Genomic DNA, 57,406 nt, shown 5'->3' with positions numbered 1-57,406 from the left:
ATGCCCTTGGGCTTCCCGGTGGTGCCGGAGGTGTAGAGGATGAACAGCGGGTGCTCCGCCTCGACCGCGACCGGTGCATGCTCGGCCGAGGCGGTCTCGCGGGCCTCGTGCCACCACACGTCGCGTCCCTCGGTCCACTCGACCTCGCCACCGGTGCGGCGCACCACCAGGACGTGCTCGACGCTGGCGCCGCCCCCGGCGAGCGCAGCGTCGACAGCGGGCTTGAGCGGAAGCTGCTTGCCGCGACGGTTCTGGCCGTCGGCGGTGATGACCACCCGGGCCTCGGCATCCTCGATGCGGGAGCGCAGGGCATCGGCGCTGAAGCCGCCGAACACCACGGAGTGCGGGGCGCCGATGCGGGCACAGGCGAGCATCGCGAACACCGCCTCCGGGATCATCGGCAGGTAGATCGCGACCCGGTCGCCGGTCTTCACCCCGAGATCGGACAGCACGTTGGCCATCTTCGAGATCTCGTCCTTGACGTCCGCATAGGTGAAGGAGGCATCGGAGCCGTCCTCGTACTCCGCCAGCAGCGCGACCTGGGAGCCGTGTCCGGACTCGACATGGCGGTCCACGCAGTTGTAGGCGACGTTCAGGGTGCCGTCGGCGAACCAGCGGGCGAACGGCGGGTTGGACCAGTCGAGGGTCTCGGTGAAAGGGGTCTCCCAGCTCAGCAGGCTGGCCCGCGAGCGCCAGAAGGCGAGGTGGTCGCGCTCCGCTTCCTTGTAGAGGGAGGGTCGGCCGACCGCATTCTGTACGAACTCGGTGGGCGGGGAGAAGGTGCGAGTCTCCTGGGAGAGATTCTCGATCCCGGTGGTGGCGTCGTCGGACATCAGCACTCCTGCTACACGGGCCCCGGGTCGCCGGGGCGGATGGACGCGGACACCGTATCGCAGGAGACCCATGTCACGCGCACCGGTCACACTCCTCGAGCAGGATGCTGCCGCTCCCCCTGCCTCGAGGACAGCTCAGCGCAGCGGACGCTGATGGATCTCCAGGTGCTGCCCATCAGGGTCGGTGACGTGAACGCTGCGGAGGGCACCGCTCTCGACGACCTCCGCGGGATGCCCTGCCGTGGTCAGTCGAAGGGAGAGCTCGGCCAGGTCTCCGGTGGTCTCGAAGCCAAGACGCACCTGCAGCACATCACCGAACTCGGTGCCTGTCGACCGAGTCCTGCGATCCAGCGGACCGGGCTTGTGCAGCCCGAGCACACCCGCCCGCCCGGGGCCTCGCAGAGCGAGGAACCATTCATCGTCCGGCCCGTCAGCGCTGAACCCGAGCGGAGCCGCCCAGGTCGCGTCCCGGTGGAAGTCGTCACTGGAGAGCACTGCGGTGACAGTGAGCCGCGGATCCGGGGAGCTCGCGTCGTGGCCGCGGTACCCATAGAGGTCGATCTGTTCCTCGTTGAGCGCCACCTGCTCCCCCGCCGGTCCGGTGACAACCCCCTGCCGACCATAGGTCTCATCCCATACGTCCACCTCGTACCCTGCCGTCTGCAGGGCATGCGCCGCCACGTCGGTCTCTTCCACTGCGAGGCATAGATCGGTGTCCCCACTGCGCGCACCGGTCGCGGCACCAGCTGCCGCGTGCACCATGACCCGGCCTGCCCCGGCGACGAGCTCTCCGAAGCCGTCCTCTCCCGCAGTCACCGTGGGCGTCATCCCTAGCGTGCACAGGAAGTCGATCATCGCGGGCACATCGGCGCTGAATCTCAGCGGGAGCACGGTCATCTCGGGCACCGCGCCGGGCACGGCGGACTGGGGACTCATCTCGGTCTGGGGGCTCATCTCGGTCTCCTCCTCAGGGAACGGTCTGTCAGGGAACGGCGCGGGCGGGGCACCCATGCTCGGCTCGCGCTCAGGCATCGTCGCCACCGGCGGCGAGTTGCATCCGCAGAGCCTGTTCCACGAAGGCGCTGAGGCTCAGCGATTCATCGATCGCCCGATGCTTGACCTCGATCACGAGATCCTTCGGCAGGTACACGTTGAACTGCACCTTGGGGGTTCGGGGCACGTTCGGCTCATCCTCAACCATGCAAGAATGCTAGCATCATAGATCACTCGATTGAAGAGCAGGCGCAAAGTCTCCGCTGTGGCGCCGTCACGTGGGAGGTCATGAGGAGCACCACGATGGGCGGCGACACGGGGCCACAGCAGAGGCGGCTAACGTAGGGGACCATGGTCCCCGATCCTGCCGCCACAGCCCCGGCGCTCCTCGCCCCGGCCCGCCTGCGCTCCCTGGAGATGCGCAACCGGATCTGGCTGGCACCTATGTGCCAGTACATGGTCGAGGCGGAGGACGGCATCCCCACGGACTGGCACCTGGTGCACCTGGGAGCTCGCGCGACCGGCGGTTTCGGGCTGCTGATCACCGAGGCGACCGCGATCAGCCCGGAAGGCCGCATCAGCCCCCAGGACACGGGCCTGTGGAACGACGAGCAGGTCACCGCCTGGCGACGGATCACCAGCTTCTGCCAGGGGCAGGAAGCGAAGATCGCGGTCCAGCTCGCCCACGCCGGCCGCAAGGCCTCCACCTGGCCGGCACTGCCTCGGTTCCGCAGGCGACGCGGCACGGTGCCGGAGTTCGCCTCCGGCTGGCGCGCCGTCGGCCCCACCTCGGATCCCTTCCCCGGGCTCGACGCCCCGGATGCGCTGAGCCGTGAGGACATCTCCCGGGTGGTCGCAGACTTCGTGGCTGCGGCCCGACGTGCGGAACAGGCTGGCTTCGATGCTGTCGAGCTCCACTTCGCTCATGGCTATCTGGTCCATGAGTTCCTCTCCCCGCTCGTGAACACCCGCGACGACGAGTACGGCGGCGACGGTCCGGGACGGCGCCGGCTCGCGCTCGAGATCGCCTCCGCAGTCCGCGAGCAGTGGCCCGCCGAACGTCCTCTGATCGTGCGCATCAGTGCGACCGACTGGATCGACGGCGGCTGGGACATCGAGCAGTCCCTCGACCTCGCCCGCGAGCTCGAGGGCGTGGGAGTCGACGCCCTGCACGTCTCCACCGGCGGCGCCGTGATCGCGGACATCGCGGTCGGACCGGAGTATCAGGTGGGCTTCGCGCGCACCCTGCGCGATGCAGTGTCGATGCCGGTGGCAGCCGTGGGCCTGATCACGGACCCCGCCGGCGCCCAGACCGTGCTCGAACGGGGCGATGCGGACTTCGTCGCCGTGGGTCGTGCCGCACTGCGTGAGCCGAGCTGGCCGCAACGTGCCGCTCATGAGCTGGGGGTGCGCGATGCGGCGCTGTACCCCGGTTCGTACCAGCGGGGTTCCTGGTGAGCCTCCCCGCCAGCCGACGATGATCCTGATCACCGGAGCGACCGGCGGGATCGGCCGTGAAGTCTGCCTCGCACTGGCCGCACGAGGGGAACAGCTGGTGCTCACCGCCCGTGACAGAGACCGGCTGGAGGCCCTGGCCGCCGAGGTGCGGGCCGCCGGAGGAGGCGCCCGGGTGCTCCCCTGCGACCTGCGCGACCAGCAGGCAGTCGCCGGGCTCGCCGAGACGGTCCTGTCGGAACACGGCACACCGGAGGCGGTGGTCTCCATCGCCGGGCACTCCCTCCGCCGCACCCTCGAGGAGAGCTTCGGCAGGCCCCATGACCTGGTCCGGCTGACCGGAACGAATCTGCTGGGGCCGGCCGCCCTGATGCTGGCGATGCTGGAACCGATGTGCGCCACCGGCACTGGCCGCGTCATCGCCGTCACCAGCGCCTCCACCCGGATCCCCACCCCCGGCTGGGCCGCCTACGGGGCCTCGAAGGCGGCGCTGGACACTTGGTTGCGAGCGGTGCGACCCCAGGCCGCGCGCCATGGGGTGCGGATCGCGATCGTGGAGCTGCCGCTGGTCGCCACGGCGATGGCCGCCCCGACCTACGGCAGCTCGCCCCGCGGCGCGCTCGCTCCCGCGGACGCCGCCCGCCGGGTCCTGCACGCCCTCGATGCGCCCCGCACCCTGCTCTCCCCGCCCTGGGCACGCGCCGGCGCGGTCCTCGCCCAGGCGGCGCCCACTCTGTCCGCCGCCGCTGCGGGCCGGGCCGGGGACCTGATCCAGCGTCTCGCCTCACGAGGGCGCATGGGCGTCGGAGCCGGCGGCCCCGGAGGGCTCACGGGTGAAGAGCCCACAGGTGAAGAGCCCACCAGTGGGAGGATCGGTCCACGATGAAGCTCCTGCGTCCTTCGAGCGCCCTGCGCACCCGACTCTCCCTGCGCCCTCGCGCGGTGGTGCTCCTTGACCAACGGGGTGCGCTGACCGCCGGTGAGCTGCTCGATCAGGTGCAGCTGCACCGCCGATCACGCGGGTCCGCGGCCCAGCCGGGACTCGGTGCACTGCCCGCCGCTGCGTCGCTGCGCCAGGTGCTGGTCACCGCGCTGTCCGGGAACGGGATGCTCGAACTGCGTTCGAGCGGCAGCACCGGGCTGCCCCGCACCCAGCGTCGCGGCCCGCTCACCGTGGCCCAGCTGTCCACCCTGGCCGATCTCGGCCGACGGATCGGGATGCGGCCCGGTCAGAGGATCGCCTGCGCGGCGCCGGGGGTCCACGGCCACGGACTGCTGGTCTCCTTGGGCTCACTCGCCCTGGGAGCCACGCTCGTGGATCTGAGTCATCTGCCGGGCCCCGAGCGGGTAGCACTGCTGCACCGGAGCGCACCGGACCTGCTCACCGGCGTCCCCGTGCATCTGGTGGATCTCCTGACCGCGGACCGGGCGCTCAGCCGGGGACAGGCGCTGCGCATCCCCCGGGTGGTCTCCGGCTCCGATCAGCTATCCTCCGAGCTCCGCGCGGATCTGGCCCGGCATTTCCGGGCTCGTGTGCATGACGTCTACGGGACGACGGAGACCGGCTCGCTCACGGTCGACGGCAGGCCGCTGCGCGGGGTGCGGCTGCGCGAGGCTGACGGCCTGCTGCACGCCCGCACCCCGTTCACTGCAGGGCGCGAGCTGATCACCGATCGTGGAGAGATCTCTGAGGAGGGCATCGTCCGAGTGCTCGGACGTGCAGACGGCACGCTCTCCTCAGGCGGGATGGTGCATGACCCCGCTGCCGTGCTGCGCCTGCTGCGGTCCCAGCGCGGGGTGCTCGATGCGCGCCTGCGAGTGGTGCCGGATGAGCGTTTCGGGGTGAGGACCGTGGTCGAGGTGCAGGTCGCAGGAGCTGAGAGGGGGACGGCGCCCCGCGCGGAGGAGCTGCGGGCGCTGGTGCGCGACCGGCTGGGGGCGGCGTCGGTGCCACGTGAGGTGCTGCTCAGGAGTTCGGGACCGCTCCGCTCAGGCCTCAGCAGTCCGGAACGCTGACCGGGACCGCGGTGACCGCGAGCCCGCCCATCGCGGTCTCCTTATAGCGCGAGTTCATGTCCTTCCCCGTCTGGCGCATGGTCTCGATGACCGTGTCCAGGGAGACGAAGTGCTCGCCCGTGCCGCGCAGCGCGAAGCGGGCAGCGGTGATCGCTTTGACTGCGGCCATGGCGTTGCGCTCGATGCACGGGATCTGCACCAGACCCCCGATCGGATCGCAGGTCAGGCCCAGATTGTGCTCCATCGCGATCTCGGCGGCGTTCTCCACCTGGGCGGGTTTGCCGCCCATCGCCTCACAGAGGGCGGCCGCGGCCATCGAGCAGGCTGAGCCCACCTCGCCCTGGCAGCCCACCTCAGCGCCCGAGATCGAGGCATGCTCCTTGTACAGCGAACCGATCGCCCCGGCGGTGAGCAGGAAGCGCACCGCGATCTCGTCGGGGTCCACCCCTTCGATGTAGGTGGTGGCGAAGTACAGCACCGCCGGGACGATGCCGGCCGCGCCGTTGGTGGGCGCGGTGACCACACGTCCCCCGGCGGCATTCTCCTCGTTCACCGCGAGTGCGGCGAGCGAGACCCATTCGAAGGCGTTCATCGGCAGCCGTACCGGGTCTTCGGCCGAGAGCGAGTCGTACCAGGACGAGGCGCGACGCTTGACCTCGAGACCGCCGGGCAGGATGCCTCCGGTGCGGGTGCCCCGCTCGATGCAGTCGTGCATGGCGCGCCAGATGGTGAGCAGCCCGGCGCGGATCTCCCCGTCGCTGCGCCACTGGCGCTCCCTCAGCAGCATCGCCTCGGAGACGGAGATCCCGCGCTCCTCGCACACCCGCAGCAGCTCGTCGCCGGTGGTGAAGATGGTGAGTCCCTCGTCCTCGGCCGCGACCTCGGCGATCGAGCGGTCCATGTCCGCCTCGTCGACCACGAATCCTCCACCCACGGAGAACATCGGGCGGCGCAGGAGCTCCTGGCCCTCGGCATCCAGCGCGATGAAGGTCATCCCGTTGGAGTGCTGGGGGAGGAACGTCAGCGGGTGCAGCACGATCGAGGAGGGCCGCAGGGCGATCGCGAGGGTGCCGTCCAGCAGCAGCCCGCCCTCGGTCTCGATCTGGGCGACCCGTTCACGACCGGCCACCGGATCCACGGTCTCCGGATCAGCGCCTTCGAGGCCCATCACGACCGCGTCCAAGGTGCCGTGCCCCACTGCGGTGGCGGCGAGAGAGCCGTAGAGATGGACCTCGACATCGGCGACACGTGGGCCGAGCTCCGGATCACCGAGCACCTCGCGCGCGAACGTCCCTGCGGCCCGCATCGGCCCCACGGTGTGCGAGCTCGAGGGCCCGATACCGATCTTGAACATGTCGAAGGTACTGATGCTCATCGCGTGCCTCCTCGGCGCTTCACCTGCTCGTCATCGAGCCATGGTTCCGTCGTTCATCGTCCTCCACGTCGACGCGGGGCGCGAGTCGGCGCGCCGGAGCGTCCACGCCCCTGGCCCTTGCCGGTGCCTTCCGAGCCTCGTCCGGTGCCGGTGGAGCGTCCGCGGGCCTCTCCCCTGCCCGTGCCGGCAGAGCGCCCGCGGTCCCCCGCCTTACCCCTGCCACCAGTACCGCCGGTGGAGCGGGCACCGCTCTGACGGCCCCGTTCCTCCGGGGCGTCGCCATCACGTCCCCGGCCTCCGCCGCGGCGGGCCTGGCTCTGACCCTGGCCCCGGCCCTGGCCCTGGCCCGAACGAGTACTGCTCTGGCCCGAGCGTGCGCCGCGCTGCCCCGAGCGGGCATTGCCCTGGCCCGAACGAGCACCGTCCTCGCCATCCGGATCCTCCCAGGAGGCGCGCCGCTCCTCGTTCGCACGCCGCTCCTCCGCCTTGCCGGCGTCGGCCCCACGGTGGCGGTTGCGCCCCAGGTCGAGCTTGCGCGGCGCGCCCTTGTACTTCACGGTCGCCGGGTCCTCCGCCGGCTCGCCGGCAGGCGTCCTCCCACCGAGCTCAGAGAGGGCAGGAACCTCTGCGGAGTCGACGTCGTCGGCCCAGGTCGGTTCGACCTTGGCTCCCGCGAGGACGTTCCGGGTCTTCGCGATCTGGTGCGGCAGGGCGAGCGTGACCACACTGCCGGTCGCTCCGGCACGTGCGGTGCGCCCGGAGCGGTGCACGTACTCCTTGACGTCATCGGAGGGGTCGACGTGCACCACCATCGTGACGTCGTCGATGTGGAGGCCGCGGGCTGCGACGTCGGTCGCGACCAGCACCGGATAGGCCCCCTCGCGGAAACCGGCCAGCACGTTGGTGCGCAGCCCCTGCTGCTTGTTGCCGTGCAGGGCTGCGGCACCGATGCCGACCTCGACCAGCTCCTGCGCCACCCGCTCGGCACCGAGCTGGGTGCGCGTGAACATCAGCGTGCGTCCCTCACGGGCGCCGAGCTGCGCGGTGACCTCACGCTTGGCGGACGGGGCGATGGCCAGCACGTGGTGATCCATGGTGGCCACCGCGGCGGTCACCGGCGTGGTCTCGTGGCTGACGGGATCGACCAGGAAGTTATCGACGATCTGCTCGACCTGCCCATCCAGGGTGGCGGAGAAGAGCATCTTCTGGGTGCCCATCGGGATCGCCGCGAGGATGTCGCTGACGTCCGGCAGGAAGCCGAGGTCGGCCATGTGGTCCGCCTCGTCGATGACCGTGGTCTCCACCAGGTCCAGCTGGAGCGCGCCGCGCTCGGCGAGATCGATCAACCGGCCCGGGGTGGCCACCACGATCGACACGCCGCGGGCCACCGCGTCCGCCTGCTTCTCGATGTTCATGCCGCCGGCGACCAGCTGCGCCTTGATTCCCACGGCCCGAGCGAAGGGGTGGATGGTGTCCACGACCTGCACCGCCAGCTCGCGCGTGGGCACCAGCACCACCCCGAGCGGACGCTTGCGATGCATCTTGCGACCGCGGAAGCGGGAGGTCATCGCGAGCGTGAAGGCGAGGGTCTTGCCGGAACCGGTCTCGGCACGGGCCAGCACATCACGCCCGGCGAGCGCGTCGGGAAGGATCACGGACTGGATCTCGAAGGCGCTCTCGAGCCCCTGCTCGGCGAGGACCCCGAGGAGCTCATCGGGCAGCGCCATGTCCTCGAACCGCTCGGAACGGCGTGCTGAACTGCGGCGGGCCTTGGGCATGGTGATCCTCCTGACGAAACGGACGTCTCCATCATCCAGCATGCGGGCGTGATGAGAGAATAGGAGCGATGTTGCGCACTCTGATGACCTCGAAGATCCACCGAGCCACCGTCACGCAGGCAGACCTGCACTACGTGGGTTCGGTGACGATCGACCCTGCCCTCACGGAGGCCGCGGGTCTGGTCGAGAACGAGCAGGTCACGATCGTAGACATCACCAATGGCCACCGCCTGATCACCTATGTGATCGAGGGCGAGCGCGACAGCGGAGTGATCGGCATCAACGGCGCCGCAGCGCATCTGGTCACCCCGGGCGACCTGGTGATCATCATCGCGTACGGGCAGCTGGACGAGACGGAGGTCTCCACGCACCGCCCCCGTGTCGTCCATGTCGATGCGCAGAACCGCATCGTGGGCCTCGGCTCCGACGGCGCCGAGCCGGTTCCCGGCAGCAGCGATCAGATCGACGGCCGCACCTCGCACGGGATGCGCTGACCGCTGCCGCACCCCCTGATGTCCGGCGATTGGGCCGCGCGTCCGGCGATTGAACGACGGAACCCCCTTTCCTGCTGGCCGTCTAGGATCAGTCCGGTGATCACGTCTTCCCTCCTCCCGCCGCTGTGAGCGGGGTTCTGGCCGGCTTCTTCATCGTCTGGTCCATGATCGGTGTGGGCTGGGTGGTCGGACGCACCGGAGTTCTCGGTCCGCACGGTCGCTATGTGCTGAACTGTTCAACCTTCTTCGTTGCCTCCCCGGCCCTGGTGCTGGTGGGGCTGCTCGAGTCCGATGTGCGCGAGGTGCTCTCGCTGCCGATGGCCGTGGCCGGCATCTCGGGGCTCGCCACCGGCGCGATCTTGATCATCGCGGTGGCGCTGTTCACCAGACGTCGAGGCGCGGACCTGGTGATGACCGCGATCAGCGGCTCCGTGGTCAACGGAGCGAACATGGGCTTCCCGATCGCCCTCTATGTGCTCGGCGACATCTCGCACGCACTGCCTGTGATCCTGTTCCAGCAGGCGGTGTACACGCCGCTGTACCTGTTCGTGCTGCATCGGGTCACCGAGAAGGACTCCTCTGGCCCCGCCGGAGTGCTGCGCAGCATCGTCGCGAACCCCACCATCATCGCCTCCGCCGTCGGCCTGCTCCTGGTGCTGGCGGGGGTGAAGATCCCGGCGGTCGCGCTCGAGCCGATCCACTCGTTCGCGGACATGGCGATCCCGGCGATGCTGCTGGCCTATGGGCTCTCCCTCTACGGCTCGCGGCCGCTGGCGAAGGCTGACGGCTATCGCGGGCTGATCGCGGTCGCCTCGGCCTCGAAGCTGCTGCTGATGCCGGTGATCGCGCTGGGAGTGGGGCTGCTGCTCGGGATGCGGGGCGCCTCGCTCTACGAGGTGGTGGTGATGGCCGCCCTGCCCACGGCGCAGAACGTCTATGTCGCTGCAGCCCGCTACCGCGCCTCGGAGAACCTCGCCCGGGACACGGTGCTGATCACCACGATCGGGACCGTGCTGGTGCTGCTGCTGATCTCGGGCCTGCTCGGGGTCTGAGCACTCCCCGAGCACGCTCGAGGGCACGGGCCCCGGCGCGGTAGGATGACCCCGTGACTCGACGGCTCCTGCTTATGCAGCCGCGTCGGACAAGGCCCGCGCCCACCCCGCGCTCCTGAGAGCGTGCCGGTGCGCACATGAGGCACCGATGCGGCTCCCCTCGCCTGCGCGAGGGTTTTTTCATGTCACGAGACGCCTGGCGGCAACCGCCGCACTGATCCTTCGGAGGACGATTCACCCATGAGCGAGGCCCCGCACCGCTACACCGCCGCCGTCGCGGACGAGATCGAGCGCCGCTGGCAGCAGCGCTGGGACGAGGACGGCACCTTCCACGCCGACAACCCCGTCGGCGAGCTGCGCGGCTCTGCCGAGTCGATCGAGCAGGCCGCCGCCACTTCCGGCGGCGCCGCCGCCGAGAAGATGTACATCATGGACATGTTCCCCTACCCCTCCGGGGCAGGGCTGCACGTGGGACATCCGCTGGGATACATCGCGACCGACGTGGTCGCCCGCCATCAGCGGATGATGGGCAAGAACGTCCTCTACACGATGGGCTACGACGCCTTCGGCCTGCCCGCCGAGCAGTACGCCGTACAGACGGGCACCCATCCGCGCATCACGACCGAGTCCAACATCGCGAACATGCGCCGCCAGCTGCACCGGCTGGGCCTGTCCCATGACTCCCGCCGTTCGCTGGCCACCACCGATCCTGAGTTCGTGAAGTGGACGCAGTGGATCTTCCTGCGGATCTTCGACTCCTGGTACGACCCCGAGGCCCCGAACGCCGACGGCATCACGGGACGGGCGCGGCCGATCGCCGAGCTGCGTGAGGAGCTGCGCGGCGGCACTGTGGATCCGTTCGCCCTCGCCGACCGCCAGGGCATCGAGCTGCCCGAGGGGTGGGCGGGCCGCTCCCCCGCCGACGTCACCGCCGCCACCGACGCCGAGCTCACGGAGCTGGCCGACTCCTTCCGCCTGACCTACATCTCCGAGACCCCGGTGAACTGGTGCCCGGGTCTGGGCACCGTGCTGGCCAATGAGGAGGTCACCGCCGAGGGCCGCTCCGAACGCGGGAACTTCCCGGTCTTCACCCGCCGGCTGCGGCAGTGGAACATGCGGATCACCGCCTACGCGGACCGCCTCATCGATGATCTGGACCGGGTGGACTGGCCCGAGTCGATCCGCGCCATGCAGCGCAACTGGATCGGACGCAGCCACGGCGCGCAGATCACGTTCCCCACCGCCGGCCTGTCCTCAGCTCCCGAGGCATCCTTCGACGTGTTCACGACCCGTGCGGACACCCTGTTCGGCGCGACCTTCTGCGTGCTCTCCCCCGAGCACGCGCTGCTCACGGATCCCTCGTCCCTGCCCGCAGCATGGCCGGAGGGCACCGAGGAGTCGTGGACCGGTGGCACCGCCACCCCGCGGGAGGCCGTGGAGTCCTACCGGGCACGTGCCGCCTCTCTCGACGAAGACGAGCGGACCGCGGACGATCGCGAGAAGACCGGCGTGTACACCGGGCTGACCGCGACGAACCCGATGGACGGCCGCGAGCTGCCCGTCTTCACCGCGGACTACGTGCTGACCGGCTATGGCACCGGCGCGATCATGGCGGTCCCCGCCGAGGATGAGCGAGACTTCGCCTTCGCCACGAAGTTCTCGCTGCCGGTGATCCGCACCGTGCAGCCGCCTGCTGATTTCAACGGCGGCGCCTGGACCGGAGAAGGCCAGAAGATCAACTCCGCGAACGCCGATCTGGATCTGAACGGCCTGGACAAGGACGAGGCGAAGGCGCGCGCGACCGAGTACGCCGAGGAGAAGGGCTTCGGGCGTGCCCGCACCACCTTCCGGCTGCGGGACTGGCTGTTCTCGCGCCAGCGCTACTGGGGTGAGCCCTTCCCGATCGTCTACGATCCGGCGGCGCCCGAGCTGCCGATCCCGCTGCCGGAGTCGATGCTGCCGCTGGACCTGCCCGAGGTCGCGGACTTCTCCCCCAAGACCTTCGATCCCCAGGATGCGGACACCGAGCCGCAGACCCCGCTGTCGCGCGCGACGGAGTGGGCCGAGGTCGAGCTGGACCTGGGCGAGGGTCCGAAGACCTACCGTCGAGAGACGAACACGATGCCGCAGTGGGCGGGTTCGTCCTGGTACCACCTGCGCTACATCGACCCCACCGAGGATGATGTCCTGGTGCGTGCGGAGAACGAGAAGTACTGGCTCGGCGCGCCCGAGGACGGCGGCGTGGGCGGCGTGGACCTGTACGTCGGCGGGGTCGAGCACGCGGTGCTGCACCTGCTGTATGCGCGGTTCTGGCACAAGGTGCTCTTCGACCGCGGCGACGTCTCCAGCCAGGAGCCGTTCCACCGCCTGTTCAACCAGGGCTACATCCAGGCCTTCGCCTACACCGACGCCCGTGGCGTCCACGTCCCCGCCGAGGAGGTCGTCGCAGGGGCCGACGGCACCTTCACCTACCAGGGCGAACCTGTCACCCAGGAGTACGGGAAGATGGGCAAGTCGCTGAAGAACGCGGTGGCACCGGATGACATGTACGAGGAATACGGCGCCGACACCCTGCGCGTGTACGAGATGTCGATGGGACCGCTGGACCTCTCACGGCCCTGGGAGACCCGCGCCGTCGTCGGCTCCCAGCGCTTCCTGCAGCGTCTGTGGCGCCTCGTGGTCGATGAGGAGACGGGGCAGCTGACGGTCACCGACGACCCCGGGGACCGGCCCACGATGCAGGCCACCCACCGGGCGATCGATGGGGTCACCCGGGACATGGAGCGGATGCACTTCAACACCGCCATCGCGAAGCTCATCGAGCTGGTGAACCACCTGACCAAGCAGCTCACCGCCACCGGTTCCACGCCGCGTGCGGCGGTCGAGCCGCTGGTGCTGATGGTCTCTCCGCTGGCCCCGCACCTGGCCGAGGAGCTGTGGGCACGGTTGGGTCACAAGGGCAGCATCTCGCGAGTGGCGTTCCCGGTGGCGGATCCGGAGCTGCTGAAGGCCGAGCAGGTCACCTGCGTGATCCAGATCAAGGGCAAGGTGCGCCACCGCATCGAGGTGGATCCCGGGATCTCCGAGAGCGATCTCGAGGCAGCGGTGATGGCCGAGCCGCGGGTGCAGGAGCTGCTGGAGGGCCAGACCGTCCGCAAGCTGATCATCCGTGCGCCGAAGATCGTGAACATCGTGGTCTGAGCTGCTCGACTGAGCTGACGGCCCCGGGAATCCGTAGGACGGGTTCCCGGGGCCGTCTGCTGCTCGGGCTCTGCAGCCCGGCCTCTGCTGCCCGGGCTCTGCTGCCCGGGCTGTCCCGCGCCGCCGACGGTTCCTCCACATCCCTCGTCCATCCACATTCCCCGGCGGTGACCGACGTCCGCAGATCGTGATTGCCTACGGTCTCGCCATGAACACTTTCTGGGGATCCGAGACCGTCGCCCTGACAGAGCTGTCCGCCGAGTTTTCCACCGACGCGGCTCAGCTGGGGGCGGTGATCACCGCTGTTGCACGCACGGTGCACGCCACGGCCTGGTTCGGTCCGGACGCGGAGGATCACCGCCGGTGCACCGATGAGGTGGTCGACACCGTGATCCGGCTGGTCGAGAAGCTGCGGGAGCGCGGCCGGCAGCTCGAGGGCGAGGCCGCGGAGCAGGACGTCTGCTCCCAGCCAGACACCGCTCCCGGGGTGGCCGGAGATCCGCTCGGCGTGCGGGCGACCCCGCCCTGGGTCCCGGACCCGGCCGTGGGACTGCCACCGCTGCAGGGGAAGGGCGGCATGGAGTGGGGGCCGATGATCGGCGGTCCCTTCATGCATCCGGACCCGCAGCGTCTGGCGGATCGACTGCCTCGGCTGCCCGATCTGGACGAGCTCTGGCCGATGATCGGCGGTCCCTTCATGCGGCCGGACCCGCTGCGGACCATCCCCGCGCCTGCTCCGCTCCCCAAGGGAGAGGAGTTCGCGCTGGATCCCGAGATCCTCGCCGAGGCGCAGCTCGATCGGAAGCTCGGACTCGGTGCGATCCCCTTCGTCGGCGCGGCGCAGACGGTGATGGGGGTCCATAGCGGCATGGGGCAGATCTTCGACCGGACGGAGCAGAATCTCGAGGAGATCGGCCTCGGGGCACTCACCCCGGCGGTCTCGGTGGTGCGAGTGCCCCACACCGTCGCCGGGGCCGTGCTCGGGAGCGACTCCGTGCCGGGGCAGGTGATCTCCGGCATCGACCAGGGGCTCGCCAACGTCATGCAGACCAGCGAGGAGGTCTCCTCTGCGATCGGGGACGGCGACCTGGCGGGCATCGTGCGCGCCGGCGAACGCGGGATGTACCGCCATGCAGGTGCGATGGCGGACATCCTCGCCGCCACCCCGGTGCCGGCCATGTCCCGGACGGCCTCGGAGCTGATCGGCACGGGCGCGGATCTCGTGGAACCCGTCAACCCGGGGGCGGCCGCTCCGCTGCGCGCGATGGAGCAGTCGACCCTGGAGTACGGGCAGCAGTGGCAGCGCGGCCTGGACGGAATCACCGATCCGGAGCGCTACTACGACCTGCGCCGTGAGTACCTCCCGGCGCCCTGGGACCCGCAAGGGTGACGTCGAACAGCGTGTCTCTGGATCTCGTTCAGGGATGGGCAGTCCTCCCCATGGCGCACCCTCGTTTGAAGCGCGATCATGGTGGGTATGACCTTCTACGGTGCCGACACCGATCAGCTGCGCGACCTAGCGAGCCGGTTCAACGGCGCCTCGGGGCGGGTCGAGGAGCTGCTGACCTCGCTGCGGGGACTGGTCCATGCGGTGAACTGGGTGGGCCCGGACGCCGATGACTTCCGGTCCCAGTACGACATCGCCCATCAGCGTGGCATGAGCAGCGCTGCTCAGGTGTCCGATCGCGGAACCCTGCTCGAGGAAGAGGCCGACGAGCAGGATATGACCTCTTCCCCTGGTAACGGCGCGCACGGTGGCTGGAGCGCCAGAAGAGGGTCCGGTAACGGCTTCGGTGGAGGCGGCCCTTTCCCCGCCCCCGGCTCAGGCGACGACGGCTGGAAGGACTCCGCCAAGCACATCGCGAAGAATGTTGGCGAAAAGCTCTCCAGCATGGCCGAAGACAGCAAAGATGCGCCGCCGTGGTTGCGTCGCGTGGCAAAGATGGCACCGATCGCCGGCGCGATCCCTGACGTCGCAGAGGCAGTCGAGAGCTTGAAGGCAGGCGATACCGGGGGTGTGCTTGGGAACAGTGCCGAAGCTCTCGGAAGCGTGACGCCGCTACCACTCATCCAAGGACTCGCGACCGCCAACGACTTTACCGATGGACAGCTGCCAGGTAATCGATCATGGATGGAGACGAGCGGCAACTTCGCCAGCGATACTCACACCGCACGACTCGGCGAATCCATTGGGTCGAAAGTATCGGACGAACTCGGCATGGCGGAGGGAAGCACAGGGCGCAACATCATCACCTCTGGAACAGGTGCCGGAGCTGTTGGCGCGCACATGCTCCTCGCACCTGAAACCTTCGCATCCCAGCATATGACCGCAGCCGCCGACGCGTTGTTTGGGAACTAATCACACGAAGTCGGTTGCGCCCCGTGAATTCTGCCGGACGCCATTGGGCGGTGTCTTCTTTGTACAGAATGACACCGCCCAGGCGACTATCCGATCAACCCCCTGCGGCTGAAGCCCCGCTCGCATTCACCTCGGAGCCGCTGACTTCGGCCGTGAGATCTTCGGCAATAGCAAGATCCAACCCGGCTTCATCCTCACGCACGCCGACCTCTACACGCTGACCGTCGTGCACCTCGCCCTTCAGGATCAGCCGGGCCAGCCCGTCGCCGATCTCCTTCTGCACCAGGCGCTTGAGGGGTCGCGCCCCGTACATCGGGTCGAAGCCCTCCGCAGCGAGCCAGCGGGTTGCGGCCTCGTCCACTTCGAGGGAGATGCGACGGTCCCGCAGCCGTGCGGCGACCTCCTGGATCTGCAGGGTGACGATGCTGGTGAGCTGCTCGCGATCCAGGGCGTCGAACATGACGATGTCGTCCAGGCGGTTGAGGAACTCCGGCTTGAAGGAGGCCCGCACCACCTGCATCACCCGTTCGTGCTTCTCCTTCTCGTCGAGCAGCTGGTCCTGGAGCGCATGGGCGCCCAGGTTCGAGGTGAGGATCATGATCGTGGAGCGGAAGTCCACGGTCCGTCCCTGGCCGTCGGTGAGCCGGCCGTCGTCGAGAACCTGCAGCAGCACGTCGAACACATCGGGGTGGGCCTTCTCGATCTCATCGAGCAGCACCACCGAGTACGGCCTGCGGCGAACGGCCTCGGTGAGCTGGCCGCCCTCGTCGTAGCCGACATAGCCCGGAGGGGCACCCATCAGCCGCGCCACGGTGTGCTTCTCGGAGTACTCCGACATGTCGATGCGGATCATCGCCCGCTCATCATCGAAGAGGAACTCCGCGAGCGCCTTGGCGAGCTCGGTCTTGCCCACCCCCGTGGGCCCCAGGAAGAGGAAGGAGCCGGTGGGACGGTCAGGGTCGGAGATGCCGGCGCGCGCTCGGCGCACCGCATCCGAGACCTCGCCGACGGCACGGGCCTGTCCGATCAGCCGCTGACCGATGATCTCCTCCATCTGCAGGAGCTTCTCGGTCTCGCCCTGCAACAGGCGACCGGCAGGGATTCCGGTCCAGGCGGAGACGACATCGGCGATGTCATCGGGGCTCACGTGGTCGGCGACCATCGGCCGTTCCTGCTCGCCGGCGATGCCTGCCTCCTGCTCCTCTGCCTCACGCAGCTGATCCTTGAGCGCCGGGATGTCGCCGTAGAGGATCTTCGAGGCAGCGGTGAGGTCGCCTTCGCGCTGAGCCCGATCGGCCTGCATGCGCAGCTGCTCGAGCTGTGCCTTGAGGTCGCCGACCAGGTTCAGACCGGCCTTCTCCCGCTCCCAGCGTGCCGAGAGCTCCTCCATCTGCTCGGTGCGGTCGGCGAGCTGGGAGCGCACGGATTCGAGCCTGGCGATGCTTCCGGGATCCTCGCTGCCGGAGAGCGCGAGCTCCTCCATCTTCAGCCGGTCCACCTGACGGCGCAGGATGTCCAGCTCCTCCGGGGAGGAGTCCAGCTCCATCCGCTGGCGGGAGGCGGCCTCGTCGACCAGGTCGATGGCCTTGTCCGGCAGCTGCCGGCCCGAGATGTAGCGCGAGGAGAGGGTCGCTGCGGCCACCAGGGCAGAGTCGGTGATGGTGACCTTGTGGTGCGCCTCGTACTTGTCCTTGAGCCCGCGCAGGATCGTCACGGTGTCCTCGACGCTCGGCTCCCCCACGAACACCTGCTGGAAGCGCCGCTCGAGCGCGGGGTCCTTCTCGATGTTCTCGCGGTACTCGTCCAGGGTGGTCGCCCCGACCATCCGCAGCTCGCCGCGGGCCAGCATCGGCTTGAGCATGTTGCCGGCATCCATCGAGCCGTCGCCGGAGCCGCCCGCGCCGACCACCGTATGGAGCTCGTCGATGAAGGTGACGATCTGACCGTTGCTGGTGCGGATCTCGTCCAGGACCGCCTTCATGCGCTCCTCGAACTCACCGCGGTACTTCGACCCCGCGACCATCGAGGAGAGGTCCAGCGAGACCAGCCGCTTCCCGCGCAGGGAGTCAGGGACATCGCCCGCGACGATGCGCTGGGCCAGACCCTCGACCACGGCGGTTTTGCCGACGCCGGGCTCGCCGATCAGCACCGGGTTGTTCTTGGTGCGGCGCGAGAGCACCTGCACGACGCGGCGGATCTCGGTGTCTCGGCCGATCACCGGATCCAGCCGACCCTCGCGGGCGAGCTCGGTGAGGTCCACCCCGAACTTCTCGAGGCTCTTGAAGGTGCCCTCGGGGTTCTGCGAATCCATCTGGTTCATTCGATCATCTCCTGGGGTCAGCTGGGTGACGGCATCGCGAAGTGCTTGAGGGGTCGCTCCGGCGGCGGCGAGCAGCCGCGCGGCGGCGTCCTTGCCGAGAGCGATGCCGATCATCAGATGCTCGGTGGACAGGTAGGTGCGGCGGGCGGTGTCCGCCTCGCGCCGGGCCGCCTCGAGCGCATCGAATCCGGTGCCGACGAAGGTGGGCGAAGAGCCTCCGCTGGTTCGCGGCAGCGAGTCGATCGCCTGCGCGGCGCGCCGGACCACCTCGAGCGGATCGGCGCCGGCTGCGTCCAGGGCGGCACGGCCGATGCCGTTGTCCTGGTCGGCCAGGGCCCACAACAGGTGCATCGAGCTGATCTGCGGGTTGCCGAGCTCGACAGCCTTCTCCGCAGCCGCGGTGACAGCTTCCTGCGAGCGGGTGGTGAACTGGAATTCCACGATGCTCCTCTCCTGGGCGCTTCGGTCGTATGAGGCGTTCGATCAGATCAACGTCAACCAAGTTGAGTCTATTCCGCTCAACTCTAAGAACTTTCGTCACTCAAGGAACTTCGGACGGAGGACCCTCCGGGCATCCGCCAGTCGTCATCCACAACGGCCTTCCACAGCCCGGGCCTCTCCGCGAGAATGGGATCACACACCTGTAGCATCGCACTGGCACCGTGACTCGTCCGTCCAGGGGAACCGACGTCGACCACGAGCCGCACAGCGATACCTGACACCCCTGCCGCGAAAACAGAGGCCCTCATGTCCCAGCCCCCCTACCAGCAGCCTGGCGGCCAGTACATGCCCAACGGGCGCCCGCGCCCCGGTGCCACGAACTCCGCGCCCGGATCTCCGTCGTTCCAGTCGCAGCCGCGCTATATCGACTACGGCAACCCGCGCGCCTATGACACTTCGGTGCGGCCGGCGTCGGGCCTCACCGCTGCCCGTTTCGCTCCTGCGCAGATCCAACGACCCGACCAGGCCCAGCCGCAGTCGGCCTGGTCCACCCAGACCCGTCGGGTGCAGGAGGTCGCGCAGAACGCCACCCGGCTGCCGGCTGTGAGCATCATGGTGTGGCTCGCGCTGGTGGTGCTCGGCTTCTTCGTGCTGGTGGTCCTGGGCTGGTTCTTCCTCGAGTTCGTGATGACTGCGAGCTCGAGCCCGATCTGGTGGCCGGTCACGGCCTTCCTCGCAGGGATCTCCCTGCTCGTCATCGCGGGGATCATGTTCCTGGCGGACCGCTGGGATCCCCAGCCGCTGCCCCTGCTGATCATCGCGGTGTTCTGGGGAGCAGCGATCGCCGCCGGTCTCAGCTACATCCTGAACACGCTGAACTCGCTGCTGGTCTTCCTGGTCACCGGCAGCGAAGCAGCGGTGGCCTTTGCTGGCCCGGTGATCAGCGCGCCGCTGGTCGAGGAGACCACCAAGGGCCTCGGACTGCTGCTGCTGATGGTGCTCGCACGCCGCTACTTCAACGGGCCGCTGGACGGCCTGATCTACGGCGCCCTGATCGGCGGCGGCTTCGCCTTCACCGAGAACATCATCTACTACACCCGCGGGCTGGAGAGCATGGGCGCCGGGGGCGTGCTGTTCATGTTCATCCTGCGCGGGGTGATGAACATCTTCGGCCACGCGATCTACACCTCGCTCACGGGCATCATCGTCGGCTTCGTGGCGCGCAAGTGGGGCACCATCATGGGCTTCCTGGTGTTCATCCCCGCGCTGATCCCCGGGATGCTGATCCATGCGGCATGGAACTTCTTCGCCGGTCTCGGCGGCGGGATCCCGATCCTGCTGCTGATGTACGGCGCCAAGGCGCTGCTCTCACTGATATGGCTGATCACGATCGTGGCGTTGATCTGGGATGAATCCAGGCTGACCCGAGTCCGTCTGGGTGACTACGCCAACCAGGGCTGGCTCACCCACGAGGAAGTCGACATGCTCGCGACCTGGAAGGGACGGCGCGAGGGCAAGCGCTGGGCGGAGCAGATCGGTGCCAAACCGGTGATGAAGCGGTTCATCCGGGAGAGCGCCGACCTCGCTTCGATCCGTCAGCGGCTGCTCGCCGACGGCGCGAATCCCAAGGTCGTCGAGATCGAGCGGAACCTGCTCAGCCGGCTGACCTCCAACCGCCACGAGCTGCTCTCCTCCGCACGCTGATCTGAACCGGGCGCTCGCGCACCGGACGGGAGCCACCAGGGCCCCGCGTCATCGACGCGGGGCCCTCGTCATGCGGAAGCCCTGTGCTCAAGCCGCGTGCTCACTGGGGCTCAGGACCGGGCCTCACGACCGGATCTCAGGTCCGGAGCTTTCAGTGCCGGGGGTCGTGCTCGTCGTCGCCGCCTGTGGAGTCACGTCCTCGCAACCGGTCGAACTGTCGACGCTCCCGTTTGGTGGGCCTGCCGGTACCGCGCTCCCTCCGGGGCGGGGCGGCAGCGAGCTGCGGCGGCGGCTCCGGGCTGTGGTCCTCATAGACGGTGCGAGCGATCGGGGCACCCACCCGCTTGGTGAGGATCCGGGTGATGACTACGACCCGCTCACGCCCCGGGGAGCGCACCCTCAGCTCATCCCCGACCACGATCTTCTGGGCCGCCTTGGCCGGTTCACCGTTGCGCCGCACATGACCGCCGCGGCACGCCGCGGTCGCCGCCGAACGGGTGGGCATCAGGCGGGCGCTCCACAGCCAGACGTCGAGTCGGACGGTCTGCGGCCCGGCTCCTTCCAGCGACCCAGCCCCTTCCGTGGGAGTGCTCATGCGTGCTGCGGCACGCGCACCAGCGGCCACGGGTCGTGAGCCTCGAGCTGCGCGGCGACCGCGAGCAGGAGCGGCTCGTCGCCCGGCCGAGTGGCTGCCAGCTGCACGCCGAAGGGCAGCTCTCCGCCGTCGATCATCTCCCGATGGATCGGGACCGAGACGGCGGCGGTGCCGAGCATGTTCCAGGTGCTGGTCCACGGGGTGAACGCGCACTGGGCGAAGAAGTCCGCCTCGCCGTCGGAGAGCTGGAGCTCTGCAGGGAAGGCGGGGGGTGCGGCCAGAGTGGGGGTGATGACCAGATCGAACGGAGCGAACTCCTCCAGAGTGCGCCGGGAGAGCGACTGGACCCCGGAGAACGCCAGCGCCAGATCCACGCCGCTGTAGCTGCGGCCGCGTTCGCGCAGCCAGCGGGTCAGCTCGAGCAGCTTCCCCTCCTGCGCAGAGGTCAAGGGAATCGACGCCGCCCCGACGGACCACAGCGGCATGAAGGACTTCCAGTCCTCAGGGGTGAATGGGGCTCGGATCTCGACGGTCTCATGGCCGAGCCCGTGCAGGACCTCGAGGGCACGCTCGAGTCCCCGCAGAGCGGCCGGATGCACCTCGGTCTCCGCGGCCAGCGGCTCCCGCAGCACGGCGATCCGCAGCGGGGCCAGAGCCTGGGAGTCCTCCTCGAGGCGGGCGAGGTAGGAGCGTTCTGAGGCGCGCGAGGGGGTGAAGTCTCCCGTGCGCGGCCCGGCGATGAGGTCCAGCCCGGCGGCCGCATCCCGCACGCTGCGCGCGAGCACACCGTCGGTGCCCAGGCCCATCCCTTCGCTGCCGTACGGCCCGGGTGAGACCACGCCGCGGGAGGGCTTCACGCCCACGATGCCGCAGCACGCCGCAGGGATCCGGACGGATCCCCCGCCGTCGGAGCCATGCGCGAGGGGCACCACGCCGGAGGCGACCGCAGCGGCCGCTCCCCCGCTCGAACCGCCGGCGGTGCGGCGCAGATCCCAGGGGGTCCGGGCGGGCGCGCCGGTCGCCGGCTCGGTGTAGCAGGGCATGCCGAACTCCGGCGTCGTGGTCTTGCCGATGGTGAGGGTGCCGGCATCGAGGATCTTCTGTGCCACGCCGTCGGTCACGGTCGCGATGTTGCCCGCGAGGGCGGCGCTGCCGGCCTCGAAGGGGGCGCCGGCGACCTGGGTCAGGTCCTTGATCGGCAGCGGCACCCCGAGCAGCGGCAGCTGAGCGGCGAGGTCCGCTTCTCGACCGCTGCGACGCGCGTCGGCGAGCCGCTCGGAGACGGTCCGAGCCTGTTCCCGGGTGAGGTCCTCGAGCAGGTGGGCGAACGCGCCGGTCTCGGCACCGACGCCGCGGGCCGCCTCGAGAGTCCGTTCGGCGAGCTCGAGGACGTCGAGCTCTCCGCTGCGCAGGGCGGCGGCCGTCTCGAGCGCGCCGCGCGGCTCCGCGGCATTCATCGCTGCTCCCGAGAGTCGACCGAGCGCGCGCCGGCATCGAGCTGGGCGCTGACATGGTCGATGATGCCGCCCAGCGCCTCGTCGATCTGCTCCCAGGTGATCTCGAAGTCGCTCTCGTCGCCGTACCAGGGGTCACGGATGCCCGTGTCCTCGACCGGAGCCGGCGCGAAGTCCCGCACCATCCGGACCGTCCTGTCGGCCTGCTCGCGACCGAGCACGCGCTGGAGCGGCCCGACATGGTCATGGTCGAGAGCGAGCACGAGGTCGGCGCGGTGCAGCTCCTGCTCATCAAGCTGGCGTGCGCGATGGCTGACCGCATCGATGCCATGACGGCGCAGCAGGTCGCCGGCCCGCGGATCGATCGGATTTCCCACCTCCCACCCGGTGGTGCCCACGGAGGCGACCTCGGCGCGGTCGCCGAGGCCGGCCTGGTCCAGGGCCTCGCGCAGGGCGTACTCGGCCATCGGCGAGCGACAGATGTTGCCCGTGCAAACGGTCAGGATCCGGTATGTCATCGGCCCTCCTGGTCGCGAACGGGGGCCGGGTTCTCCAGCAGGTCGGCATAGTCGGGGTGGCGGTCGATCCATCCCTTGACGAACCAGCACGTGGGGCGGATATTCAGCCCTTGGCCGCGGATATCGTCCAGGGCGTAGCGCACGATCGCGGAGCCGATGCCCTGACCCGAGCGCTCGGGAGCGACGACGGTCGAACGGAGATCCCGCACCTGTACCCCGAGGCCGTCTCCGGCACCCGGTGGCAGATCCTCGTCGCCATAGGCGAGGACAGCGACCAGCTCATCGCCGTCGAGTGCCTCATAACGGTCACGGTCATCATCGTGGACCAGGCGCACCGCGCCAGGTCCGGCGGAGGTCTCATCCATGCCGGTCACGGTACACTGCCGGTCATGCCTCCGCCCCTGATCTGGCACATCACCGAACTGCCCACCTGGGAGGCAGCCGTTCGGTCAGGCTCCTACACCCGCGCGACCCGCGGCCGCGACCTGGCCGAGGAAGGGTTCCTGCACGCGTCCTGGCCGGAGCAGGTCTCGAAGGTCGCCAAGCGGGTCTATCCGGATCGTCCCTCGGATCTCGTGATCCTGGAGATCGACGTGGCTCGAGTGGAGGCCGCCGGCATCGCGGTGGACATCGAAGCGGATGTGGACGGCAAAGGTCGCGGTTACCCCCATATCAAGGGACCGTTGCCCGTGAACGCCGTGGTGCGGCTGCGGCGCACCAAATGGATCGGCCGTGAGTTCGTCGTCGTCGCCTGAATCACGGCGCCGACCGGCCCCAGCCGGTGCCCGGCCCTGTTCGACGGGCTGCGAAGCGGATCGACAGGACTGCGAGCCTGGTCGACAACGCTGCGAGGCAGATCGACAAGGTTGCGAGCGTGATCGACGTGCGGTCAGGCCCCGGCGTACCATCGGGCATGGCCAGGTCACGTCGCTCCGCGAAGTATCTCGACATCCATCCCGAGGATCCTCAGCCCCGGCTCATAGAGCAGGCGGTCTCGGTGCTGCAGGAAGGCGGCTTGATCGCCTATCCCACCGATTCCTGCTACGCCCTGGGCTGCACCCTCGGCAATGTCGAGGCGCTCGATCGGATCCGACGGATCCGACAGGTGGGGAAGGATCATCACTTCACGCTGGTCTGCGCAGACTTCGCGCAGCTGGGTCAGTTCGTGCTGGTCTCGAACCCGGTCTTCCGGCTGGTCAAGAACGCGACCCCGGGGGCCTACACCTTCATCCTCCCCGCCACGAAAGAAGTGCCGCGCAGGCTCGCCCATCCGAAGAAGCACACGGTCGGGGTGCGGATCCCGGACCATCGCGTGGCCCATGCGCTGGTGGAGGCGCTCGGCGAGCCGATCGCCTCCTCGACGCTGCTGCTGCCTGGGCAGGAGGATCCGCCCTCTGAGGCCTGGGTGGTCCAGGATCTTCTCGGCGAGCAGGTGGACGCGATCATCGACTCCGGGGAGGTCGGGATCGAGCCGACCACGGTCGTGGATCTCTCGGGCGGAGACCTGGTGATCGCCCGCGAAGGTGCCGGGGACAGCAGCCGCTTCTGACCGAGGGCGGGCGCGGCGGGGCTGCGGGTGCGGCCCGGCGCGCGTGCCCCGATGTGGGCGTCCCGGGTGCGCGTGCGTCCCGAGGGCCCGGCTCGGCGCTCTAGTCTGCCCTGCCCCGCCCTGCCCTGCCCTGCCGATCAGCGTCAGTGACCCGCCTTCACGCTCCGAGTGCTGAGCACCCTGGAGAACAGCAGGATCCCGACGGCGTAGAGCGGGACCATCCACAGGGCATAGCGCAGGGTCATCGCGTCGGCGAGCACCCCGATCAATGGCGGGGTGAGGAAGAATCCCAGGCGGGCGAACCAGCCGACCACGGTGATCCCGACTCCATGGGGCACCCCGGGAAGGTCATCCGCAGCGCGATAGGCAGCGGGGAAGAGGGTCGCCACGCCCCACCCTGCTGCGGCGAAGCCGATCACCGCGGTCACCGGCGAGGGCAGCAGCAGGGCGAAGCTCATCCCCACCATGGCGATCACACCACCGAGCCGCGCGGTCGTCCGGTCCCCCAGGCGGTCCACCACGGCATCGCCGGTGAAGCGGCCGATCGTCTGCGCCCCCTGCAGGGCCACGAACGCCATACCTGCCAGGAAGGGCGTGGCCGCGAACGTGTCCTGCATGAACAGAGCACCCCAGGTGCTGCCGGCGTCTTCGGTGGAGCCCGCGAACACCAGGACCATGCCCAGTGCAGTCACCAGGCCGAGCGCTCGCAAGCTCATCCCGGCCAGGCGGAAGCCGGTCGGTGCCGCATCGGGAACCTCTGTGGCGGAGGACGCCGACGGGGAGGCGACCGGCGTGCGCTCGGTGCTGTCCGGGCCCGGCAGCATGAAGCGCAGCGAGGCGGCAGCGAGGAGGCCGAACACGATCATGCCGATGATTCCCTGGATCCACAGCGGCAGGCCGAGCTGTGCGCAGGCGGCGCCGAGCAGGCCGCCGACCACCGCTCCGAGCGACCACCAGCCGTGGTAGCTGTTCATGATCGAGCGGCGATAGCGCCGCTCGACCCGCATGCCATGGGCGTTCATCGCGATGTCCGTGATCGCATCGGCTGCTGTCGCCAGCAGCAGCGAGCAGGTCAGCCAGAGCCAGGACCCGGAGACGTAGACCGCCAGATGCGAGACAGATGCGAGCACCTGCAGCACCACGCTCACCCGGGCGGAGCCGAAGCGGGACATCAGGCGGGCGGCGAACAGGCCAGCCAGCAATCCACCGAGAGGGCCGATGCCGATGGCGAGGCCGAAGGCGGTGTTGCTCAGCCCGATCGATTCCACCAGTTCCGGGTACCGGGGCAGGATCGCGCAGAAGGAAGCGCCGTTGAGGAAGAAGATCAGGGAGACGGCCCAGCGGGCTCGTCGCACCGACGCCGGCACGGCGGGGCGCGCAGAGGCGGCGAGCAGAGGATCGTGAGCGTTCACGGTCATCTATTCTGCGCCATACCGCGCCGGAACACACCACGGGTGGCGATCAGGTCACCGCTTCCGGCATACCGTGCCCTTCTCTGCGTTCCGCTCTGCGTTCCGTCACCGGGCCGTACCCGCGCCGTACGCTGGCAACATGTCGACACACATCGGTGCCTCCCCCGGCCAGATCGCCCCGTACGTCCTGATGCCCGGGGATCCTTATCGCGCCCGCTGGATCGCCGAGACCTTCCTCGAGGATCCCGTCCAGTACAACGACGTGCGGGGGATGCTGGGCTTCACCGGCACCTACCGCGGGATCCGGGTCTCCGCGCAGGGTTCCGGCATGGGCCAGCCGTCGATGGCGATCTATGCCCAGGAGCTCTTCGACGACTACGACGTGCAGACCATCATCCGAGTCGGCACCTGCGGCGCGCTCTCGGGGGCGGTGAACGTGAGGGACGTGATCCTGGGCGTGGCCGCCTCGACGGATTCCGCGATGAACGTGCCGCGCTTCCGCTATGTCTCCTTCGCTCCGGCCGCGGATTTCACGCTGGCCCGGATTGCGGCCGAGATCGCCGAGGACCGCATGCTGCCGCTGGTCGCCGGCGGACTCTACTCCGCCGACCAGTTCTACTCACCTGATCCGGAGACCACCCGCATCCTGGCGGGATACGGGGTGCTCGGGGTGGAGATGGAGGCTGCTGCTCTGTACACCCTCGCCGCGCAGTTCTCTCGCCGCGCGCTCGCTCTCTGCACCGTCTCGGATCACCTCCTCACCGGGGAGGAGACGAGCGCGCAGGAACGTCAGGAGACCTTCGAGGACATGATCGTGGTGGCGTTGGAATCGATCGTGCGACTGGAGACGACGCACCCCATAGCCTGAGCGGCGCGCCTCGAACAGCATCCCTGCCGGCGATTCCCGCCAGAAATGACTCGTGCCCGGCCGCCGTGAGGCGCCGGGCACGAGGAATTTCAGGGGAGCTCAGGAGAGGAAGCGCGGCACCAGATCGAAGGTGCCGTACAGCGCGACCATGCACAGCGCGAGGCCGCCGACGAAGAGGCCGACCGAGGGCTCGGTCATCGGCATCATCGACATCATGTAGAGCCCGGCGGCGAACAGCCCGAAGAGCACGATGAAGAGCACCACCGATAGGACGATGTTGTTGCCCTTCGAGGTCACGTTCTCGTCCTGATGCGTCTGCGCATCGGTCGCGTCCGCGACATGCTGGTTGCTCATGCTGCCTCTTCCTCTGTGTCACCGATCTCTGCGTCCGACACGGGGCTCGGACGACCGTTGCCCATCTTAGACCAGGGAGGGTGTGACCGTGGCCGTGTCGCGGTGGCGGATCGCCGTGAGCAGGCTCTCGAAGATGCTGCGCCCCGCCTCGCCGTCGATCTCGGGGTGCCACTGCACGCCGAGCACGCTCGATCCGTGCTCCGCCTCGACCGCGAGGGCCAGGCCGCTGTCGTGGCGGGCCACGATCCGCAGATCGCCGCGGACGGTGCGGATCCCCTGGTGGTGGAAGGCAGTGACCTCGGCGCGGGTGCCGAGCGCGAGGGCGAGGTCGCTGGCCGCATCGAGCTGCGCCTCGACGCGGTTGGGCTCGAGACCTGTCGTGGGATGGGCGGGCAGGTCCGTCGGCAGGTGACGGTGGAGCTCCCCGCCCTCGGCGATGACGATGACCTGCAGGCCACGGCAGATCCCGAGCACCGGCACGTCATTGCGTCGGGCGGCACGGTACAGCGCCGTCTCGAAGGCGTCCCGCTCCGGGTCTGGGGTCATGTCGGTGGCGAGCGACTCCTCGCCCCAGGCGGTGGGATCGAGATCGGTGCCGCCGGTGAGAACGAGGCCGTCCAGCTCGGCGATCTCTTCGTCGCTCCATTCGTCCTGCGGGGCGATGATCACGGGTCGCGCACCGGCTTCCCGCAGGGCACGCACGTACTGCTCGTTGACCGCCACGGCATCATGGCCCGCCCAGGCGCCGGACATCATCGTGCGGGTCCCCGCGGTCACGCCGATGAGCGGGCGACGAGTGCGCTGCGCCATGATGTTGTCCCTTCCGCAGAGGAGCGATGTTCCGGGCCGTCGGTCGACGACTGGACCCAGTTCATCGCGCCGGCGGCATCGCGGGCGAACTATGTGGCGGAATGTGACAGCAGGTTTGTGACGGGGGACGGGACGGAGCCGAGGGAAGCCGGGATCAGAGCAGGGCGTCGACCTGTCGGTGCTGCTCGATCGCCTGCAGGTAGTAGCCGCGCAGCTGCTCGGCGAGCACCGGCCAGGTCCGCTTGCGCACGGACTCCTCGGCCGCTCGGCCGAAGGCCTGGCGTTTCGCATCGTCGAAGAGCAGATCGCTCGCGTGCTCTCTCAGCTCGTCGAGCATGCCCGGGGAATAGAGCCAGCCGGTGCGGCTGGGGGCGACGAGGTCCACCGGCCCTCCGCGCCGCGGGGCGATCACCGGCAGGCCGGAGGCCATGGCCTCCTGGAGGGTCTGGCCGAAGGTCTCGAGCTCACCGGGGTGGATGAACAGGTCGGCGCTGGCGAGGTGGGCGGCGAGGTCGGTGCCGGTGCGGAATCCGGCGAAGCGCGCCCGGGGCATGAGCCGGCGCAGCGACTCCCCCTCGGGCCCCTCCCCCACGATCAGCAGTCGCACGCCGGGCATGTCATGGATGACCTTGAGATCCTGGACCTGCTTCTCGGCCGCGAGCCGGCCCACGTAGATCACGAGCTTCTCGTCCGGCCGTGCATATCTCGCCCGCAGCGACGGGCTGCTCAGCTCCGGCGAGAACAGGGTGGTGTCCACGCCGCGCCGCCAGAGGTCCACCCGTTCGATGCCGTGCTGGAGGAGCTGGTCCCGGGTCGCGGTCGAGGGGGCGAGGTTCACGGTCGCGCGGTTGTGGACGTCGCGCAGCAGCTGCCAGGTGGCGTTCTCCAGGAACGGCATCCCGTACCGGGCGGTGTATCCGGGGATGTCGGTCTGATAGACGGCGACGGTGGGCACGCCTGCCTTCTGGGCGGCGACCACGGCCCGGCCGCCGAGGATCATCGGTGAAGCGAGGTGGATGACATCGGGCTGGAACTCGTCGATCCGCCGCCGCAGCGCAGCGGCACTGGTGGCGGCGATCCGCACCTCCGAATAGCCGGGCATCGGGGCCGAGGCGACGCGGCGCACCCTCACCCGTCGACCGCAGGCGGTGCGCAGGTGCTTGTCCGCTCCCGGCCACTGAGGGGCGATGATCCCGAGATCGTCACCCGTGGCGGCGAAGTGGTCCACGACGCGGAGCACGGAGCCCGTGACCCCGTTCATGTGCGGAAGGAATGATTCGGAGACGAAGAGAATCCTCACGCCATCGATGATGCTCCTGGTGCTGGTCCTCCGCGCGATGGACGCGTGACATCTGGATGAACACTTGGTCCGCATGAACACTTGGTCCACGTCTGCGGCCGAAAGCCCGGTGGAACAGTGGCCGCCGCCCGGTGGAGCAGCGGCCGCGGCCTGATCATGCGGGCGGCCGCCGCCCGATCGTGCAGAGGGCAGCCGCCCGACGGGGGCAGGGGGCGGCCGCCAGATGGGGCCGGGTGCGACCGCTGGCGCGATCCGGGTCAGAGACGCTGCGAGGCGAGCTTCGCGCCCTCCACCAGCGACTCGAGCTTCGCCCAGGCGATCTGCGGATGGATGCGCCCGCCGAGACCGCAGTCGGTCGAGCCGATCACGCGCTCGGGGCCGACGATCTTCGCGAAGCGCTCGAGACGCTGCGCGACCAGTTCGGGGTGCTCGACCACGTTGGTGGCGTGCGAGACGATGCCGGGCACGAGCACCTTGTCGGCGGGCAGCTCGAGGTCCTGCCACACGGTCCACTCGTGCTCATGGCGCACGTTCGCCGCCTCGAAACTGTAGTACTTCGCGTCGATCTCCAGCAGCAGCGGGGCGATGTGGCGGAACTCGATGTCGGTGGTGTGCGGGCCGTGCCAGGAGCCCCAGCAGAGATGGAAACGGGTCTGCTCGGTGGGCACGTTCACCAGGGCGCGGTTCACCGCGTCGACTCGCTTGCGGGTGAAGGTGAGGTAGTCCTCGACGCTCGGCTCGGGGTTGATCTGGTCCCAGTTCTCGGCGATCGACGGGTCGTCGACCTGCACGGTGAGTCCGGCGGCGGCGATCGCCTCGTATTCGGGGCGCATCACGTCGACCCAGGCGTCGAGGAAGGCGTCCTCGTCGCCGTAGTGATCATCGACGATGCGGCTGCCGGAGCCCGGCGAGAGGGAGTTGAGGAAGCCGTGCTCGTACCCAGCGGCCTTGAGCGCCGCCCGGATGTTCCTGGCGTCCTGGTCGACGAGCTCGCGGCCGACGTCGGAGAACGAGACCGGGCCGGTGGCCGCGGGGAACGTGGTCTGCGCGCCGACGGTGATGCCGGAGCTCGGATCCTGGTATGCCTCGGCGAAGGTGGTCCAGTCGCGACGATCGGGGAAGGTGGTCAGGCGCACGTCGCCCGGGCTCGAGCGGACCGGTTCGGCGGAGAAGTGGTCGCTGCCGGTCAGCTCCAGACCGCTGACGCGGTCGAAGATGTACGACCACCAGGAGCCGTAGTTCACGGCCGAGCCCATCAGGTGCCCGTACTCGCCGTCGTTGGGGATCGCGATGCCGATCTCGCGCTGCTTCGCCACCACGTCCACCACAGCCTGGCGCAGCACCTCGCGGAACTCGGCGGTGGGTTCGGGGGTCAGTCCGTCGGCGCCGACGGGGCGTTGCGCATTGGCCGCGATCAGCTCGGGGCTGCGAGGGAGGGAGCCGGCATGGGTGGTGAGGATCTCGGTCATGCACAGAGCCTAGGAGCAATGACGCCCCGGTCGGAAACCGGGGCGTCACAGCTGTTCATATCGGCGGGGCCCACCGGGCGGTCCGGCCCGGGCTCAGTCACGCAGCCAGGCCAGGCCCGGCTCAGTCACGCGGCCAAGTCGGGCCCGGCTCAGTCACGCGGCCAGGTCGGGACCAGGTTGCGGTCGCCGTAGGCCTGCTCGACGCGGCGCACCGGCGGCCAGTACTTCGACTGGATCCGCATCTGGGCGCTGTCGTGGACGGAGTCGTCCTCGAGCGCGGTCCAGCTGCCGGGGTAGACGGCGACCTCGCGGGAGTACGGGTGGGTCCACTCCCCCGTGACGACCGACGCCGCGGTGTGCGGGGCGTTGACCAACGGGTTGTCCTCGGCGGGCCAGGTACCGGCCAGGACCTCCTCGGCCTCCTTCGCGATCATCAGCATCGCGTCGACGAAGCGGTCGATCTCGGCGAGGTCCTCGGACTCCGTCGGCTCCACCATCAGCGTGCCCGCCACGGGGAAGGACATGGTCGGAGCATGGAAGCCGTAGTCGATGAGCCGCTTGGCGACGTCGTCCACGGAGATCCCGGTGCGAGCGGTGAACGGGCGCAGGTCCACGATGCACTCGTGGGCCACCAGACCGTTCTCCCCGGTGTAGAGGATCTCGTAGGACTCGGAGAGGCGGCGCGCCATGTAGTTCGCCGCAAGCACCGCCGAGGCCGTCGCGTGGCGCAGCCCGTCCGGGCCCATCAGCCGGATATAGGTCCAGGTGATCGGCAGGATCGAGGGGGACCCGTAGGGCGCCTGGGAGACCGGGGCACCGCCATGGGGCTGCTCGCCCTGACCGACCACCGGGTGCTCGATCTGCTGCATGGCGGGATGGCCGGGCAGGAAGGGCGCCAGGTGCGCCTTCGCCGCGACCGGCCCGACCCCGGGGCCGCCGCCGCCGTGAGGGATGCAGAAGGTCTTGTGCAGGTTCAGGTGGGAGACGTCCCCGCCGAACTCGCCGGGGCGCGCCACCTGCAGCAGGGCGTTGAGGTTCGCGCCGTCGACGTAGACCTGACCGCCGGCGTCGTGGACCAGCTCGCAGACGGTGCGCACCTCCTCCTCGTAGACACCGTGGGTGGAGGGGTAGGTGATCATGATCGCGGCGAGCTCGTCGCCGTGATCCTTGATCTTCTGCTTGAGGTCATCGAGATCGATGTTGCCGCGGGCATCGGAGGCGACGACCACCACGCGCAGGCCGGCGATGACGGCGGAGGCGGCGTTGGTGCCGTGCGCGGAGCTCGGCACCAGGCACACCTCACGGCTGCTCTCGCCGCGCGAGGCGTGGTAGGCACGGATCGCGAGCAGGCCCGCGAACTCGCCCTGCGAGCCGGCGTTGGGCTGCAGGGAGACGGTGTCGTAGCCGGTGAGGTCCGCGAGCCAGGTCTCGAGCTGGGTGATCAGCTCGAGGTAGCCGGTCACGTCCTCGCGGGGAGCGAAGGGGTGCAGGGCGTTGAAGCCCGCCCAGGTGATGCCGGCCATCTCGGTGGCGGCGTTGAGCTTCATGGTGCACGAGCCCAGCGGAATCATCCCCCGGTCCAGGGCGAAGTCACGGTCCGCGAGGCGGCGCAGGTAGCGCATCATCGCGGTCTCGGAGCGGAAGGAGGAGAACACCGGGTGCTGGAGGAAGGGGTCCTCGCGCACCAGGCCGTCCCAGCCGTTGCCGGAGTCGACCTCGGCGAGCTCCTGACCGGGGGTCGGCGCATGGGGGGCGAAGGCGGCGGCGATCGCCTCGAGGTCCGCGACGGTGGTGGTCTCGTCGAGCGAGAGGTGCACGAGGTCATCGCCCACGGTGTGCACGAGGAAGCCGGCGTCCTTCAGGGACTCCGCCACAGCGCCCGCGATACCGGTGGCCCGCACCTCGAGGGTGTCGAAGAAGCTGTCTCCGACGAGCTCGAAGCCGCTGCGGCGCAGCAGGTCCGCGAGGACTGCGGTGCGGTCGGCGACGGTGCGGCCGATGCGGGTCAGTCCCTCGGGGCCGTGATAGACGGCATACATTGCGGCCATCACGGCCAGCAGCACCTGCGCGGTGGTGATCGCGCTGGTGGCCTTCTCGCGGCGGATGTGCTGCTCGCGGGTCTGCAGGGAGAGCCGGTAGGCGGGGTTGCCGTCGGCGTCCTTCGAGACGCCCACGAGGCGTCCCGGCAGCTGGCGCTCGAGGCCCTTGCGCACGGCGACGAAACCGGCGTGCGGGCCGCCGAAGCCGAGCGGGATGCCGAAGCGCTGGGAGGTGCCGACGGTGACGTCCGCCCCGAGCGAGCCCGGGGAGGCGAGCATGGTCAGGGCCAGCAGATCGGCGGAGACGATCGCGATCGCCTTGGTGGACTTCACCTCGGCGATGACGTCGCGGGGGTCCCATACCCGGCCGGAGGCGCCCGGGTACTGGAGGAAGGCGCCGAAGTACTCGCCCTCGGGGGCTCCTTCGCGGGCGAAGTCGACCTCGCGCAGCTCGATGCCGAGCCCGTCGGCACGGCCCTGGAGCACCGCCTTGGTGGCGGGGAGGGTGTCGGCGTCGACCAGGAAGACGTTGCCGTTGCGCTTGACGTGGCGGCGGGCGAGCAGCATCGCCTCGGCGGCGGAGGTCGCCTCATCGAGGGTGGAGGCGTTGGAGAGGTCCATCCCGGTCAGATCGCAGATCATGGTCTGGAAGGTCAGCAGCGCCTCGAGGCGGCCCTGTGAGATCTCGGGCTGGTACGGGGTGTAGGCGGTGTACCAGGCAGGGTTCTCCAGCACGTTGCGCTGGATCACGGCGGGGGTGTGGGTGTCGTAGTAGCCCAGCCCGATCAGCGAGCGGTGGACCGTGTTGCGGTCGGCGAGAGCCTGCAGCTCGACCAGTGCGGCGGGCTCGGTGACGCCGGCGGGGACCACGGAGCTGACGCTCCGGGGGCCCTCGGACTGGTCCAGCAGGATCGTGCTCGGCACCGCAGCGGTCAGCATCTCGTCGAGGGACTCATAGCCCAGGACCTCGAGCATGTGACGCTGCGCGTCGGGATCGGTGCCGACGTGGCGGCGGACGAAGGAGTCGTGAGCATGCGCAGGCGATGCGGTCATGAAGGAGTGCCCCTGGATGTTGCGTGCGGTTCTGGATGGATGGAGCCGTCCGCGCAGCGGTGCGCGGCACCGGCAGGAGGCGGCTGCCCAGCGGCCGCCGCCTCCGCGACGCTCAGGCCTCGGTGAATGCCTTGTAGTCCTCGGCGCTCAGCAGATCGTCGGGCAGCGCCTCGTAGCTGGCCTTGATCAGCCAGCCCTCGTCGAAGGGCGAGGAGTTGACCAGCTCGGGCGTGTCCACGACGGCGTCGTTGATCTCGGTGACCGTGCCGCTGATCGGGGAGAACAGGTCAGAGACGGATTTGGTCGATTCGATCTCGCCCATCTCGGTGCCGGCGGTGATCTCGCCGTCCACCTCGGGCAGGTCGACGTAGACCACGTCGCCGAGCTGCTCGGCGGCGTAGTCGGTCACGCCGATGACGGCCACGCCATCGGACTCGACGCGGACCCACTCGTGGTCCTTGCTGTAGAGGAGTTCTGCGGACATGGGATCAGTCCTTCCGGAGAGGGGTTGGGGGGAAACTCGGGTGGGTTCAAGAGCAGCAGGGCCGGCGGGAGGTCGGCCCGGCATGAGATCGGTCCCGGCGGAAGGTCGGTCCCGGCGGAAGACCAGTCGCTGTTCAGTCGCAGCTCAGTCGCGACGGTAGAAGGGCATCTCGACGACACGGACCGGAAGGTCCTTGCCGCGGACATCGACGATCAGCTCGGTGCCAGCCTCGGCGACGCTGGTGCGCACGAAGCCCATCGCGATGGGGTGGCCGAGGGTCGGGGACAGCGCACCGGAGGTGATCGCCCCGACGTCTCGTCCCTCCGCGTCGCGCACCTGCGCGCCGGCGCGTGCGGCACGGCGGCCCTCCGCGACCAGGCCCACCAGGACCGGACGGTCGGTCAGATCCGCCGCCTCGATCCCCGCGCGGCCGACGAAGTCCTCCTTCGACTTCAGGGCGACGACGCGCGCCATGCCCGACTGCGCGGGGTACAGGTCCCGGCCGAGCTCGTTGCCGTACAGCGGCATCCCGGCCTCGAGGCGCAGGGTGTCGCGGCAGGCGAGGCCACAGGGGGTGAGGCGGTCCCCGCCGACGGCGGTGAGCAGCTTCCACAGCTCCGCGGCCTGGTCGTTCGGGATGTAGAGCTCGAAGCCGTCCTCGCCGGTGTATCCGGTGCGGGCGATCAGCATCGACTCCCCGCGATAGGTGGCTTCGGCGAAGCGATAGTTCTTCATCTCGGTGAGGTCCTCGGCCGAGAGTCCTTCAACCCCGCTGTCCGCGCCGAGCAGCGCATCCAGCAGGATCTGCTCGCTCTGGGGGCCCTGGACGGCGATCAGCGAGGTCCGGGAGGAGTCGTCGTCGACCTCGACGTCGAAGCCCTCCGCCCGGGCGAGCAGCTCGGCGGCGTCGACCTCGGCGTTGGAGGCGTTGGCGACCACCAGGAAGTGCTCGTCGGAGAAACGGTAGGTGATGACGTCGTCGATCACACCGCCGTCTTCGGTCAGCAGCAGCGAATACTTCGCGCGCCCCACCGACATCGCCGACATCTTCCCGGCGAGCGCATGGTCCAGGGCCTCAGCGGCCTGGGGCCCGCGCAGATGGATCTCGCCCATATGGCTGAGGTCGAAGAGACCGGCGCTCTCCCGCACGGCCTTGTGCTCGGCAAGGTCCGAGTTGTACCGGACCGGCATGCGCCAGCCCGCGAAATCCGTGAACGTCGCACCGAGCGACTCGTGGACCGCCTCGAGGGCGGTGCTGCGCAGGTCCTGCTCAGCCATGGTGCTCCTTACTCGTCCCGGGGAGGCTTGCGCTCCCACCGTCTGCGTCCTGATCTGCCTCACGCGGCACTCTCGCGGCACGGGCGGCACCGAATCTGCCGGGCACAGCACATGCCGCACCGACCAGTGCGCCACGTCGCTGTGTCGCAGGCTCACCATACCGCCCGCGCGGCCACCGCGACGCAGGTGCAGGCACTTCGGTCGCCGGGCATCGGGCCGCGGATCCGGCGCGAGATTCAGCCTGAGAGCGGGCCGTGGATCGGTCCGTAGATCGATTCGTGGATCGGTTCGTGGATCGGTCCATGGGTCCGGCACGAGTTCGGGCCAGGGGCCCAACGACCCTCGACCTGTCCCGAGTACCTAGTACCGTGGGGTGCGTGACAACGGAAGGCACGACAGAGTGGCCGGTACGGATCCACAGCCCACGGCTGGTGATCCGGCCACCAGGCGACGCTGATCGCGCAGCGCTGATCCGCCTGATGACCGATCCCGTCACCCGGGAGTACCTCGGCGGAGCGGTCGACTACGCCTCGCGACAGGCATTGGAGCTGTCACCACTGGGGCTGACCTGGGGACGCTGGGCGCTCGCGCTCGCCGAGGACGACACCATGATCGGATCGATCTCGCTCGGTTACGACCGCGGCGAGCTCGAGATCTCCTATGCGCTGCTGCCGGAGTGGACGGGTCAGGGCTTCGCGGCGGAGTCCTGCATCGCCCTGCTGGACTGGGCCCGCCAGGAGCTCGAGGACGAACACGTCATCGCCATCAGCCAGACCCGCAACAAGCGCAGCGTGGAGCTGCTGCGCAAGCTCGGCTTCACCGTGCGCAAGGGGCTCGAGGAGTTCGGTGCCCAGCAGCTGCTTCTCGAGCGTGCGCTGAGCGTGCCGCTGCCGGAGTACGCCCAGCCCTTGCAGACCGCGGCCGACCCGCCGCCCCCAACGCGCCGCTGAGCTTCCCGGCTCGCTGCTGAGGTTCCCGGCTCGGCGCTGAGGTTCCCGGCTCGGCGCTGCGGTTCCCGGCTCGGCGCTGCGGTTCCCGGCTCGGCGCTGAGGTTCCCGGCTCGGCGCTGCGGGCTCAGTCGCGGGCGACCGGGCAGCTCATGCAGCGCGGACCGCCACGCCCGCGTCCCAGCTCGTCCCCGGCGAACTCGAGCACCTCGACCCCCTGGCCGCGAAGGTACTCGTTGGTGGCCGCGGCACGCTCGTAGGCGACCACCTTTCCCGGAGCGAGGGCAAGCACGTTGCAGCCGTCGTCCCATTGCTCACGCGCGGCGGCGTAGGCGTCCAGCGGCGGGGTGAGCACCCGCAGCGAGGGGACGCCGAGTCCGCGCGCGAGCACCTGGTCCATCTCGTCGGCCGGCCTGGCCCTCGAGACCAGCCGCTCCCCCGGGCGCTCGATCTCGAAGGTCTCCAGCGGCTCGAGCGAACCGAAGCGCAGCATTGACTCCTCGTCCACGACGGTCGTGACGGTGTCCAGATGCATCATCGAACGGCGGTGCGGCAGGGCGACCGCGACCACCCGTTCCACCGACCCGTCGGCCAGCAGATCCGCCGCGAGCCGTTCAACGCCGACCGCGCTGGTGCGCTCGGACATGCCGACGGCGACTACCTGCGGCGACAGCATCATCACGTCGCCTCCCTCGACCGTCGCTGCGCCGGCGCCGTCCCGGCCGACGATGCGCCGGGGTGCGGCGGCGCCTGCGAACTGCGGATGATGGCGGTAGATCAGCTCCAGGTGCAGGCTCTCGCGGCGCCTGGCGGGATGGCGCATCGGGCTGACGGAGACGACGTCCCCGATCCAGGCAGAGGAATCTCGGGTGAACATGTGGTTGGGCAGCGGGTCCAGGACCAGGTGCTCCTTCCCCGCTCGGTGCAGGGCGATCGAACGGGGGCTCACCCCGAGGGCGTCGAGCTCGCCGACGGTGATGCCCCCGATGAGCACCTCGATCAGCGGCCCGGGCGCGAGGTCGGCGAGGGCTTCGTGGAGGTCCTGCACGGCGATGTCCCCGAGCACCGCCGGGTCCAGGGCGCGATGCAGCAGCTCCCGGCGCAGGGCGGGATCGTCCAGCAGGTCGGTGAGCAGTCGGGTCAGCTCGAGCACCTCGACGCCCTCCCCGCGCAGCAGGTCACTGAACTGCCGATGCTGGGCCCGGGCCCGGTCGAGCCAGAGCACCTCGTCGAACAGCAGCCCTTCGCGGGAGTCGGGGGTCAGTCGTTCGAGCTCGGCGCCCGGCTCGTGCACGATCACGCGGCGCAGCGGCGAGATCTCGTCGTGCACCCCGATCGGGAGCTCTGCTGACACTGCCATATGAACTCCTCGGTTCGTCACCTGAGTGCCCTCTGCAGTGAGCGCACGTCCTGTCGGCGGTGCGAGCACGTTAGCAGAGCACGGCACACCGGCCGGTTGCCGCGGTGTGCGCACCACCCTCTCCCGGCGACCCGGTGTGCACATCCCGCCTGGCGATGGCTACGCTGGCGGGGTCCGCATCTGCTCTTGCCTCAGGAGGAACCTGTGACCGCTTCCGCGCTGTCCATCCCCACCACGACTCTCGCCGACGGCACCGCGTTCCCGCTGATCGGGTTCGGCACCTCCAGCATGAAGGGTGTCGAGGGTGCCCGCGCGATCGGCTCGGCGCTGCGCTCGGGATACCGCCTCATCGATTCGGCGGCCCAGTACGGCAACGAGGCCGCCGTCGGGCAGGGGCTGCGGGACAGCGGCGTCGACCCCGACGAAGCGCTGGTGACCACCAAGATCGCCGGCGGGGACCAGGGCCGCGAGGCAGCCCGCGAGGGATACCTCGGCTCGCTGCGCCGACTGGGTCTCGAGCGTGCCGCGCTGGTGCTCATCCATTGGCCGAACCCCTCCCGCGGGCTGGCCCTGGACACCTGGCGCACCCTGATCGACCTGAAGGAGGAGGGGAAGGCCCTGCACATCGGGGTCTCGAACTTCCGCCCGGAGCAGCTGCAGGAGCTGATCGACGCCACCGGGGTGACTCCCGAGGTGAATCAGATCCAGCTCTCCCCCGCCCTGGCCCGCACGGAAGCGGTCGCCTTCCACCGCGAGCACGGCATCGTCACACAGGCCTGGGGGCCGCTGGGCGGCCGCGACGGGCTCTCCGCGCAGTTCGCGCTGCAGAAGGTCGCGACCAAGCATGGTGTCGAGCCCTCACAGGTCTCGCTGCGCTGGGCGATCGATCAGGACATCGTGGTGATCCCCAAGTCGCAGAATCCCGAGCGTCAGCAGGCCAACGCGACCCTCGACGCGATCCGGCTCGATGACGAGGACCGCACCCTGCTGGCCACCCTCGATCTGGGAGAGGACGCCGCCTGGGACTCCCGCGAGCACGAGGAGTGGTGAGCGCAGCCGGCCGCTTCGCGCCCGGGCCTGAGCATCAGGAGATCGTCTTCCTCACCGGCTCCGGGATCAGCGCCCGCACGGGGCTCGGCACGTTCCGGGGGCCGAACGGCCTCTGGGCGCTCGAACCCGAGACTGAGCAGGCGATGCACGCCGAGCTGCTCCCGGGCTCGCTGCCCCAGCTGTGGCGGGTGTGGGGGCGGATGGCGCGGATCGCGCTCGAGCACGGCCCCACGCCCGGGCATCGAGCGATCGCCCGCCTGGGTGCCCCGGTGATCACACAGAACATCGACGGCCTGCATCAAGCTGCGGGCAGCGAGGTGGTCGCCGAGCTGCACGGCAGCGCCCTGCGCGCAGTGTGCCTGAACGAGCACTGCACCTGGAGGACGCTGCTGAAGCCCGGGGACGGCTCCCGACCCACGGACCACGGCGTGCCCGCGACCTGCCCTCAGTGCGGGGCTCCGCCGCGGCCCGATGTCGTGCTCTTCGACGAGCAGCTCCCGCAGGGCGCTCTCGAGCTCGCGATGCGGCTGGCGAAGCGCGCCGATCTGTTCGTCGTCGTCGGGACCAGCGGGGTCGTGTTCCCCTCCGCGCAGCTGGCACCGCTGGCAGCGGCGCACGGCGCGACGACGGTGCTGATCGACATCGACCCGCCGGTCGGCTCCAGCACGCTCTTCGACCATGTCCTCGCCGAGGACGCCCATGAGGTGCTGCCGGACTGGGAGCGTCGCCGGCATCAGGTGGGCGGGACGTCCTTCCTGGACCCGTTCTCCGTCTGAGGAACTCGGGTCCGATCTGAGGCGCGCCGCATCTGATCTGAGGCACCCGGATCTGATCCGAGGCACCTGAGCTGACAGGTTCCGAGCCCGAGCAGATCGGGCCTCAGATCCAGATCGCGGGGTCCATCTGCTCCTCGGGGTGGGCGGCCCCGGTGCGTACTGTCGCCGGGATGCCGATGGCGGTGGCCTGGGCGGGGACGTCCTTGACGACCACCGCGTTGGCCCCGATCTGGGCGGCCTCGCCGATGACCACCGGACCGAGCACCCGGGCGCCGGCACCGATGGTCACACCGTTGCCGACCGTGGGGTGGCGCTTGACGCGCTCCATCGACCGGCCTCCGAGGGTGACCCCGTGGTAGAGCATGACGTCGTCACCCACTTCGGCGGTCTCCCCCACCACCACGCCCATCCCGTGGTCGATGAAGAAACGGCGCCCGATCGTCGCGCCGGGATGGATCTCCACCCCGGTCAGCGAGCGAGCCCCCTGGGAGAGGACCAGCGCGGGCAGTTTCGCACCACGGGCCCAGAGGCGATGCGCGAGCCGATGGGTCCAGATCGCGTGCAGCCCCGGTGAGGTCAGCATGATCGACAGGTCATCGGTCGCGGCGGGGTCACGGCGATGCGCCGCCGCGAGGTCCTCTCGGACGCTCGCGACGACGTTCATCACCCGATCCAGCGGGCTCTTCGCCATGATCGTGTCCGCGTTCAGTCCGCGAGCTCGGCGTACAGCGGAGTGGAGAGGTAGCGCTCGCCGAAGGAGGGCACCACCACGACGATGGTCTTCCCGGCGAACTCCTCGCGGGAGCCGACGCGGACGGCCGCTTCGATGGCGGCACCGGAGGAGATACCCACCAGCAGGCCCTCGGTGCGGGCCACGGAGCGGGCGCGGGCCATGGAGGTCTCCGCGTCGATGTCGATAACCTCGTCGTAGATCTCACGGTCCAGGATGCTGGGCACGAAGTTCGCGCCGAGGCCCTGGATCTTGTGGGGGCCGGGCTGGCCGCCGTTGAGGATAGCGGACTCCTCGGGCTCGACGGCGAAGATCTTCACCTCGGGCTTGCGCTCCTTGAGCACCTGGCCGACGCCGCTGATGGTGCCGCCGGTGCCGATGCCGGCGACCACGGCGTCGACGGTGCCGTCGGTGTCGTTCCAGATCTCCTCCGCGGTGGTGCGGCGGTGGACCTCGACGTTGGCGGGGTTGTCGAACTGGCGGACCTGGACCGCGCCGGTCTCGGCAGCGATCTCCTCGGCCTTCTCGACCGCGCCCTTCATGCCCTTGGGCGCCTCGGTGAGGATCAGCTCGGCTCCGTAGGCGCGCAGCAGCATGCGCCGCTCCTTGGACATCGACTCGGGCATCGTGAGGATGACCTTGTAGCCGCGCGAGCTGCCGATCATGGCCAGGGCGATGCCGGTGTTGCCGCTGGTGGCCTCGACGATGGTGCCGCCGGGCTGCAGCTGGCCAGACTTCTCCGCGGCGTCGATCATGGCGACACCGATGCGGTCCTTGACCGAGCTGGCGGGGTTGTAGAACTCGAGCTTGGCGACAATGACTGCTTTGACCTCGTCTCCCAGACGGTTCAGCTTCACCAGCGGAGTGCGGCCGACGAGTTCGGAGACGTTCTCATAGATGGGCATGCTGCTCCTTGACGTTGCGTGGCCCGCACGGGCGAGCCCTAAGGTGATCTTGCCCCGATCATAACGGTGTAGGCGGTTCTGGTGCACGACATCGGGGTTCTGGTGCCCGACGCCGTGCGGAACGAGCAGGCGGAGCGGCCAGGTGGAGCAAGTAGAGCGGGTAGAGCGGGTAGAGCGGGTAGAGCGGGTAGAGCGACCGTCATCTACGCTCGGGCCATGCCTTCCGCGCCTCCCTTACAGCCCACCGCTGTCGCTGTTCTTGCGCCTGCTGCCGGTCACTGGATCGCGCAGTGGCGAACTGTCCTCATGGCGTTCTCCATCGCCCTCGTGCTGTCACTGGCGCTCCTCATGACCGGGGGCGCCGCCATCGCGCAGGCCGCGCCTCCCCGCACCGTGACGGTCACAGATCTCAGCGGAGAGGTGGATCCCGACGCGCTCGAGGCTGAGCTCGCAACGGTGGACTTCCGCACCGAAGTGCATCTGGTGGTGCTGGTGCTGGACGTTGCGGAGCTCGGCTTCTCGCCGTCCTCTGACGGGTCACTTGACAGCGCGGTACGGGCCTACGCTGGGGACACGGCCCCGGAGCTGCTCCATTCCAATGGGGTCGGCTATGCCGAGGGCACCGTGATCCTCGCCCTCGACACGACGAATCGCTTTGTCGGCGTCTATGCCGGACAGGACGTGGAACTGCGCGGCGGAGGCCCTGCCGACGTGCAGCAGGCCATGCGCAAGGACGCCCGAGCCGGGAAGTGGGAGCAGGCGCTGCTCGCGGGAGCGGAGACCTATGCCGACCGTCTGAGCCGCCCCTGGTGGCGCGGGGCCGGCGGAATGCTCCTGGCCGCGGTCCTGATCCTTGCCGGAGGCGCTGGCTTGACGCACCTGCTCCGCCTCCGTCGCGGAATTCTGGAGGACGTGGATGAGGCCGATAACCGCCATGCCCAGGTGCTGAGCGCCCGCACCCTCACCGACCGTGCGGCACGCGAGCTTCCCGAGGACTCCGCCTACGCGTATTCCGCACACCGGGCGCATCAGGAGTACACCGCCGGGATCACGACTCTCCAGCAGCTGCGCGATCAGCTCCCGGACACGGGGCAGCGAGGCGCGCTCTGGGGGCTGGTGCCTGCGCAGCAGAAGCTCGGCAGGGAGTATGCACAGACCCTCACCCAGGTCGACGCACTCGGTGACGAGGTCAGGATCTCCAGTGATCTGCTGACCCTGCGAGGCGGATGGCGCGAGCAGTGGGAGAACGAGCTCGAGCCGCTGCACGATTCGCTCGCGGCCCTGCAGGACAACTGCTTCCACTCCCGGAGCATGCCGCGGGCTGAGGCCGAGGCAGCTGCGGCGCTGGTGGACCGCGGACCGCGAATCGCGCAGGAGCTCGACGATCTCACCGCCCGCCTCGACGCCGAGGAGATCACGGCAGATGCCGCTCTGCATCGCCTCGACGAGATCACGCGGCAGCTGAGCGCCGAGGTGGCCGAACTCCGATCAAGGCGCATCAGCCGTCTGGCCGATGACCACGACGAGGAGGGCGTGCTGTGGGACAGTGCCGATGCGCTGGGGGCAGTGCCCTACCGTTCAGTGCGCGAGCGACGCCATACCCGAGAGGCTGCGGGCCGCGGCGAGCAGGACACCTTCTGGAGCATCAGCCCCGTTCGGTGGTACGTGCTCTGGCATGGCGGGTCCTACGCCGCGCTTGCGGATCAGCGTGCCCGGGAGGCGGACCGTGGAGGGTCCGGTTCGCTCCGCTCGGGTCGCGGCAGGGGCGTGCGCACCGGATTCTCCCGCCCCGGTCGCAGAGCGGGCCGGTCCTCAGGCGGGCGGTCCCGTTCAGGGAGCTCGAGCAGGTTCTGACCGTGGCCGGGCGGGCGCCGGATCAGATCCACGGATCACATTCAGGTTCTGGACCGAGGTCCCCCGCTTCTGCCGACCAACGTCGGACGAGGTCGAGCACCTACGTTCCGTACGCTCGCCCCCATGGACTTCTTGCCCGTACCCGCCGTCCCGCACGCGAGCACCCCGGCCGCCGGGGCCGCTGGGGTCCGCTCGATTCCACGAGTGCTCGCCCTGTGCGCGCTGCTCCTGCTCGCGCTCTCCGTCCTGGTCCCGGCACCGGCCCACGCTGTACCACCGAGCACGGTGTCCGTGCTGGACACCACCGGCTCCGTCCAGAAGGCTGCGCTCGAAGACGAACTGGCGGAGGTCGACTTCCGCACCGAGGTGGACCTGGTGGTGCTGGTCCTGGACGTCACGGAGCACGGCTACAGCGCCTCCGAGGACACCGCGCTGAACGACACCGTGCGCGACCATGCCCAGACCTCGGCCCCGGAGCTGCTCTCCCCGGACGGTCAGCACTTCGCCGACGGGACCGTGATCCTCGCCGTGGATCCGGTGGGCCGCTTCCTGGGCACCTACGCCGGTGAGGACGTGAAGCTCAGCGAGGACGAGTTCAACGCGGTGCAGGAGTCGATGACCGAGGATGCCCGGGACGGCCAGTGGAATGCAGCACTGCTCGCCGGGGCCGAGGAGTACGCGGACCTGCTGCAGCGGCCCTGGTGGCAGAAGCCCGGCGCCCTCATCGCTGGCGCGATCGCGCTGGGCGTCGCGGTCCTGACCGTCGTGAGCCTTGTCGGTCTGCGGCGTGCGGCCCGTCGTCGCGTCGATCAGTCCCTCCCCCGCTACCAGGGCGTGCTGGCCAAGCGCGCGCTCACCGATGCCGCGGCGCGCACCATGCCCACCGCCTCTCCCTACGCACAGGCCATGCTGGAGGAGCATGAGGAGTACGGGCGGGGGCTCACGGAGGCGGGGAGGCTCCACGCCGAGCTGCCCGCACCGGAGCATCGCCGTTGGAGCTGGGGATTCACCTCGGCTCATCGCAGACTCGCGAAGGACTTCAAGAACACCGTCAGCCGGCTGGATGACACCGATGACGCCATCGTCTCCGCAGCCGATCTGCTGCATCGGATAGGTGACTGGCGTACGGCCTGGCAGCGCGAGCTGGACCCTCTGCAGGATTCCCTCTCAGGGCTCGAGGAGGTTCTCGCGAAGCGGGAGGAGATGTCGGAGGCGGAGTGGCAGGCTGCCGCGGAGCTGACGGAGCTCGGCGGGGACGTCGCCCGCGAGATCGACACCCTCACCGCCCAGCTCGAGGCCGATCAGATCGATCCCGACTCTGCGCTCGAGCGCCTGGACACCCTGACCCGGGAGCTCTCGGCGGCGGTGATGCGGCTCCAGACCGTGCACATCGCCGAGATCGCCGAGGACGACGGGGAGGCCGAGGTGCTGCGGGAGGCCGCCGACGACGTCGACTTCTCCGAAGATGACGAGTACTCGTCACTGCGGGCGCGGCGCCATCGACGAGAACACGGGAGCGCAGGCGGATCCGCAAGTGATCAGTTCTGGAGCCTCAGCCCCGTGCTGTGGTACTCAAGCTGGCACCACGAGTCGACCTCGGCTCTGGAGACGCACCGCAATCCGCCGTCCTCGAGCGGAGGCAGCACCTCGGGCTACTCCTCGGGAGGCTTCTCCGGCGCAGGCAGCTCGAGCCGCTTCTGACCAGGAGACCGCAGCGGCCGGGGCGGTGAGCCCCGCCCGCTGCGTTGCTCAGATGCAGCTCAGTAGACCATCCCCATGTACTCCCGCACCTTCGCCAAAGTGTCCTCCGCTGCGGCGTTCGCCTTCTCGTTGCCTGCGCGGAGCACCTGGAAGAGGTAGCCCGGATCCTGCTCGAGCTCGGCGCGGCGGGCGCGCAGCGGGGCGAGGTGTTCGTTGAGCGCCTCTGCGGTGAAGATCTTCAAGGTGCCGGAGCCTGCGTCACCGATCTCCGCGGCGATGTCCTCTGGGGTGCGGCCGGTGGACTGCGCGGCGATGGTCAGCAGGTTCGCGACCTCCGGGCGGCCCTCGGGGTCGAAGGTGATCTGCCGGTCGGAGTCGGTCTTGGCCTTCTTGATCTTCTTGAGGGTCTCGTCGGCGCTCATGCGCAGCATCACGGTGTTGCCGCGGGACTTGCTCATCTTGTGCTCGCCGTCCAGGCCCAGAATGGTCGGGGCCTCGGAGAGCAGCGCATCGGGCTCGGGGAAGAACTCCTCGCCCCCGGCGTAGCGCTCGTTGAAGCGGCGGGCGATCACCCTGGTCTGCTCGATGTGGGGCAGCTGGTCCCGGCCCACGGGGACCAGGTTGCCGTGGCAGAACAGGATGTCGGCGGCCTGGTGGACCGGGTAGGTCAGCAGCAGCCCGCCCATGGCGGACTTCCCGGCGGCGCCGAGCTCGGTCTTGACGGTGGGGTTCCGCTCGAGCTCGGGCTGGGTCACCAGCGACAGGAACGGCAGCATCAGCTGGTTCAGCGCGGGCACCGCGGAGTGGGTGAAGATCGTGGAGCGCTCCGGGTCGATGCCCGCCGCGAGGTAGTCGGTCAGCAGCTCGCGGACCGATCCCTTGATGTCCCCGATGACCTCACGGTCGGTGATCACCTGGTAGTCCGCGACGATCAGCCACGTCTCCACCCCTGCGTCCTGCAGTCGCACGCGGTTGCGCAGCGAGCCGAAGTAATGGCCGATGTGCAGCGCGCCTGTGGGGCGGTCGCCGGTGAGCATGCGCAGGCCGGAGGGGTCCGAGACGATCGTGGACCAGATCTCGTCGCTGCGCTTCTGGGCGGTGTCGTAGCTGGTGCGGGTGGTGTTCGGTGCGGTCACCGCTCCATTCTAGCGGCCCCGCCGGGTGCGGCCGCCGTGGAGCCGCGCACGATCAGCTGCGGGCGCACCACCACCTCGGTGCGCGTGGGGCGGCGTGAGTCCTCGCCGCCGCTGAGGGCGGTGCGCACGGCGGCCCGGGCGAGCGATCCGACGGCCTGGCGCACAGTGGTCAGCGGGGGGTTGGTCAGCGAGGCCCAAAAGACGTCGTCGTAGCCGACCACAGAGACGTCGCGGGGCACGCTCAGGCCCTGGGAGCGCACCCCTTCGAGGGCACCGGCGGCCATCACGTCGGAGCCGCAGACGATCGCCGTGACCCCACGCTCGACCAGATCTCGGGCCGCCTCATAGCCGCCCGCGTAGGAGAAGTCGGTGAAGGAGACCGGCTGGGGGTGCTCCGCCCAGTCAGCGGTGACCGCCTCGAAGGCGCGGAGCTTCTCGCGCACCGGCCAGGTGTGCTCATCGCCCACGGCCAGACCCACGCGCTCGTGGCCGAGCTCCTGGAGGTGGCTCAGCACCGCGCGCACCGCGTGGCCGTCGTCCGTCGAGAGGAAGGCCGCGTCGAGCTCCTCCTGCACGCCGTTGACGAGCACCAGCGGGATCCCGGCGGCGGTCACCTCGCGGTAGTGGTCCAGGGGGCCGCTCTCCTGGGCGTGGTGCCCGGAGACCACGATGATGCCGACCACGCCGCAGCGCAGAAAGCGTTGCAAGATCTCTCGCTCACGCTCGGCGGTCCGCGCCCGCATCGCCACCAGTGTGGAGGCGCCACGCTCGAACAGCTCCGCCTCGATCCGCTCGGCCCAGGAGGTGAAGACCTGGTTGTCGAGGTCGGGGACGAGCACGCCGACCAGCGGCCCGTCCTCCACCTGGCCAGCGTCGACAACGCGCCCCATCCGGCGCGCCACTTCCGTCACTGACCTGCGGGTCGCCTCGTTCACGCCGGAGCGCCCGTTGAGCACGCGGGAGACGGTCGCCTCGCTCACGCCGGCAGCCTTCGCGATATCGATGAGCCGCGCCATCACGCTCTCCCTCCGGACCCCCGGCATCCTCACCGTGGCCCAATCGTAATCTGCAAGATCTTGCACATTCTTGCACACAGATGGCCTAAGGGTCTACGGTGCTCCCATCAGGCACAGACCTGACAACGGTCGAGAACGACCACGATTCAAAGGAGAAGACGTGCAGATCCGTCGTAAGAGCTTCCTCGCACTGGGTGGCCTCGCAGCTTCCATGACCGTCCTCGCCGCATGCGGCGACGACTCGTCCTCCGGTGGCACCACCGGAGGCGGCGCCTCCGACGGTGGCAGCGTCGAGGCCGGCGGCGACTCCTCCGGCCGCCTGGTGATCTGGGCCGACGAGGAGAAGGCCCCCGCACTCGAGCCCTCCGCCACGGCGTGGGGCGAGGAGAACGGCATCGAGGTCGTCGTCGAGGTTGTCCCCGGTGACGAGCTCCAGAACAACTTCATCACCGCCAACCAGGCCGGAAACGGCCCGGACGTCACCATGGGCGCCCACGACTGGATCGGGAACCTGGTCCAGAACGGCTCCATCGCCCCGGTGCAGCTGCCCTCGGACGTCGGCGACACCATCGCGCCGATCGGCATCGAGGCCGTCACCTACGACGGCCAGACCTACGGCGTGCCCTACGCGGTCGAGACCCTCGCGCTCTACGCGAACCACGACCTCACCGACACCCCCGCCCCCTCCACCTTCGAGGAGCTGATCTCCGCGGCGGAGGCCGGCGGCGCCGAGAACATCCTCTCTCTGCCGATCGGCGAGGAGGGCGACCCGTACCACATGCAGCCCATCTACACCTCGGCCGGCGGCTACCTGTTCGGCAAGGACTCCGAGGGAAGCCTCGACCCCTCCGACCTCGGTGTGGGCGAGGAGGGCTCCCTCGCCGCGGCGGACAAGATCGCCGAGCTCGGCGAGCAGGGCGTGCTGAAGAACTCGATCAACGGCGACAACTCCATCTCGCTGTTCACCGAGGGCAAGTCCGCGTACCTGATCTCGGGTCCGTGGGCCCTGGCCGACGTGCGCGATGCGGGCTTCGAGTTCACCATCTCCCCCATCCCCGGCTTCGAGGGCATGGAGGATGCCGCGCCGTTCGCCGGCGTGAACTCCTTCTACGTCGCCTCCAACGCGGCCAATGCCGGCTTCGCCCAGCAGTTCATGACCGATGTGGCCTCCTCCCCGGATGTCGCCAAGGCCATGTACGAGGGGAACCCTCTGCCCCCGGTGAACCTCGAGCTGCGCGAGGAGATCGCCGCCTCGGACGAACACGTGGTGATCTTCGCCGAGGCCGCCGAGGCCGCCGATCCGATGCCGGCCATCCCCGCGATGGCCGCGATCTGGGGCCCGCTGGGCATCGCCCAGGCCAACATCGTCGGCGGCGCTGACCCGCACTCGACCATGGAGGGGGCGGGCGAGGAGATCGCCACCGCGATCGGCTGACGTCCCCGAGCCGATCGATCGTGCCCGCCGCCCACGTGGCGGGCACGATCGATCGGCGTCCTCGCCTCCCGCCACCCTGCACTCCGCCCTGATCCCCTGAAAGGCACAGTCGCCTCATGACCTCGACGCACGCCCCTGCGCACCGGACGCGGTCCACGTCGGTCCCGGCCGTGGTCACCCGAGTCCTGGTGCTCGGCATCACCCTCGCGCTGACGGTGTTCATCGCCCCGGTGCTGATCTCCCAGCAGTCATGGATGTGGCTGACGGTGCTCCTGCTCGCCGCAGCAGGGATATTCGTCCTCTACTCCACCAAGCGCTTCGTGCCGGGCAAGTACCTGTTCCCGGGCTCGGTCTTCCTCGCCGTCTTCCTGATCCTGCCGATCGCCCTGACGGTCGGCTACTCCTTCACCAACTACGGCGACGGCACCCGCGGCACCAAGGAGCAGGCGGTCGGCTCGATCATCGCGAGCTCGGTGCAGCAGAGCCCCGACGCCCCGCGCTACGCCATGACGGTGGCGACCTCGGGCACCGCGGCCGAGGGCCCCTACGAGCTCTTCCTGGTCGACCCCGATGCCGGCACCGTGCTCAGCGGCGACGCCGAGAACGCGCTCGAGGAGGTCCCCGCCGGGGACGTCACCGTCGTCGACGGCCGCGTCACCGAGGTCGACGGGATGACCGTGCTGAACGCGGGCGAGGTCAACGCCATCTACAACGAGCTGATGGAGCTGGCCGTACCGGTGGACGAGTCCACCGCCGTGCGCCCGCTGGGCGTGAACCAGGCCTTCGTGGGAACCACGGTGCTGCAGTACGACGAGGCTGCGGACGCCATCACGGACACCGCGACCGGTGAGGTGTACACCGTCGGCGTGATAGGCGACGAGGAGTACTTCGTGGATTCCGAGGGCCAGCGGGCCTTCTCCCAGAGCTGGCTGCAGAGCGTGGGCATCTCCAACTACGAGCGGCTGTTCACCAACCCGACCGTGGCCAACCAGTTCGTCTCCGCCTTCGTGTGGACGCTGGTGTTCGCCGCCGGCTCGGTGCTGCTGACCTTCGCGCTCGGTTTCGCCCTCGCTCTGATCCTCAACGATCAGCGCCTCAAGGGCCGCCGCGTCTACCGCTCGATCCTGATCTTGCCGTACGCGATCCCCGGCTTCATCTCCCTGCTGGTCTGGTCGAACTTCTACAACCAGGAGTTCGGTCTGATCAACCAGACGCTCGGGCTGAACCTGAACTGGTTCGGCGATCCGACGCTCGCGCAGACGGCGGTGCTGCTGACGAACCTGTGGATGGGCTTCCCCTACATGTTCATCGTCTCCACCGGCGCTCTGCAGGCGATCCCCGATGAGCTGACAGAGGCCGCCCGGATGGATGGCGCGTCTCCGCTGCAGGCCACCTCGAAGATCGTGCTTCCGCTGCTGCTGGTGGCCGTGGCCCCGCTGCTGGTCTCCTCCTTCGCCTTCAACTTCAACAACTTCAACGCGATCGAGCTGCTCACCGGCGGCGGTCCGTTCCCCGACGGCTCTGGTCGCGGTTCCACGGACATCCTCATCTCGATGGTCTACCGCATCGCCTTCGGCGGCTCCGGAGCTGATTTCGGCTTCGCCTCCGCGGTCTCCGTGTGCCTGTTCATCCTCACCGGTGTCCTGGCCGCCATCCAGTTCCGATTCACCAACGTCCTCGAAGACGTCAACTGAGCCCGCGGGAGAGGTCCATCATGAGCTCCACCACTGTTCCGCCCGTCAGCACTTCTGCTCCGCAGGTCGGCGCGAAGCACCGCATGCCCTTCGGTCGCTGGTTCACCGAGATCGGCTGGCGGCACGTCGTCGGCGTGTTCGCGGTCATCTTCGCCGTCTTCCCGATCCTGTTCGTGATCTCCGCATCGCTGAACCCGAGCGGTTCGCTGACCTCCGCCGGCCTGGTCCCCACCCAGGGCGTCACCTTCGATCACTACGCGGCGATGCTCAGCGGCGAGCGCGCGAACTTCCTGCGCTGGTACCTGAACACCATCATCGTGTGCGGCGTCGTCGCCACCGGTCAGGTGTTCCTCTCGCTGCTGGCCGCCTACGCCTTCAGCCGCTTCCGCTTCCGCGGCCGCCGCGGCGGCATGCTCGCAGTCCTGCTGATCATGATGTTCCCCGCGATCCTGTCGATGATCGCGGTGTACACGATGATCTCGGACCTCGGCGACGCGGTGCCGATGCTGGGCCTGAACACCCTCGCTGGCTACATCGCGGTGCTGATGGGGGGCGCCTTCGGCCAGGTCTGGCTGATCAAGGGCTTCTTCGACACCATCCCGAAGTCCCTGGACGAGGCCGCGATCATCGACGGCGCCACCCACTGGCAGGCCTTCCGCAAGATCCTGGTCCCCTCGATGACCCCGATCCTGGCGACCACGCTGCTGTTGGCCCTGGTCGGCTCGATGAGCGAGTTCCTGATCGGCTCGATCTTCCTCACCGACGACTCCAAGAAGACCCTCGCCGTGGGCATGTACGGCATGTTCTCCTCGGATCGCTCCAACAATCTGGGCGTCTTCGCCGCCGGCTCGGTCATGGTCATGGTCCCGGTGATCATCCTGTACCAGTTCCTGCAGCGATACATCGTCGGCGGCTCGACCGCCGGCGCCGTCAAGGGCTGACCCGCCCGCCCACCGAACCTCGCCGCACCCACCTGGCCCGTCGGCACGGGCCAGTCGGTGCGGCGCGTCGCATCACCCCCTGTTCCACCGGAAGGACCGCCATGACCCCCCAGACCTCCCTCGCTGCGCGCACCGCCGAGCAGCAGACCTCCCCGGACCTGCAGTGGTGGCGTGATGCCGTCGTCTACCAGGTCTACCCCCGCTCCTTCGCCGATTCCGACGGCGACGGCATGGGCGACCTGCCCGGCGTGACCGCCCGCCTGCCCTATCTGCGCGATCTCGGGGTCGACGCGATCTGGCTCTCGCCCTTCTACACCTCCCCGCAGAAGGACGGCGGCTACGACGTCTTGGACTACCAGGACGTCGACCCCCGCTTCGGGTCGCTCTCCGACGCCGACGAGATGATCGCTCGCGCCCACGAGCTGGGTCTGAAGGTCATCGTGGACATCGTCCCCAACCACTCCTCGGATCAGCACGTGCTGTTCCAGCAGGCGCTCGCGGCCGGGCCCGGCTCGCCCGAGCGAGACATGTACGTCTTCGCCGACGGCAAGGGCGAGGACGGGGAGCTGCCGCCGAACAACTGGACCTCGATCTTCCACGGCCGCGCCTGGACCCGCGTCACCGAGGCCGACGGCACGCCCGGCCAGTGGTACCTGCACATCTTCGACACCAGCCAGCCGGACTGGAACTGGGAGAACCCGCGGGTGCACGAGCTGTTCCAGGACGTGCTGCGCTTCTGGCTGGATCGCGGCGCCGACGGCTTCCGCGTGGACGTCGCCCACGGCATGATCAAGCCCGAGGGACTGCCGGATGCGACGGTCAACTCCACCGGGCTGATCGACATCCCCGAAGGCGAGGTGCCGATCTACTTCGACAACGACGGCGTGCTGGACATCTATCGCGAGTGGCGCCCGATCCTCGACTCCTACGAGGGCGACCGCATGATGGTGCTCGAGGCCTGGATCCCCGAGCACCGCCTGCCGCTGTACATCGGCGACGAGAAGGCGCACCAGTCCTTCAACTTCGGCTTCCTCCAGGCCCGCTGGGGGGTGGAGACGATGCGCGCGGCGATCGAGAAGCCGCTCGCGCTGGCCGATGCGGTGGGCTCCCCCACCACCTGGGTGCTCTCGAACCACGACGTGATCCGGCATGCGAGCCGCTACGGCTTCGCCCCGGACTACGAGTTCGGCGAGGGGCTGCGCCGCGACGAAATCCCCGATGCGGAGCTCGGCCTGCGCCGCGCCCGCGCCGCGACCCTGCTGATGCTCTCCCTGCCCGGCTCCGCCTACCTCTACCAGGGCGAGGAGCTGGGCCTGCCCGAGGTCAGCGACATCCCCGACGAGCTGCGCGAGGACCCCTCCCATCTGCGGGCCGGCGTGCCCGGCCGCGACGGCTGCCGCGTGCCGCTGCCGTGGACGCAGGACGCACCGGGCTACGGCTTCTCCCCCACCGGGAAGAGCTGGCTGCCGCAGCCGGAGGCCTTCGGTCCCCTGGCCGCCGACGCCCAGGACGGGGTGGAGGGCTCGACGCTCGAGATGTACCGCACGGCGGTGCACCTGCGTCGCGAGCTGGGCTTGGGCCGTCCCGATGCCGCGGTGGTCTTCGCCGAGGACCTCCCCGCCGGAGTGCTCGGCGTGATCCGCGGTGACGTCACGATCCTCGTGAACACCACCGACGCTCAGGTCGAGCTGCCGGCCTCCTCGGTCGCAGGCGATCTCGCCTCGGCCGAGGTCCTGGTCGCCTCCGCCCCCACCTCCCCGGGCACGGTCCCGGCGGATACGGCGGTGTGGCTGCGCACCTCCTGAACGTCGCACGGATCACGCCCGGCCGCCGGAGGACGCCGTCCTCCGCGGTCGGGCGTGATCGCGCCGCTAGGATCGCCTCCATGCGTCCTTCCCCCTCGGTCGACCCCGGATTCGACGTCGTCGTGCTCGGGGCCGGGCTGAACTCCCTGAACCTCACCATCGCGTTCCACCAGCAGTACGCGATGCGCTGCACCACGGTGGTGCGCGTCCCCGTGGCGATGAACGAGCGCACCGTGACCTCGGACCTGCTGGTCCTCGGCGCCGACGCGAGCGATGAGGACATGCGCGATGCGCTCATCGATCTCGCCTCGCAGCGGCCGGCCGGCAGGCCGGCGCTCCTGCTGACCAATGCGGACTCCCTGATCGATGTCATCGATCGCTTCCGGGAGGATCTCGAGCAGCATTACCTGCTCGCCCAGGTCGATGCGCAGCTGCTCTCCCGCCTCGCTGACAAGGCGGAGTTCGCGGAGATCTGCGAGGAGCTCGGCATCGGCACCGTGCCGACGGTGATCGTCGACTTCTCCCGCACCTCGGAGCCCGGCTGGAACGGCGGGGAGGAGCTCCCCTGGTCCTACCCAGTGGTGGGCAAGGCAGCGAACACCGCCGAGTATCACCACGTGCAGTTCCCGGGGAAGAAGAAGGTGTTCTTCCTGGAATCCGCCGCCGAGCAGCAGGACCTGGTGCGTCGGCTGCGGGAGTCGGGCTTCACCGGGCGCTTCCTGTTCCAGGAGCTGATCGAGGGCGATGACACCGCCCAGCGCTCGATCACCGCATATCGCAGCAGTCGCGGAGAGGTCACCCTGCTGTGCGCCGCGCAGGTGCTCCTGGGTGAGCACACCCCCGACGCGCTGGGCCGGCCCGCGGCGATGATCACCGGGGACTTCCCGTCGCTGACCACCGCCGCCGAGCGTTTCCTCGACGCGGTGGACTACGTCGGCTTCGCGAACTTCGACGTGAAGATCGACCCGCGCACCGGCCGGGAGTGCTTCTTCGAGATCAACCCGCGCATCGGCCGCAACAACTACTACGTGACCGCCGCCGGGGAGTCCGTGGCCCGTCACGTGGTCGAGGACCGTGTGCACGGCCGGGATCTCGAGCAGGTGGTGGTGACCGCTCCGGTCCTCTACACGATCCTGCCGCTGCGCCTGGTGCTGCGTTATGTGCGCGATCCCGCTCTGGCCGAGCGGGTCCGCCGCGTGGCGCGCACCCACCTGCGCAACCCCTTCCGGTACGGTCCGGAAGGTCTGTGGATGCGTGCCTATTCGGTCGTCTCCGGACTGAACTTCGTGCGCAAGTACCGCGCCGTCTACCCGCGTCCCACCGACACCGGATTCTGAGCTCCGGTCCGAGCCCCCTGGAAGGTCCTCCCCCGATGCCCGACACCCCGCCCCGCCCGTATGCCGCTCTGCCGAGCTCTGAGGTCGATCTGGTGCTGCTCGGTGGTGACATCGGCATCTATGCGCTCGCGCGCGCCTTCCACGAGAAGTACGGCACCGTCTCCACGGTGGTGACCCGCAAGGTCGCCGGGCCGGTCGCGGACTCCTCGATCCTGCGCACGGTCGAGCTGGGGATGTCCGCTTCGGAGGAGGACATGGTCCAGGCGCTGCTCAAGGTCGGTGCGGACAAGGCCTCGCGCCCCTCCGGCACCCGCCCGGTGCTGCTGGCCAATGCCGACTTCCTGGTGGCGCTGATCGCCGCCCACCGCGAGGAGCTCGGCAAGCTCTTCCATCTGCCGCTGCTGGCCGATGAGGTGCTGCATGCGGTCGCGGACAAGGCGACATTCTCCAAGATGTGCACCGAGATCGACGTGCCCACACCCCGGACGGTGGTGCTGGACTTCGCCTCCGGGACCGCTCCTGAGCTGCCCGAGCTGGACCTGGGCTGGCCGCTGGTGGCCAAGGCGTCGCGATCCTCGGCGTACAACGCGGTCTCCTTCCCCGGGAAGCGGAAGGTGTTCGAGATCGAGGATGTCCACCAGCTGAAGGACCTGATCTCCCGACTCACCGCCGCCGGGTACCGGGACCGCTTCGTGCTCCAGGAGATGATCCCGGGGGATGACACCGCGATGCTCTCGGTCACCGCCTATGTCGATACCCAGGGCGCGGTCACCCTGCTGGGAGGCGCTCAGGTGCTGCTCGAGGAGCACACCCCGGGTGCGCTCGGGAACCCCGCGGCGATGTTCACCACCGACCTGCCCGAGGTGTTCGAGCAGTCGGTGCGCTTCCTCGAGCACAGCGGCTACCGCGGGTACGCGAACTTCGATGTGAAGATCGACCCGCGCGATGGCGTCGCCAAGTTCTTCGAGGTGAATCCCCGCATCGGCCGCAACAACTACTACATGACCGCTGCCGGCGCGAATGTCGCCGAGCCGGTGGTCGCAGACCTCATCGAGGAGCGGGAACTGACGCGCCTGGTGCCGCGCAAGGAGATCCTCTACTCGATCGTCCCCTGGCCGCTGCTGCGGCGCTACATCGTGGACCCGGACCTGCGGGACCGGGTCCAGCAGATCCGCACGCAGGGCACCGTCCATCCCCTGGCCTACGGGGTCGAGGGCAGCAGGCGGCGCCTCTACGTCCTCACCGCGATGGCGAACCAGGTCAAGAAGTTCCTGCAGCACTATCCCCGTCCCTCGGCTCACGGTTTCTGATCCGTCGGCCGGCGGCCCAGGTTTCCTGACCCTCCGGCCAGCGGCTTCCAGTTTCTGACCCGTCGGCCGGCGGCTTCCAGTTTCTGACCCGTCGGCCGGCGGCATCTGAGCCTTCAGCTCGCGGGGACGGGCAGGTGGTCGACATCCCCACCGGACCTGCCTAGTCTGGCGGGTATGACCGAGACCACTTTCCTTCTGACCTCGAACGCCACCCCCAGCGGCTCGGTGGTGGCTCCGCAGCAACTGGTCGCGAGCCTCGGCGGTGAGAACCTCTCTCCCGATCTCCGCTGGAGCGATGCTCCCGAGGGGACCCGTTCCTTCGCCATCACCTGCTATGACCCCGATGCCCCGACGGGCTCCGGCTTCTGGCACTGGGTGGCGTGGGACCTTCCGGCGTCGGAGAGCTCGCTGCCGCTCGGGGTGTCCCGTGAGGACTCCTCGCTGAAGCAGGCACGGAACGATTTCGGCAACCACGGCTATGACGGCCCGGAGCCGCCGCCCGGGGCCCCGCACCGCTACCAGTTCTCCGTCCACGCCCTGCCCGTGGAGACTCTGGACATCGCTCCGCAGGACCCGCATGTGGGTGCCCGTTTCGCGATCTTCTCCCAGCAGCTCGGCTCTGCGTCGTTTACAGCCCGTTATCAGGTAACGAGTGGAAACACTAGGGGGAAACTCTCCGCGACGGGTCGGGCGCGCCCCGTATCACCGCATCGGGACCGGTCGTAGGCTCAAAACATGAACGGGCCGACATCGCAGAGCATCCACGGAGGTCAAGTATCAGACCTCGGTCTGATACGTCTCCCCCGCACGGCGGACGCGCGCTCGACGCCGGGGTGGGAAGCTGAAGACGTGAACATGCTGACGAAGCGCCCCGGTCCCCGAGCGATGAGCGAGCCGCGCCGCCCCCTGCGCGTACTGATCACCACCGACTGGTGGGAGCCCGTGGTCAACGGCGTGGTCGCCTCCGTCCAGACGCTGCGGCGCGGGCTCGTCGCGCTCGGCCTCGACGTGCGGGTGCTGACACTCTCCCAGGGAATCCGTCCCCATCACGAGCCCGGCGTCTACCGCATCGGCTCGGTCTCCGCGGCGCTGGTCTACGACCGGGCGCGGATCGGCATGCCCTCGAGCCGCCGCGTGCTGCGCGACATCCTGCAGTGGCGACCTGATGTCGTCCATTCACAGGCGGAGTTCTCCACGTATGTGTGGGCCCGTCGCATCGCCCGCACCCTCTCGGTGCCGCTGGTGCACACATACCACACCATCTACGAGGACTACACCCACTACTACTCCCCCAGCCGCACCATGGGCCGCAAGGTCGTCGAGACCTTCTCCCGCCGGGTGCTCGCAGGGACCGACGCCGTGATCGTGCCGACCGAGAAGGTCTCCGGGCTGCTCCGCGGCTACGGCGTGCACCGCCCGCTGCACGTGATCCCGACCGGCCTGGACCTGCGCAAGTTCCGCCCGGCACAGAGCCAGCAGGAGCGTGAGGACATCCGCGCGCTGCGCGCGGAGCTGAGGATCGCGGAGGGGCAGAAGGTCCTGATCTCGATCTCCCGCCTGGCCAAGGAGAAGAACCTCGACGAGGTGCTCGAGATGGTCGCTGCAGCGGACCGCCCCGACGTCGTGCTGGTGATGGTGGGCGATGGACCCCACCGGGCCGAGCTCGAGGCTCATGCCGTCTCGCTCGGCATCTCGGACCGGGTCCGTTTCACCGGGGTGGTGGATCCGGCCGAGGTCCAGCGCTGGTACCGCGTGGGGGACGTGTTCGTCAGCGCCTCCCTCAGCGAGACCCAGGGACTGACCTTCATCGAGGCGATGGCCGTCGGGCTGCCACTGCTCGCCCGTCGTGATCCCTCGCTCACGAACGTGATCATCGATGGCCGCACGGGCTGGCAGTACCAGGATGCCGCTCAGTTCTCGGACCAGCTGAGCGCCCTGCTCGATGATCCGCTGCGACGCGAGCAGATGTCCGTGGCCGCGCTCGAGCACGCCCATGCCACCTTCGGTGATCAGGATTTCGCGCGCAGCGTGCTCAATGTGTACGAGCAGGTCAATGCGCAGCGTCCCCCGCTGATCGACCACCGAGAGTCGGTCGCAGCATGAGCACCAGCACCGACAGCCTCCCCATCGTCCAGACCGTTCGCCCGCTGCCTGCGCCGGTGCGTGAGCGGACGGCCCCGCCCCGGGTTCGCCCGCTGCCGGTGC

The 57,406-nt window shown here is 69.3% G+C and carries 48 protein-coding genes (1 of these 48 cut by a window edge); 25 read left to right on the top strand and 23 right to left on the bottom strand.

Annotated features, from left to right (window positions below; translation table 11 throughout):
* The 3 genes from acs to ACTH43_RS07945 form a co-directional block, all read right to left on the bottom strand.
* Nucleotides 1–833, bottom strand: the beginning of a protein-coding gene (acs, locus tag ACTH43_RS07955; RefSeq protein ID WP_441444387.1) for an acetate--CoA ligase. It extends 1,147 nt beyond the left edge of the window; 833 of the gene's 1,980 nt are visible here — the first part of the coding sequence; the start codon lies at nt 831–833; its stop codon lies off the left edge, out of view.
* Nucleotides 834–968: 135 nt separating this feature from the next.
* The gene (locus ACTH43_RS07950) at nt 969–1,787 is read right to left on the bottom strand and encodes a hypothetical protein (RefSeq protein ID WP_441444386.1); all 819 of its coding nucleotides are present in this window, start codon (nt 1,785–1,787) and stop codon (nt 969–971) included.
* 70 nt (nt 1,788–1,857) lie between these two features.
* Nucleotides 1,858–2,034 carry a CopG family transcriptional regulator gene (locus ACTH43_RS07945; RefSeq protein WP_441444385.1) on the bottom strand — a complete coding sequence of 59 codons (177 nt, stop codon included), beginning with the start codon at nt 2,032–2,034 and terminating at the stop codon, nt 1,858–1,860.
* A gap of 143 nt (nt 2,035–2,177) precedes the next feature.
* Here ACTH43_RS07945 and ACTH43_RS07940 point away from each other — a divergent pair, with 143 nt between their 5' ends.
* The 3 genes from ACTH43_RS07940 to ACTH43_RS07930 are packed head-to-tail and all read left to right on the top strand — an operon-like array spanning nt 2,178 to nt 5,297.
* Nucleotides 2,178–3,284, top strand: a complete 1,107-nt coding sequence (locus tag ACTH43_RS07940; RefSeq protein ID WP_441444384.1) for an NADH:flavin oxidoreductase/NADH oxidase — start codon at nt 2,178–2,180, stop codon at nt 3,282–3,284.
* A 19-nt stretch (nt 3,285–3,303) separates the two neighbouring features.
* A complete protein-coding gene (locus tag ACTH43_RS07935; RefSeq protein WP_441444383.1) occupies nt 3,304–4,167 on the top strand; it encodes an SDR family NAD(P)-dependent oxidoreductase in 864 nt (287 codons plus the stop codon).
* Nucleotides 4,164–5,297 (top strand): AMP-binding protein, encoded by a 1,134-nt coding sequence (locus ACTH43_RS07930; RefSeq protein ID WP_441444382.1) that lies wholly within the window; start codon nt 4,164–4,166, stop codon nt 5,295–5,297. The genes ACTH43_RS07935 and ACTH43_RS07930 overlap by 4 nt, the downstream gene beginning before the upstream one ends.
* On the opposite strand, the gene ACTH43_RS07925 is transcribed toward ACTH43_RS07930, so the two are convergent.
* Nucleotides 5,278–6,672: an L-serine ammonia-lyase gene (locus ACTH43_RS07925; RefSeq protein ID WP_441444381.1), complete on the bottom strand. Its 1,395-nt coding sequence runs from the start codon at nt 6,670–6,672 to the stop codon at nt 5,278–5,280. The genes ACTH43_RS07930 and ACTH43_RS07925 overlap by 20 nt on opposite strands.
* 53 nt (nt 6,673–6,725) lie before the next feature.
* Nucleotides 6,726–8,450 carry a DEAD/DEAH box helicase gene (locus ACTH43_RS07920; RefSeq protein ID WP_441444380.1) on the bottom strand — a complete coding sequence of 575 codons (1,725 nt, stop codon included), beginning with the start codon at nt 8,448–8,450 and terminating at the stop codon, nt 6,726–6,728.
* A 68-nt stretch (nt 8,451–8,518) separates the two neighbouring features.
* Between ACTH43_RS07920 and panD the strand changes: the two genes are divergently transcribed.
* The 5 genes from panD (at nt 8,519) to ACTH43_RS07895 (ending at nt 15,556) form a co-directional block, all read left to right on the top strand.
* On the top strand, nt 8,519–8,944 hold the full coding sequence (gene panD, locus ACTH43_RS07915; protein WP_441444379.1) for an aspartate 1-decarboxylase: 426 nt from the start codon (nt 8,519–8,521) through the stop codon (nt 8,942–8,944).
* Between the two features lie 125 nt (nt 8,945–9,069).
* A complete protein-coding gene (locus tag ACTH43_RS07910; RefSeq protein ID WP_441444378.1) occupies nt 9,070–9,996 on the top strand; it encodes an AEC family transporter in 927 nt (308 codons plus the stop codon).
* A 240-nt stretch (nt 9,997–10,236) separates the two neighbouring features.
* Nucleotides 10,237–13,197, top strand: coding sequence for a leucine--tRNA ligase (gene leuS, locus ACTH43_RS07905; protein ID WP_441444377.1), 2,961 nt, complete (start codon nt 10,237–10,239; stop codon nt 13,195–13,197).
* A gap of 208 nt (nt 13,198–13,405) precedes the next feature.
* The gene (locus ACTH43_RS07900) at nt 13,406–14,587 is read left to right on the top strand and encodes a hypothetical protein (protein WP_441444376.1); all 1,182 of its coding nucleotides are present in this window, start codon (nt 13,406–13,408) and stop codon (nt 14,585–14,587) included.
* Between the two features lie 87 nt (nt 14,588–14,674).
* Entirely contained in the window at nt 14,675–15,556 is an 882-nt protein-coding gene (locus ACTH43_RS07895; RefSeq protein ID WP_441444375.1) for a WXG100 family type VII secretion target, read from the top strand.
* A 94-nt stretch (nt 15,557–15,650) separates the two neighbouring features.
* Here the strand turns inward: ACTH43_RS07895 and clpB are convergent, their stop codons facing one another.
* Nucleotides 15,651–18,317 carry an ATP-dependent chaperone ClpB gene (gene clpB / locus ACTH43_RS07890; protein ID WP_441444374.1) on the bottom strand — a complete coding sequence of 889 codons (2,667 nt, stop codon included), beginning with the start codon at nt 18,315–18,317 and terminating at the stop codon, nt 15,651–15,653.
* A 306-nt stretch (nt 18,318–18,623) separates the two neighbouring features.
* Here clpB and ACTH43_RS07885 point away from each other — a divergent pair, with 306 nt between their 5' ends.
* A complete protein-coding gene (locus ACTH43_RS07885; protein ID WP_441444373.1) occupies nt 18,624–20,021 on the top strand; it encodes a PrsW family intramembrane metalloprotease in 1,398 nt (465 codons plus the stop codon).
* Nucleotides 20,022–20,172: 151 nt separating this feature from the next.
* Here the strand turns inward: ACTH43_RS07885 and ACTH43_RS07880 are convergent, their stop codons facing one another.
* The 4 genes from ACTH43_RS07880 to ACTH43_RS07865 are packed head-to-tail and all read right to left on the bottom strand — an operon-like array spanning nt 20,173 to nt 22,953.
* Entirely contained in the window at nt 20,173–20,616 is a 444-nt protein-coding gene (locus tag ACTH43_RS07880) for an RNA-binding S4 domain-containing protein (RefSeq protein WP_441444372.1), read from the bottom strand.
* Nucleotides 20,613–22,073, bottom strand: coding sequence for an amidase (locus ACTH43_RS07875; RefSeq protein WP_441444371.1), 1,461 nt, complete (start codon nt 22,071–22,073; stop codon nt 20,613–20,615). Before ACTH43_RS07875 ends, ACTH43_RS07880 begins: the two co-directional genes overlap by 4 nt.
* Entirely contained in the window at nt 22,070–22,588 is a 519-nt protein-coding gene (locus tag ACTH43_RS07870; protein WP_441444370.1) for a low molecular weight protein-tyrosine-phosphatase, read from the bottom strand. Before ACTH43_RS07870 ends, ACTH43_RS07875 begins: the two co-directional genes overlap by 4 nt.
* Nucleotides 22,585–22,953, bottom strand: coding sequence for a GNAT family N-acetyltransferase (locus ACTH43_RS07865; RefSeq protein ID WP_441444369.1), 369 nt, complete (start codon nt 22,951–22,953; stop codon nt 22,585–22,587). Before ACTH43_RS07865 ends, ACTH43_RS07870 begins: the two co-directional genes overlap by 4 nt.
* Before the next feature lie 24 nt (nt 22,954–22,977).
* Between ACTH43_RS07865 and ACTH43_RS07860 the strand changes: the two genes are divergently transcribed.
* On the top strand, nt 22,978–23,343 hold the full coding sequence (locus ACTH43_RS07860; protein WP_441444368.1) for a DUF952 domain-containing protein: 366 nt from the start codon (nt 22,978–22,980) through the stop codon (nt 23,341–23,343).
* 158 nt (nt 23,344–23,501) lie between these two features.
* Nucleotides 23,502–24,137, top strand: a complete 636-nt coding sequence (locus ACTH43_RS07855) for an L-threonylcarbamoyladenylate synthase (protein WP_441444367.1) — start codon at nt 23,502–23,504, stop codon at nt 24,135–24,137.
* A gap of 143 nt (nt 24,138–24,280) precedes the next feature.
* On the opposite strand, the gene ACTH43_RS07850 is transcribed toward ACTH43_RS07855, so the two are convergent.
* On the bottom strand, nt 24,281–25,555 hold the full coding sequence (locus tag ACTH43_RS07850) for an MFS transporter (protein WP_441444366.1): 1,275 nt from the start codon (nt 25,553–25,555) through the stop codon (nt 24,281–24,283).
* Between the two features lie 133 nt (nt 25,556–25,688).
* On the opposite strand from ACTH43_RS07850, the gene deoD reads away from it, so the two are divergent.
* Nucleotides 25,689–26,417: a purine-nucleoside phosphorylase gene (gene deoD, locus ACTH43_RS07845; protein ID WP_441444365.1), complete on the top strand. Its 729-nt coding sequence runs from the start codon at nt 25,689–25,691 to the stop codon at nt 26,415–26,417.
* Between the two features lie 99 nt (nt 26,418–26,516).
* On the opposite strand, the gene ACTH43_RS07840 is transcribed toward deoD, so the two are convergent.
* The 7 genes from ACTH43_RS07840 to gcvT form a co-directional block, all read right to left on the bottom strand.
* Entirely contained in the window at nt 26,517–26,771 is a 255-nt protein-coding gene (locus ACTH43_RS07840; RefSeq protein ID WP_441444364.1) for a hypothetical protein, read from the bottom strand.
* Nucleotides 26,772–26,837: 66 nt separating this feature from the next.
* Nucleotides 26,838–27,581, bottom strand: a complete 744-nt coding sequence (locus tag ACTH43_RS07835) for a gamma-glutamyl-gamma-aminobutyrate hydrolase family protein (RefSeq protein ID WP_441444363.1) — start codon at nt 27,579–27,581, stop codon at nt 26,838–26,840.
* A gap of 154 nt (nt 27,582–27,735) precedes the next feature.
* A complete protein-coding gene (locus ACTH43_RS07830) occupies nt 27,736–28,881 on the bottom strand; it encodes a glycosyltransferase family 4 protein (protein ID WP_441444362.1) in 1,146 nt (381 codons plus the stop codon).
* A 257-nt stretch (nt 28,882–29,138) separates the two neighbouring features.
* The gene (locus ACTH43_RS07825; protein WP_441444361.1) at nt 29,139–30,350 is read right to left on the bottom strand and encodes a cobalamin-independent methionine synthase II family protein; all 1,212 of its coding nucleotides are present in this window, start codon (nt 30,348–30,350) and stop codon (nt 29,139–29,141) included.
* Between the two features lie 149 nt (nt 30,351–30,499).
* Nucleotides 30,500–33,442 carry an aminomethyl-transferring glycine dehydrogenase gene (gene gcvP / locus ACTH43_RS07820; protein WP_441444360.1) on the bottom strand — a complete coding sequence of 981 codons (2,943 nt, stop codon included), beginning with the start codon at nt 33,440–33,442 and terminating at the stop codon, nt 30,500–30,502.
* A 112-nt stretch (nt 33,443–33,554) separates the two neighbouring features.
* Complete coding sequence (gene gcvH, locus ACTH43_RS07815; RefSeq protein ID WP_441444359.1) at nt 33,555–33,926, bottom strand: glycine cleavage system protein GcvH; 372 nt, start codon at nt 33,924–33,926, stop codon at nt 33,555–33,557.
* A gap of 144 nt (nt 33,927–34,070) precedes the next feature.
* Nucleotides 34,071–35,204 carry a glycine cleavage system aminomethyltransferase GcvT gene (gcvT, locus tag ACTH43_RS07810; protein ID WP_441444358.1) on the bottom strand — a complete coding sequence of 378 codons (1,134 nt, stop codon included), beginning with the start codon at nt 35,202–35,204 and terminating at the stop codon, nt 34,071–34,073.
* Nucleotides 35,205–35,581: 377 nt separating this feature from the next.
* Between gcvT and ACTH43_RS07805 the strand changes: the two genes are divergently transcribed.
* Nucleotides 35,582–36,154 carry a GNAT family N-acetyltransferase gene (locus ACTH43_RS07805; protein ID WP_441444357.1) on the top strand — a complete coding sequence of 191 codons (573 nt, stop codon included), beginning with the start codon at nt 35,582–35,584 and terminating at the stop codon, nt 36,152–36,154.
* A 124-nt stretch (nt 36,155–36,278) separates the two neighbouring features.
* On the opposite strand, the gene ACTH43_RS07800 is transcribed toward ACTH43_RS07805, so the two are convergent.
* Nucleotides 36,279–37,511, bottom strand: coding sequence for an arginine deiminase (locus ACTH43_RS07800; protein WP_441444356.1), 1,233 nt, complete (start codon nt 37,509–37,511; stop codon nt 36,279–36,281).
* A 204-nt stretch (nt 37,512–37,715) separates the two neighbouring features.
* On the opposite strand from ACTH43_RS07800, the gene ACTH43_RS07795 reads away from it, so the two are divergent.
* Nucleotides 37,716–38,561: an aldo/keto reductase gene (locus ACTH43_RS07795; RefSeq protein ID WP_441444355.1), complete on the top strand. Its 846-nt coding sequence runs from the start codon at nt 37,716–37,718 to the stop codon at nt 38,559–38,561.
* Nucleotides 38,558–39,337, top strand: a complete 780-nt coding sequence (locus tag ACTH43_RS07790) for an SIR2 family NAD-dependent protein deacylase (protein ID WP_441444354.1) — start codon at nt 38,558–38,560, stop codon at nt 39,335–39,337. Before ACTH43_RS07795 ends, ACTH43_RS07790 begins: the two co-directional genes overlap by 4 nt.
* Nucleotides 39,338–39,440: 103 nt before the next feature.
* Here the strand turns inward: ACTH43_RS07790 and epsC are convergent, their stop codons facing one another.
* Together epsC and cysK are read right to left on the bottom strand one after the other, a co-directional pair.
* Complete coding sequence (gene epsC / locus ACTH43_RS07785; RefSeq protein WP_441444353.1) at nt 39,441–40,028, bottom strand: serine O-acetyltransferase EpsC; 588 nt, start codon at nt 40,026–40,028, stop codon at nt 39,441–39,443.
* A 14-nt stretch (nt 40,029–40,042) separates the two neighbouring features.
* Nucleotides 40,043–40,972, bottom strand: coding sequence for a cysteine synthase A (gene cysK / locus ACTH43_RS07780; RefSeq protein WP_441444352.1), 930 nt, complete (start codon nt 40,970–40,972; stop codon nt 40,043–40,045).
* A gap of 216 nt (nt 40,973–41,188) precedes the next feature.
* Here cysK and ACTH43_RS07775 point away from each other — a divergent pair, with 216 nt between their 5' ends.
* Nucleotides 41,189–42,826, top strand: a complete 1,638-nt coding sequence (locus ACTH43_RS07775) for a DUF5129 domain-containing protein (RefSeq protein ID WP_345078071.1) — start codon at nt 41,189–41,191, stop codon at nt 42,824–42,826.
* Nucleotides 42,827–42,949: 123 nt separating this feature from the next.
* Nucleotides 42,950–44,527 (top strand): DUF5129 domain-containing protein, encoded by a 1,578-nt coding sequence (locus ACTH43_RS07770; protein ID WP_441444351.1) that lies wholly within the window; start codon nt 42,950–42,952, stop codon nt 44,525–44,527.
* A 59-nt stretch (nt 44,528–44,586) separates the two neighbouring features.
* Here the strand turns inward: ACTH43_RS07770 and trpS are convergent, their stop codons facing one another.
* On the bottom strand, nt 44,587–45,663 hold the full coding sequence (trpS, locus tag ACTH43_RS07765; protein ID WP_441444350.1) for a tryptophan--tRNA ligase: 1,077 nt from the start codon (nt 45,661–45,663) through the stop codon (nt 44,587–44,589).
* Entirely contained in the window at nt 45,660–46,679 is a 1,020-nt protein-coding gene (locus tag ACTH43_RS07760) for a LacI family DNA-binding transcriptional regulator (RefSeq protein ID WP_441444349.1), read from the bottom strand. Before ACTH43_RS07760 ends, trpS begins: the two co-directional genes overlap by 4 nt.
* A 160-nt stretch (nt 46,680–46,839) precedes the next feature.
* On the opposite strand from ACTH43_RS07760, the gene ACTH43_RS07755 reads away from it, so the two are divergent.
* The 8 genes from ACTH43_RS07755 to ACTH43_RS07720 all read left to right on the top strand — a co-directional run bounded on the left by ACTH43_RS07755 (nt 46,840) and on the right by ACTH43_RS07720 (nt 57,304).
* Nucleotides 46,840–48,114: a sugar ABC transporter substrate-binding protein gene (locus ACTH43_RS07755; RefSeq protein WP_441444348.1), complete on the top strand. Its 1,275-nt coding sequence runs from the start codon at nt 46,840–46,842 to the stop codon at nt 48,112–48,114.
* 116 nt (nt 48,115–48,230) lie between these two features.
* Nucleotides 48,231–49,808, top strand: coding sequence for an ABC transporter permease subunit (locus ACTH43_RS07750; protein WP_441444347.1), 1,578 nt, complete (start codon nt 48,231–48,233; stop codon nt 49,806–49,808).
* A gap of 20 nt (nt 49,809–49,828) precedes the next feature.
* A complete protein-coding gene (locus tag ACTH43_RS07745; RefSeq protein ID WP_441444346.1) occupies nt 49,829–50,749 on the top strand; it encodes a sugar ABC transporter permease in 921 nt (306 codons plus the stop codon).
* Between the two features lie 101 nt (nt 50,750–50,850).
* Entirely contained in the window at nt 50,851–52,554 is a 1,704-nt protein-coding gene (locus ACTH43_RS07740; protein WP_441444345.1) for a glycoside hydrolase family 13 protein, read from the top strand.
* Nucleotides 52,555–52,634: 80 nt separating this feature from the next.
* Entirely contained in the window at nt 52,635–53,891 is a 1,257-nt protein-coding gene (locus ACTH43_RS07735; protein ID WP_441444344.1) for a carboxylate--amine ligase, read from the top strand.
* Between the two features lie 35 nt (nt 53,892–53,926).
* Entirely contained in the window at nt 53,927–55,201 is a 1,275-nt protein-coding gene (locus tag ACTH43_RS07730) for a carboxylate--amine ligase (protein WP_441444343.1), read from the top strand.
* 174 nt (nt 55,202–55,375) lie between these two features.
* Nucleotides 55,376–55,927 carry a YbhB/YbcL family Raf kinase inhibitor-like protein gene (locus ACTH43_RS07725; RefSeq protein WP_441444342.1) on the top strand — a complete coding sequence of 184 codons (552 nt, stop codon included), beginning with the start codon at nt 55,376–55,378 and terminating at the stop codon, nt 55,925–55,927.
* Between the two features lie 129 nt (nt 55,928–56,056).
* Entirely contained in the window at nt 56,057–57,304 is a 1,248-nt protein-coding gene (locus ACTH43_RS07720) for a glycosyltransferase family 4 protein (RefSeq protein WP_441444397.1), read from the top strand.
* Nucleotides 57,305–57,406: the final 102 nt, after the last annotated feature.

It is taken from the genome of Brachybacterium sp. (genome assembly GCF_052095815.1).
Classification (GTDB): Bacteria; Actinomycetota; Actinomycetes; order Actinomycetales; family Dermabacteraceae; genus Brachybacterium.
Note: the sequence above shows the minus strand (reverse complement) of the source record. Positions and strands in the feature narration are given on the sequence as shown.

Bases quoted from the DNA above. Each gene is read 5' to 3' on its own strand.
- ACTH43_RS07950 (WP_441444386.1), bottom strand. From the start codon at position 1,787: ATGAGCCCCCAGACCGAGATGAGTCCCCAGTCCGCCGTGCCCGGCGCG.
- ACTH43_RS07945 (WP_441444385.1), bottom strand. From the start codon at position 2,034: ATGGTTGAGGATGAGCCGAACGTGCCCCGAACCCCCAAGGTGCAGTTC.
- ACTH43_RS07940 (WP_441444384.1), top strand. From the start codon at position 2,178: ATGGTCCCCGATCCTGCCGCCACAGCCCCGGCGCTCCTCGCCCCGGCC.
- ACTH43_RS07935 (WP_441444383.1), top strand. From the start codon at position 3,304: ATGATCCTGATCACCGGAGCGACCGGCGGGATCGGCCGTGAAGTCTGC.
- ACTH43_RS07930 (WP_441444382.1), top strand. From the start codon at position 4,164: ATGAAGCTCCTGCGTCCTTCGAGCGCCCTGCGCACCCGACTCTCCCTG.
- ACTH43_RS07925 (WP_441444381.1), bottom strand. From the start codon at position 6,672: ATGAGCATCAGTACCTTCGACATGTTCAAGATCGGTATCGGGCCCTCG.
- ACTH43_RS07920 (WP_441444380.1), bottom strand. From the start codon at position 8,450: ATGCCCAAGGCCCGCCGCAGTTCAGCACGCCGTTCCGAGCGGTTCGAG.
- panD (WP_441444379.1), top strand. From the start codon at position 8,519: ATGTTGCGCACTCTGATGACCTCGAAGATCCACCGAGCCACCGTCACG.
- leuS (WP_441444377.1), top strand. From the start codon at position 10,237: ATGAGCGAGGCCCCGCACCGCTACACCGCCGCCGTCGCGGACGAGATC.
- ACTH43_RS07900 (WP_441444376.1), top strand. From the start codon at position 13,406: ATGAACACTTTCTGGGGATCCGAGACCGTCGCCCTGACAGAGCTGTCC.
- ACTH43_RS07895 (WP_441444375.1), top strand. From the start codon at position 14,675: ATGACCTTCTACGGTGCCGACACCGATCAGCTGCGCGACCTAGCGAGC.
- ACTH43_RS07885 (WP_441444373.1), top strand. From the start codon at position 18,624: ATGTCCCAGCCCCCCTACCAGCAGCCTGGCGGCCAGTACATGCCCAAC.
- ACTH43_RS07880 (WP_441444372.1), bottom strand. From the start codon at position 20,616: ATGAGCACTCCCACGGAAGGGGCTGGGTCGCTGGAAGGAGCCGGGCCG.
- ACTH43_RS07875 (WP_441444371.1), bottom strand. From the start codon at position 22,073: ATGAATGCCGCGGAGCCGCGCGGCGCGCTCGAGACGGCCGCCGCCCTG.
- ACTH43_RS07870 (WP_441444370.1), bottom strand. From the start codon at position 22,588: ATGACATACCGGATCCTGACCGTTTGCACGGGCAACATCTGTCGCTCG.
- ACTH43_RS07865 (WP_441444369.1), bottom strand. From the start codon at position 22,953: ATGGATGAGACCTCCGCCGGACCTGGCGCGGTGCGCCTGGTCCACGAT.
- ACTH43_RS07860 (WP_441444368.1), top strand. From the start codon at position 22,978: ATGCCTCCGCCCCTGATCTGGCACATCACCGAACTGCCCACCTGGGAG.
- ACTH43_RS07855 (WP_441444367.1), top strand. From the start codon at position 23,502: ATGGCCAGGTCACGTCGCTCCGCGAAGTATCTCGACATCCATCCCGAG.
- ACTH43_RS07850 (WP_441444366.1), bottom strand. From the start codon at position 25,555: ATGACCGTGAACGCTCACGATCCTCTGCTCGCCGCCTCTGCGCGCCCC.
- deoD (WP_441444365.1), top strand. From the start codon at position 25,689: ATGTCGACACACATCGGTGCCTCCCCCGGCCAGATCGCCCCGTACGTC.
- ACTH43_RS07840 (WP_441444364.1), bottom strand. From the start codon at position 26,771: ATGAGCAACCAGCATGTCGCGGACGCGACCGATGCGCAGACGCATCAG.
- ACTH43_RS07835 (WP_441444363.1), bottom strand. From the start codon at position 27,581: ATGGCGCAGCGCACTCGTCGCCCGCTCATCGGCGTGACCGCGGGGACC.
- ACTH43_RS07825 (WP_441444361.1), bottom strand. From the start codon at position 30,350: ATGACCGAGATCCTCACCACCCATGCCGGCTCCCTCCCTCGCAGCCCC.
- gcvP (WP_441444360.1), bottom strand. From the start codon at position 33,442: ATGACCGCATCGCCTGCGCATGCTCACGACTCCTTCGTCCGCCGCCAC.
- gcvH (WP_441444359.1), bottom strand. From the start codon at position 33,926: ATGTCCGCAGAACTCCTCTACAGCAAGGACCACGAGTGGGTCCGCGTC.
- gcvT (WP_441444358.1), bottom strand. From the start codon at position 35,204: ATGGCTGAGCAGGACCTGCGCAGCACCGCCCTCGAGGCGGTCCACGAG.
- ACTH43_RS07800 (WP_441444356.1), bottom strand. From the start codon at position 37,511: ATGGCAGTGTCAGCAGAGCTCCCGATCGGGGTGCACGACGAGATCTCG.
- epsC (WP_441444353.1), bottom strand. From the start codon at position 40,028: ATGGCGAAGAGCCCGCTGGATCGGGTGATGAACGTCGTCGCGAGCGTC.
- cysK (WP_441444352.1), bottom strand. From the start codon at position 40,972: ATGCCCATCTATGAGAACGTCTCCGAACTCGTCGGCCGCACTCCGCTG.
- ACTH43_RS07775 (WP_345078071.1), top strand. From the start codon at position 41,189: ATGCCTTCCGCGCCTCCCTTACAGCCCACCGCTGTCGCTGTTCTTGCG.
- ACTH43_RS07770 (WP_441444351.1), top strand. From the start codon at position 42,950: ATGGACTTCTTGCCCGTACCCGCCGTCCCGCACGCGAGCACCCCGGCC.
- ACTH43_RS07760 (WP_441444349.1), bottom strand. From the start codon at position 46,679: ATGGCGCGGCTCATCGATATCGCGAAGGCTGCCGGCGTGAGCGAGGCG.
- ACTH43_RS07750 (WP_441444347.1), top strand. From the start codon at position 48,231: ATGACCTCGACGCACGCCCCTGCGCACCGGACGCGGTCCACGTCGGTC.
- ACTH43_RS07745 (WP_441444346.1), top strand. From the start codon at position 49,829: ATGAGCTCCACCACTGTTCCGCCCGTCAGCACTTCTGCTCCGCAGGTC.
- ACTH43_RS07740 (WP_441444345.1), top strand. From the start codon at position 50,851: ATGACCCCCCAGACCTCCCTCGCTGCGCGCACCGCCGAGCAGCAGACC.
- ACTH43_RS07735 (WP_441444344.1), top strand. From the start codon at position 52,635: ATGCGTCCTTCCCCCTCGGTCGACCCCGGATTCGACGTCGTCGTGCTC.
- ACTH43_RS07730 (WP_441444343.1), top strand. From the start codon at position 53,927: ATGCCCGACACCCCGCCCCGCCCGTATGCCGCTCTGCCGAGCTCTGAG.
- ACTH43_RS07725 (WP_441444342.1), top strand. From the start codon at position 55,376: ATGACCGAGACCACTTTCCTTCTGACCTCGAACGCCACCCCCAGCGGC.
- ACTH43_RS07720 (WP_441444397.1), top strand. From the start codon at position 56,057: ATGCTGACGAAGCGCCCCGGTCCCCGAGCGATGAGCGAGCCGCGCCGC.